The following is a 41194-nucleotide window of genomic DNA, read 5'->3' as shown; positions in this document are numbered from 1 at the left end:
CACTTTCAGATGCGACTTGTTGAAACCCGTTGGAGCATCGCAATAACTGCAGATTTGCCTGAGGTCAGATCCCCGCAACACCGTCGTTCCTAAGTAGTTGAAATGACTCGGATACATTTTTGGATCAGGCTCTCAGGATGAGGTCAGTCCTTCCGCCCGTAAAGCAGCGGCACCGCGGACTCCACCATCACCTCGATCAGGCTGACGCCGTCATGCGCGAGCCCGCGCGCGAGCGCCGGCGCAAGTTCGGACGCCTTGCTGACCCGCACCGCGTCGCAACCCATTCCTTGCGCGATCCGCACGAAATCGATGCCGGGCAGGTCGAGGCCGGGCACGTTGCGCACCTGCATCACCTGGCTGAATGAGCGCATCGCGCCGTAGCCGGCGTTGTTGATCACCACCACCGTCAGCGGCAGCTTGCGCTGCGCCGCGGTCCACAGCGCCTGGATCGAATACATCGCCGAGCCGTCGCCGATCAGGCAGGCCGTCCGAATCTCAGGACGGCCCAGCGCCACGCCGACCGACGCTGGCAACCCATAGCCTAATCCGCCGCTGGCCATGGTGATAAAACTGTCCTGGCCGCGCATTGGAAGAAACCGGTTCATCAGCGGGCGATGCGACGGAGCTTCCTCGACCAGCGCGGCGTCGTCCGGCATCAGCGTCGACAGCGTGTGCATCAGGAAATCCACCGGGATCGGATCGGCGGCTTTGGGCGGTGGCGGTAACGTGCGGCCTTTGAAGACGTCGCGTTTGGTCTCGGGCAACAGCGCGCACAGCATGGTCAGGGCCGGCGTCATGGTGGCGATGATGCTGGCGCCCGACGGAGTGACCGCGGCGGCGGCCGGATCGTCGGTGATCTGGAAGATCGGGATGGCGCCTTCGAAGATTGGTGCGTGGCCCTCGACGTGAAACGTGAATACTGGCGCACCAATCACCACGACCAGATCATATTCGCGCAACGCGTCGGATAATTGTGCCGGTGAGGCATGCAGGAAGCCCGCAAATTGCGGATGCCGCTCCGGAAAACTGCAGCGCGACGAAAACGGGCTGACCCAGACCGCGGCTTTTGCCTTCTCCGCAACCCGCACCATCAGATCGACCGCCTGCGCGCGATCGACGCCGGGGCCGACCACCAAAGCAGGACGCCTGCTTTTGGCGACCGCGGCGGCCAGCACCCGCATCACGTCCGGATCAGGGCCGAGCTCACGGCTGACGCTGCGCGCTTGCACCGGCTGGGTTTGATGGGTCCAGTCGTCGATCGGCACCGACACGAAGGCCGGCCCGCACGGCGGCTGCATCGCCACGTAATACGCGCGCGCGATCGCCGCCGGCACGTCTTCGGCGCGCGCCGGCTCGACGCTGAATTTGACGTAGGGCCGCGGGAATTCGGAGGCGCGTTCAGCATACAGAAACGGTTCCAGCGGCAGGATGCTGCGCGCCTGCTGGCCGGCGGTGATCACCAGCGGCGTCTGGTTGCGGTGCGCGGTGAAAATATTGCCGAGCGCGTTGCCGAGACCGGCGGCCGAATGCAGGTTGACGAAGCCGGCATTGCGGGTGGCCTGGGCGTAACCATCGGCCATGCCGATCACGCTGGCTTCCTGCAAGCCGAGCACGTAGTCGATATCGCCTGGCCAGTCGCTCAGGAACGGCAGTTCGGTGGAGCCGGGATTGCCGAACACTTTTTTGATACCGAATGCGCGCAGCAGATCGAGCGTGGCGTCCTTGACGCTGACGGATGTGCCGCTGCTTTTTGGTAGTTTGCGGGGCAACGCGGATTTCCCTAAAAATAGTTGATGGAATAAGACTTAAAGCCGTCATTGCGAGCGAAGCGAAGCAATCCAGAAGCCAGGGAGAAAGCCTGGATTGCTTCGTCGCTTGGCTCCTTGCAATGACGGAGAGAAACCCCTCACCACGCCGCGGTGCCCTTCATGGTCGGCATTCCCTGCGCATTCGCCGTCCACAGCTCCATGCCACCTGCGATTTCACTGGCGTTGACGCTGAACTCCGAGCCCGCGAACAGCGGCTGCACCCCGCGATAGATGAATTTCTTCGGCGCGCTGCCGGCGTGCAGTTTTGCCGCGAATTCCACCAGAAACGCCGCCTGCATCGGGCCGTGAAAGATCAGGCCGGGATAGCCCTCGACCTTGGTCACATAGTCGCGGTCGTAATGGATGCGGTGGCCGTTGAAGGTCAGCGCCGAATAGCGGAACAGCAGCACCTCGTCGGCCATATGGCTTTCGCGGTGTTTTGCCGCGGGCGGCGGTGACGCGGGTTTCGCGGGGGCCGCTGGCGCGCTCGATGAAACGTCGCGATAGACGATGTCCTGCCGCTCGCGGATCGCGAGGCCTCGCGGCGTGGTAACCTCGTGCTGCACGGACACGAAGCACAGCACGCCGGTGCTGCCGGCCTTCATGGTCACGTCCGAGATGCGCGAGCTGCGTTTCATCTCGTCGCCGACCCGCAAGCTGTCGAAAAATTCCAGTTCGCCGCCGGCCCACATCCGGCGCGGCAGCGGCACCGGCGGCAGGAAGCCGCCGCGGGTCGGGTGGCCGTCCGGGCCGAGCTGCGACATCGGATAGACCGGCTGCGCCAGGCACCAATGCGCGGTGAAGGGTGCCGAGTCGCCCGGCTTCGGCTCGCGGATCTCCATGAACAAGGTCGCGCGCAAGGCCCGCACCAGATGCGCGGTGACGACATCGGTTTTCTCTTCGGTGCGGCCGATCCATTGCCGCAAATGATCGAGGTCGAGGGTGGAGGGGGCAGTGGCGGTAGTGGTGGTCATGGCGATTTTGTCCCGGCGCGAATGGATTTGGCGTCGCGGCGGCCGCCGATCGCCGGCACGGCGCCATAGTGCCTGACCTGATCGATCACGATCGCGGCAGGCGCGGGATACGCAACCGGCCCGTTCGGCGTATCGACCTCGATGCGGCGCAAATGCGGATGCACCGCGAGATCGGCCATGGTGTTGACCTCGGCAAAAGCGATGTCGGCGTCGGATAATCGCTTCAGCAGCTCATCGCGCGTCAGCGCCGCAAAACTGTCGCCGACGGTCTTGTCAGTCAGCGCGCGGTTACGTACGCGCTCCACCATATTGGCAAGCCGCGGATCGCCGGGCAGGTCGGGTTGCCCGAGCACTTCGGCGCACAGCTTCTTCCATTCGCGCTCGCTCTGGATCGAAATCAGGATGCCCTTGCCGTCCTTGGAGGTGAACACGCCGTAGGGCGCAATCGAGGGATGCGCCAGGCCCATGCGCTGCGGCGGGTTGCCGGCTTCGGCGTTGAGCAGCGGCACCGTCAGCCAGTCGGCCATCACATCGAACATCGAGATCCGGATGTCCGCGCCCTTGCCAGTCCGTCCACGTGCGATCAGCGCTTCTAGAATGGACGCATGCGCGGTGGCGCCGGTGGCGATGTCGACGATGGAAAGGCCAACGCGCGAGGGACCGTCAGGCCCACCGGTGATCGAGGCGAGGCCGCTCTCGGCCTGGATCAGCAGATCGTAGGCCTTGCGATGCGCGTAGGGCCCGTCGTCGCCATAGCCCGAGATGGTGCAGCAGATCAGCGCCGGATAATCCTTGCGCAGGCGATCAAGCGAAAAACCGAGCTTGTCCATCGAGCCCGGTTTCAGGTTTTGCAGCAGCACATCGGCTTTGGCGGTCAAATCCTCAAGCGTCTTGCGGCCTTCCTTGGTCGCAAGATCGATGACGACCGAATCCTTGCCGCGGTTGAGCCAGACGAAATAGCTGCTCTGGCCCTTGGCCGCGGCGTCATAACCGCGGGCAAAATCGCCTTCGGGCCGCTCGACCTTGATGACATGCGCGCCGGCATCCGCCAGCCGCGACGAGCAGAAGGGCGCAGCGACCGCCTGTTCGACGGCAATGACGGTCAGTCCCTCAAGCGGCAGGGTCATCTCAATCAATCCGCTATAAAGTTCGCGCCTGTCATCCTGAGGAGCCGCGCACTTGCGCGGCGTCTCGAAGGATGGGCCGCAAGCGCTTGTGGCGACCCTTCGAGGCTCGCCGAAGACGGCGAGCACCTCAGGATGACGGCAATGTTGGTTTCAGCCATCAGCAAAAAGTTCTCCAACGCTGTTCAATAAGACCGCGGCATGCCCAGCACGTGCTCGGCCAGATAAGACAAGACGAGATTGGTCGAAATCGGCGCCACCTGATAAAGCCGGGTCTCGCGGAACTTGCGTTCAACGTCGTATTCCTCGGCGAAGCCGAAGCCGCCATGGGTCTGCACGCAGGCGTTGGCGGCCTCCCAGGACGCGTCGGCCGCAAGCATCTTGGCCATGTTGGCCTCGGCGCCGCAATCCTGACCGGCTTCGTATTTGCGGGTGGCTTCCCCGACCATCAGTTCGGCGGCGCGCATCGCGGCGTAGGCTTTTGCGATGGGAAACTGCACCCCCTGGTTCTGGCCGATCGGCCGGCCGAACACCACGCGCTCCCTGGCATAGGTAGAGGCCTTGGCGATGAACCATTTGGCATCTCCAACGCATTCGGCCGCGATCAGGATGCGCTCGGCATTCATGCCCGAGAGGATATAGCGAAATCCCCGCCCTTCCTCGCCGATCAGGTTTTCCGCCGGCACGCGCAAATCGGTGAAGAACACCTCGGTGGTCGCGTGGTTCATCATGGTGCGGATCGGCTGGATCGAAAGTCCGTTACCCTTCGCCGCCTTCATGTCAACGATGAACACCGACAATCCATCGGTGCGCTTTTTGGCTTCCTCCTTCGGCGTAGTGCGCGCCAGCAGGATCATCAGGTCGGAATGTTCGGCGCGGCTGGTCCAGATCTTCTGGCCGTTGACGATGTAGCTGTCATGGCCGTCGCGCTTCGCAAAGGTTTTCAGCGACGAAGTATCGGTGCCGCTGGTCGGCTCGGTGACGCCGAACGCCTGCAGCCGCAATTCGCCGCTGGCGATTTTTGGCAGCCACTTTGCTTTCTGCGCGTCGCTGCCGTGCCGAAGCAGCGTGCCCATGGTGTACATCTGCGCATGGCAGCCGCCGCCATTGCATCCGGCGCGCTGGATTTCTTCCAGGATCGCGCAGGCGGCGGACAGTTTTAGGCCGGCGCCGCCATATTCTTCCGGGATCAGCACCGAGAGATACCCGGCCTTGGTCAAGGCATCGACGAACGCTGAGGGATACGCCATCTCGCGGTCGAGCTTGCGCCAGTATTCGCCTGGAAACTGCGCACAGAGTTTTGCCACCGCATCGCGGATGTCGGCGAATTCGTCTGGTTCGGTCGCGGTCATTTGAACTCGGCTGGCAGATCGAGGGCGCGCATGGTGGCGGTACAGAAGGCGCAGAGCCGTTCGGATTTTTCGTCCCTGGTGAAAACTTCCACAATCGCAACGCCGATCGATCCTGACATTTTCAGGGTTTTGGCCCGGGCCACAAGCTCGCTGCCATCGGCGGGCTCGAGGAAGTTGATCTTCAATTCCACGGTGACCCCGATCCGGCCCTTGGGCAATCCGGAAGTGACCGCGATGCCCGCGGCCTGATCGGCCAGCGCGGTGATCACGCCGCCATGGAAATGGCCAAAAAACTGCACCAGATCGTCGCGGCGCGCCAAAACGACCTCGGCGTGGCCCGGTTCGACGGCGACGATGCGGAAACCGGCAGCGTGGCTAAAACCCTTCGCGTTGATGGTTTCGGCAAGCCTCGGCGAATTTGTCTGCTTTGGTTCCAATGGGACGAAATCTACGCTGGGATTCGGACGGGGAGTTCTTCGTAGCCCTTCACAAAGCTGGAGTAAACGCGCTTGGGCTCGCCGACCACCTCGATATGGTCGAAGCGTTTCAGCATCTCCTGCCACACGATCTTCAACTGAAGCTCGGCCAGCCGCATGCCGACGCAGCGGTGGATGCCGAAGCCGAACGACAGATGCGTGCGCGGCCGGGGGCGGTCAATGATGAAGTGGTCGGGGTTCTCGATGACTTCCTCGTCGCGGTTGCCGGAGACGTACCACATCACCACGCGGTCGCCCTTCTTGATGGTCTTGCCGCCGAGCTCGGTGTCCTCAAACGCGGTGCGCCGCATATGCGCCAGCGGCGTCTGCCAGCGAATAACTTCGGGCACCATGGTGTCGATCAGATCAGGATTTTCACGCAGCTTCTCGTATTGGTCGGGATTCTCGTTCAGCGCCAGCACCGAGCCGGTCATGGTGTTGCGCGTGGTGTCGTTGCCGCCGACGATCAGCAGGATCAGGTTACCCATCAGATTATCGCCATCCATGTAGCGGGTGGCGTCGCTGTGCGCCATCATCGACAGCAGATCGTTGCGCGGCTCGGAATTGACGCGCTCGTTCCAGAGCTTGGTGAAATACGCGGCGCATTCGTCCATCTCGCGCCGGCGTTCTTCCGGCGACGAAACCACGCCGCTCTTCGGCAGCGCCGTCGATACATCCGACCAGCGCGTCAGCTTGCGGCGCTCTTCCCACGGGAAATCGAACAGCGTCGCCAGCATCTGCGTGGTCAGTTCGATCGAGACGCGCTCGACGAAGTTGAAGGTTTCGTTGCGCGGCAGCGCGTCCAGCACCTTGGCCGCGCGCTGGCGGATCAGGACCGCCAGTTCGTCGAGATGCGTCGGCGTGAACATCGGCGACACGGTCTTGCGCTGGGGGCCGTGCTTGGGCTGGTCCATCGCGATAAAGCTCGGCCAGTCGTAGCCGACCGGCACGTCGCGAATCGAGATGCCGCCATTCCTCACGTCGGAGGAATAGACGCCGTGGTTGGTGTCGACATGCATGATGTCGTTGTATTTGGTGACCGACCAATAGGGCTCGATCGGCGCGTTGGTGCAATAGTGCACCGGCTCTTCCTTGCGCAGCCGCTCGAAATACGGCCATAGCGTATCGTTCTGGAACAGTTTTGGCGCGCCGGGATGAAAGTCCTTCAGCGGCATCGCGTAGGCTTCCTCGCGCGCGGCGCGCTGGCGCTCCTGCTTGTCTGACCTGATGGCGGTCTGGATATTCATAATTCGTCAATCCCAAAGTTTGGCCATCGTGGCCTAGCCGGCGATACGGACCGGCAGCGTCTCATAGCCTTTGACAAAGCTGGAATACACCCGCTTGGGTTCCCCGACCACCTCAATATGATCGAAGCGCTTCATGATTTCTTCCCAGACGATCTTCAATTGAAGCTCGGCGAGCCTGATTCCCACGCAGCGGTGGATACCGAAGCCGAATGAGAGATGTTGGCGCGGCCGCGCCCGGTCAATGATGAAGACATCGGGATTTTCGATCACGTCTTCGTCACGATTGCCCGAGACGTACCACATCACCACCTTGTCGCCTTGCTTGATCTGCTTGCCGCCGAGTTCCGCATCCTGCAGCGCAGTCCGGCGCATATGCGCCAGCGGCGTCTGCCAGCGGATGATTTCCGGCACCATGCTGTCGATCAGTGCCGGATTGTCGCGTAGTTTCCGGTACTCGCCGGGAAACTGGTTGAGCGCGAGCACGCCGCCGGACAGCGAATTGCGCGTGGTGTCATTGCCGCCGACGATCAGCAGGATGATGTTGCCGAGGAAATTATGCGAATCGAGATGACGGGTGGCGTCGCTATGCGCCATCATCGACAGCAGATCGCTTTTGGGCGGCGCGTTCAGCCGCTCATTCCAAAGCCCGGCGAAATAATCGCCGCATTCGATCAGTTCGGCCTGGCGTTTCAGTTCCGCTTCCGGTGTCGGCGGCAAGCTCGTCGCCAGATCCGACCAGTATGTCAGCTTGCGCCGCTCCTGCCAGGGAAAGTCGAACAGCGTCGCCAGCATCTGCGTGGTCAGTTCGATCGAAACCCGGTCGACCCAGTCGAAGGTTTCGTTGCGCGGCAAGCGATCCAGAACCTGTCCGGCGCGTTCGCGGATGATGGAGGTGAGCTGATCGAGATGGGTCGGCGTGAACATCGGTGCGACCGTCTTGCGCTGGGCGCTATGGGTCGGCGGGTCCATTGCAATGAAACTCGGGCGACGGAAATCGACGTCGGCGTCGCGGATCGTGATACCGCCGAAAACCGCCGCCGATGAATAGACATGATGATTGGTCTCGACGCTCATGATGTCGTTGTATTTTGTCACCGAACAATACGGTCCGAACACGCTGTCCCTGCAATGGTGGATCGGCTCTTGCTTGCGCAGCCGCTCGAAATACGGCCAGAAGGTATCGCTGCGGAACAGCTCGGGATCGCCGGGATCGAACTGCTCGAGCGGGATCGACCAGGCTCTATCCCGCGCGGCCCTTTGATGGGCATTCTCGGCGCGATCGATCGCTCCGTGCATCTGATATTTCCCAGATCGTCCCATCCGCGGCTGGGTTCGGACGGTAGCCGTGCCGGCGGGAATTACATCCCGTTGCGGCGACAAGAGCAAGCGAGTTGGCGTAATTTCGGCCGCGACGGAGGCGATCGATTCTCGAACTTAGGTCATGTTCACGGCGTTTGGCACAACCGCCGGCTGTCGAAGTGCTCTTCTCAGCACGGTCCGGCCATGACATGGTTATCGCCAAAGAACAGGGCTTTGCGCGTGACCCGCGCCGTCTGACCGGAGGCAAACCCACGATGATTCCCAACGCGCAACGGATATTCAATTTCGATCTCGGCGAGACCGCGGACGCCATTCGCGAAACGGTCCGCGACTTTTCGACCCATGAGATCGCGCCGCGCGCCGCCGAAATCGACAAGACCAATATGTTCCCGCGCGATCTATGGCCGAAGCTCGGCGAGCTCGGTCTGCACGGAATTACCGTGGAGGAAGAATATGGCGGTTCGGGGCTGGGATATCTCGAGCACTGCATCGCCATGGAGGAAATCTCGCGGGCGTCGGCGGCGGTGGGCCTGTCCTACGGCGCGCATTCCAATCTTTGCGTCAATCAGCTCCGGCGTAACGGCAGCGACGCGCAGAAGCGCAAATATCTGCCGAAGCTGATTTCGGGCGAGCATGTCGGCGCGCTGGCGATGTCGGAGCCCTCGGCCGGCTCCGACGTGGTGTCGATGTCGACCCGCGCCGACAAGAAGGGCGACCGCTATGTCATCAACGGCAGCAAGATGTGGATCACCAACGGACCCGTAGCGGAGACCCTGGTGGTCTATGCCAAGACTGATCCATCGGCGGGGCCGCGCGGCATCACGGCCTTTGTCATCGAGAAAGGCATGAAAGGATTTTCCACCGCGCAAAAGCTCGACAAGCTCGGCATGCGCGGCTCCGACACCGGCGAACTGGTGTTCGAGGACTGTGAGGTGCCGGAGGAGAACGTGCTCGGCGAGGTCGGCCGCGGCGTCAACGTGCTGATGTCGGGTCTCGATTACGAGCGCGCGGTGCTCGCCGCGGGTCCGCTCGGCATCATGCAGGCCTGCCTCGACGTGGTGATGCCGTATGTGCACGAGCGCAAGCAATTCGGCCAGCCGATCGGCAGTTTCCAACTGGTGCAGGGCAAGATCGCCGACCTCTATACGACGATGAATGCCTCGCGGGCCTATGTCTATGCGGTGGCCAAGGCTTGCGACCGCGGCGAGACCACGCGCGAGGACGCCGCAGGCGCCATCCTCTATGCGTCGGAAAAAGCGACACAATGCGCGCTCGACGCAATCCAGTTGCTCGGCGGCAACGGCTATATCAACGACTATCCGACGGGACGGCTGCTGCGCGACGCAAAGCTGTACGAGATCGGCGCCGGTACCAGCGAAATCCGCCGCATGCTGATCGGGCGCGAGCTGTTCGACAAGTCGGCGTAGGGATGGTGCGTGCCCCGGACGCAGCGCAGCGCGCCGCTCTACGCGGCGTGGTGCGCTGCAGAGCCGGGGCCATTACGAACCCCGGCGTTTGGTACGGTCCCGGTTCTGCGAAGCAGCGCTTCGCAAGAGCTACGCGCTGCATCGCGCCCGGGACACGATTACTCCGGCGGCAGCCCGTTCACTTTCGCCACCCACGGCCGCACATCCGCGAGCACCTGCGGCAACACCGCCCGGACCTCCGCAATCGTCATGCCGGCCTTGATGCGCGGGTCGTACAGGATGTTCATGATGTACTGATCGTAGACGCCGAAAAATCCCATCTGGACGCTGTCGTTGAACATGGTCCAGGGGACGGAGCTGGTGTCGTTGATCGGCCCCAGCGACTGCAGCAGTTCTTCATAGGCGCAGTCGAGAAAGATAAAATCGCCGTTGTCGACGGTGAGAATGACGTCGGAATGCTCGATCTCGTATTTCTCGTTCTTGCGGAAGCCGGACAGGCATTGCGGATCGAGGTTGCTGCGAATCGCGCGCGCGCGGTCGGCGCCGTAGAAGGTCGAGATGGTGCGAAACAGATCGCGGTCGCGCACCAGCTTGACGACGACATTGGCGTCGTCGCTGCTATCGGCCATGGCGATATCGAGATGGCGGACGCGGGTTGCGATGTCGGCGACGACTTTGGCGAGCTGCGCCTTGCGATTGCTGCGGCGGACGCCGTCGGCGAACACCCGCACCGGCGCATCGTATTTGCGGATGCGGTCGACCCTTCCTGCGAGGTGGTATTCGGCGCCGAACGCGGTCTTGAGGAAGCCGTCGACGATCTCGCTGTCGGTGAAGGATTTTTTTTCGGTGCGCTGGCGCGATGCGACGCCGGGAATCTCTGCGGCAGCGGTGTGCTGCAAGGCAAAGCCGTCCAGCACGAACCCGCTCAAGCCGAAGCCGAGTTGCAGAACCAGCCGAAGTCGTGTTGCGCGCATCGGGTAGCTCAGGTCACCTCTCCCCGGAGGGAGAGGTCGGATCGCATCGCCAGATGCGATCCGGGTGAGGGGCTATCCGCGGGTCCGAATGTGTGGAGAGACCCATCACCCGAAGCCTGCACGGAGTTTATCATCGGGCGGCGCTTCGCGCCGACCCGGTGGCTCCGGTTTCGACCTCTCCCCCGCGGGGAGAGGTAAGGCGGAGCCGCTTCAAATCAGTTTTTCACGATCACAGTGGTGCCGACGGAGACGCGGCTGTAGAGGTCGGTCACATCGTCATTGGTCATGCGGAAGCAGCCCGAGGAAACCGCCTGTCCGATGGTTTCCGGCTCGTTCGAGCCGTGAATGCGATAAAGCGTCGAGCCGAGATACATCGCGCGCGCACCGAGCGGATTGTCGACGCCGCCAACCATGTGCCGTGGCAGATCCGGGCGTCGGCGCAGCATTTGCGACGGCGGGGTCCAGGCGGGCCATTCCTTCTTGGCGGAGATGCGGTGGACGCCGCCCCAGCGGAAACCGTCACGGCCGACGCCGATGCCATAGCGCAGGGCCTGGCCGCCCGGGAGCACCAGATACAGCCGCCGTTCTGTCGTGTTCACGACGACGGTGCCGGGCGAATAGTTGCTGGCATAGCTCACGGTGGTGCGCGGGATCGGACTTGAGCCGCCGCCCCGGAAATTGGGGCCGCCGCCCATGATGTCGCGCATGTCGAACTGAGCCATGGCGGCGCTGTTGCCGGCCAGCAGAGCCGCCGCTGCAACCAAAAAAGCAAAAACGCGGGTCATCATGTTCCTCGCAAAACAACGATTTCGTGCGAGAGAGGCCATAATTCGCACGATTTCGCAAGCCACGGCCGCGTGAGCGGTTAATTTCCAATGCTACCGTTGCCAAAAAGCCCGCTTTGGAACGATGCCAGCAATGCGCCGCGCCCCTTTGACCAAATGCGTGAACAATGGTTGATCTCTTAAACGAGATTAAAAAAACGTCGCGAACGGGAGCGGAACGATGAATGGTGCGGAAAGTCTGGTGCGGACCTTGGTCAAGGGCGGGGTGGACGTCTGCTTTGCCAATCCCGGCACCTCGGAGATGCATTTTGTCGCAGCGCTGGACCGCGTCGAGGGCATGCGCTGCGTGCTCGGCCTGTTCGAAGGCGTGGTGACGGGCGCGGCCGATGGCTATTACCGCATGAAGGGCACGCCGGCATCGACGCTGCTGCATCTCGGCCCCGGCCTCGCCAACGGCCTTGCCAACCTGCACAACGCCAAGAAGGCGAATTCCGGCATTGTCAACATCGTCGGCCAGCACGCGGTCTACCACATCGGCTACAACGCGCCGCTGACGTCCGATATCGAAGGCCTTGCCCGGCCGATGTCGGCCTGGGTCCGCACCTCGCCGGACGCAAAATCGGTATCAGGCGACGGCGCCGCCGCCATCGCCGCGGCCAAGAGTTCACCACCGCAGATCGCGACGCTGATCCTGCCCGCCGATACCGCCTGGAACGAGGCCGACGGCATCGCCGACGTCGCTGCGGACTCCCAGCGCGTGAGCTATTCGCCGCAGGCGGTTGAAACCGCGGCAAAGGTGCTGCGCGGGGGCGAGCAGACCCTGTTGCTGCTCACCGGCGGCGCGCTTACCGAACACGGGCTGGCATTGGCCGCGCAGATCGCCGGCAAGACCGGCTGCAAGGTGATGGGGCAGACCTACAATCCGCGCATGGCCCGCGGCCGCGGCCGCTTCGCGATTGACCGGATTCCCTATGTGATCGAGCAGGCGCTGCCGATCCTGAAGGATTTCAAGCATATCATTCTGGTCGAGGCCAACGACCCCGTGGCGTTCTTCGCCTATCCGAACAAGCCGAGCCTGCTCAAGCCCGAAGGCTGCGAGGTTCATCGCATGACCTCCGGCGGTGAAAATTCCGTGGCAGCGCTGGAGGCGCTGGCGGGCGCGCTCGGCGCCAAGCCGGGCGATGCAAAGCCGCAGCAGATGGTCGAACTGGCAAAACCGACCGGGCCGCTGACCCACGCCTCGATCGCGCAGGCAATTGCGATGGCGATCCCCGAAAACGCCATCGTGGTCGATGAATCCGTCACCACCGGCCGCGGCTTCTTCCCGCCGACCGCGGCGGCCGCTCCGCATGACTGGCTGCAGAACATGGGCGGCTCGATCGGCTTTTCGACGCCGGTCGCAACCGGCGCCGCGGTGGCCTGTCCCGACCGCAAGGTGATCTGCATGGTGGGCGACGGCAGCGCGATGTACACGCTGCAATCGCTGTGGACGCAGGCGCGCGAAGGCCTCAACGTGCTGACCATCGTGTTCGCCAACCGCATCTACCAGATTTTGCGTGGCGAATTCGACGGCGTGGGCGCCGGAGAACCCGGGCAGCGCGCGCTCGACATGCTGAAAATCGACCGCCCCACGCTGGACTTTGTATCGCTCGCCAAGGGCATGGGCGTGCCGGGCCGCGCCGTTTCCAATGTCGACGATTTCGTCAAGGCGCTGGCGGAAGGCGTCGCCGAGCCGGGGCCGCGGCTGATCGAGGTACAGATGTAGTTCACCTCTCCCCGCAGGGGAGAGGTCGCCTCGCATCGAAAGATGCGAGGCGGGTGAGGGAACTCTCCACGAGTCCATTCGGAGCGGAGGGCAGGATGACGAACGGGCCCATGCAATACGGCCTCATTGCCGCTGTTCTGCTGTTGAGCGCTGCGACAACGCAAGACGCGCGCGCTCAAGCTGCTCCTGCTGTCGAATCGGCCTACACCGCGATCCTCGCACATCCCAAAGTCATCAAGACGCTCGACGACATCAGGGCAGATGACGGCCGCGCCCTTGCCGAGCAGAAGCGCATCACCGAAATCCCGGCGCCGCCATTCAAGGAGAAAGCCAGGGCGGAATATTACCTGAAACGGTTTGTCGAACTCGGCTTCAAGGACGCCTCGATCGACGCGGAAGGCAATGTGATCGGGTTGCGCAAGGGCAGCGGCGGCGGCCCAAAACTTGTGGTCTCGGCGCATCTCGACACGGTGTTTCCCGAAGGCACCGACGTCACCGTGAAAGAGAAGGACGGCGTCATTCTCGCGCCCGGCATCGGTGACGACTCGCGTGGCCTGGCGGCGCTGCTGTCCCTGATCCAGGCCATGAACGCTAACGAACTCAAGACGGTGGGCGACATACTGTTCGTCGGCACCGTCGGCGAGGAGGAACTGGGCAATCTGCGTGGCGTCAAGGCGCTGTTCCGCGACCACAGCGATATCGAAGGGTTCATCTCGATCGACGGGCTCGGCATCACCCGCATCGTCAACCAGGCGACCGGCAGCAACCGCTATGAAATGATTTTTCGCGGGCCCGGCGGCCACAGTTTCCAGGAATTCGGACTGCCGAGCGCGATCCACGCCATGGGCCGGGCGATCGCGAAAATCTCGGAATTGCAGACACCAAAGGAGCCGAAAACCACCTTCACCGTCGGCACCGTTGTTGGAGGCACCTCCGTCAACGCCATCGCCGCCGAGGCCAGAATGGCGGTCGACATGCGCTCGGACTCCACGGACGAACTCTTGAAGCTCGAGGCCCGGCTGCTCGATCTCGTCAAGGACGCGGTGCGGGAAGAGAACGCGCGCTGGAATTCGGACAAGATCGCCGTCGAAATAAAACTGATCGGCGACCGGCCCGCCGGCATCGTCGCGCTGGATTCGCCGATCGTGCAGGCCACGCAACGCGCGGTCACAACCATTACCCGCGCGCCGCGCGTCACCTTCGCCGGCTCCAGCACGGATTCGAACTGGGCGATGTCGCGCGGCATTCCCGCCGTCACCATCGGCGGCGGCGGCGAGGGCGGCAACTGGCACTCGCGCAACGAATGGTACAAGCCGGTCGACGCGTATTTCGGCCCGCAAAGCGCGCTGCTGACGATTCTGGTGCTGGCGGGGCTGGACGGCGTGACCAAGCCGGCGCTGCAGAACCGTAGGGCGCAGTAGCGAACGGGTCGGCGCGAAGCGCCGCCCGATGCGTATTGCGCCATAATGGCGGATTAGGCTTTCGCTAATCCACCCTACGGGTTCCGATCTCATGACCGCACAAAGCCTGAAGCTGGACGTCGAGAACGCAGCCTCCATTTCCGCGCTGCTGCTGCGGCCGGAGAATGCGCGCGCCTGTTTCGTGTTTGCCCATGGCGCCGGCGCCGGCATGTCCCATCCCTTCATGGAGACGGTTGCAGCCGGTCTTTCCGACCGCGGCATCGCGAGCCTGCGCTACCAGTTCCCGTATATGGAAAAAGGCAGCAAGCGGCCCGACGCGCCGGCGGTCGCGCATGCGGCAGTGCGCGCCGCTGTAGCGGACGCCGCGCAGCGCTGTGCCGGGCTGCCGCTGATCGCGGGCGGAAAATCGTTCGGCGGCCGCATGACCTCACAGGCGCAGGCGATCGCGCCGCTGGCCGGCGTTCGCGGACTGGCCTTTCTGGGATTTCCGTTGCATCCCCCCGACAAGCCGTCCGTCGCGCGGGCCGCGCACCTTTCCGAACTCAGGATCCCGATGCTGTTCCTGCAAGGCACCCGCGACGGTTTCGCGGAACTGACGCTGCTCGAGCCGGTCGTGAGAGACCTCGGAGCCATGGCATCGCTGCATCTCGTGCAGGAGGCCGATCATTCCTTCCACGTGCCGGCGCGCTCCGGACGCAATGACCGCGAGGTCATGAACGAAGTGCTGGATGCGTTGTCGGCCTGGATCGGCGGACTGCCGACATGAGCCTGACCTATGTCATACCGGACCTGCACGGCAGGTTCGACCTGCTGCGTGATGCGCTTGCGAAGATCGCAGACCACGCCGCCGGCAACACCGGCACGATTGTCACGCTCGGCGACTACGTCAACAAGGGGCCGGACAGCAGACAGGTTGTGACACGGATGCGGGCCGGCACGTTCGAGGGCTGGCGGTTGTTTCCGCTCAAGGGCAACCATGATGCGATGATGGTCGAGGCGCTGCGAAATCCGGCAAAAATGCAGTGGTGGATCGAGAAGGGCGGCGACGCCACCATCACATCCTATGGCGGCAATCCGTCCGCGATACCGGAGGCGGATGTCGCCTGGCTCGACGTGTTGCCGCTGATGCATACCGATGCCCACCGGATCTTCGTTCACGCCGGCGTCGATCCCGACATGCCGCTCGATAAGCAATCGGAACATACGCTGCTCTGGAAGCGGTATCCGAAAGGCTACAAAGGCGGTTATGGCGACCGCCATGTCGTGCACGGCCACAACTCGTTTGCCGATGGACCGGAGCTGTATCAGGGCCGCACCAACCTCGACACGCTGGCCTGGCGGACCGGACGGCTGGTGACCGGCGTGTTCGATGACGCCAAGCCGGGCGGCCCGGTCGATTTTGTCGTGGTGAAGGGGCCTGCGGCGTGAGCAATTTTGTGCTAACCTCCGGTTGCAGCATGGAACCTGCCGCCGCCGCCGCGATTATCTGTTGAGGAATGTCAGGAGGCTGCCATGTCACATCATTGGCGATCCCACGTCGGAAGAGCCGACGTGATCCAGGGCGCGGGCGACCACGACGTCGAGTATTTTGGCGGCTGGATCATCAGCGCGGCGCTGACTTTGGCGACCGTGTTGGTGGTTTGGCATTTCCGGATTTAATGGCACCATACCTGACGTGGTATCTCGAAACCGCTGAGGTACCACGAGCCGCCTAGAGAAAATCCCGCAGCCTGGCGATTTCAACGATGTGCTCCGCCGACAAGACCGCGCTCACCAGATCGGCTTGCGGCGCGGTGTGAATCTCGTAAAGGTGACGCTGGCCCGCCGGCTTTCCCAGGAACTGCCGGATGCACTCGTCCAGCGACCCGTCGACGACCAGATAGGGGCGTGCGCCAAGGGAGGCGCTGATGCGCTCGCTATTAAGCGACGGCCATTTTCTCAAAATTGCCGGAGCGTTGAAATCGATGTGAATGCCGGTACTGGACATGTGTCGCGCTGCTCCCCGTTAGCGCGACGGCTTAACTGGCTTGGTGGTGACTTATTATGGCGAGACGCGGCCACTGCGCGGCTTTCTTTGACATTGTTTGATGTTGATGGTGGACGCACAAGGGATCGAACCTTGGACCTCTCCCGTGTGAAGGGAACGCTCTCCCGCTGAGCTATGCGTCCGGGATTGTCGTGCGGTTTCAATGGGCGGAAAACCGGCCAGTGCACGCCGTTTCAGCCGCGATTTACGGAGTGTGGGGCAGGGCTGTCAAGGATTTGTCATTGCGAGGAGCAACGCGGACGAAGCAATCCAGTTCTTGCTTGATTGCCGCTGGATTGCTTCGCTTCGCTCGAATGACGTAATTTACCGCTTGCGGAAAGCGTTCAGCCCTGCTGCCGCGCCCTTGAGGCATGCGACTGCAGTGCGCGGATGCGGTCGGCGAGCGTGCCGCCGATGGGCACGACGTTCCCGGCAGCGCCGTCATCGGCGGGCCGATCGTTGGCCGGTTTCAGTGCAATCGGCGGCGCCACCGGTTCGGCCGCGAGGATGGCGTCGATCGCCGAATTCGGACCCTCCAGCGCCATCGCGAGTTTTGCGACTTCGGCGGCGATGTCGTTGATGCGCTCGCGAAGCAGCGCGTTCTCCATGCGCTCGGTCGCCCACGAGCTTTCGGCCTGTTGCTGCATCGCGTTGAGGTCGCGCTGCGCCCGGGCGCGTTCGTCGCGGGCGATGCCGAGCTGCTCCTCGAGCGCGGCCTTCTCGCTGCGCAGTTTTTCCATGGCCGGCGACGACTTGCCGCTGTTCAGCGCCGCGATCTCGTCGCGCAATTCCTTCTCAAGGCGGCCTGCGGCTTCGGCTGCTTCCCGCAACTGCCTGTTCTCGTATTCGCGCTCGGCCAGCTGCTTGCCCTGGGCTTCCAGGCGATTTTCCAGGTCGGTGATGCGGCCGCTGAGCATCTCGGCTTCCTTGACCTGCAGCAACAGCTGGCGGTCGAGATCGGTCACCCGGTGGTTCAGAGTCTCGACGCGCTCGCGCGCCTCGGCAAGCTCGCGGGTCGCAAGGTCGGATTGGCCGCGCTGCTGCTCCAGCCGCGCCTGGGTTTCGGAAAATTCCTTTTCGGCCTCGCCGACGCGGGCCTGCAGCGCGTCGATCTGGGTGCGCACCGTGACCAGTTCGACCTGGCGGGTTTCCGCCACCAGCGATTTGTCGCTGAGGTCGTGGTTGAGTTTTGCAAGTTCCGCCTGCTTGTCGATCAATGCGGTTTCGGCGGAGCGCAGCAGTTGCGTCTTGGCGGCGAATTCCTCTTCCGTCGTGCGCAGCTGGTCCTTGATCGCCTTCTCGCGCGCTTCCAGCTGGAAGATGGTCGCGGTCTTTTCGCCGAGCTCGAGCTTCATGCGATTGATGGCGTCGGATTTCTTGCCGAGTTCGGCGAGCTGGCTGGTGGTCTTGTTGCGGAGCTGGTCGACGCTCATCTCCAGCCGCCGCGCCGACATCGCAAATTCGGCGCGCAACTGGTCCTTGTCGGCCTGGATTTCCGCCATCGACAGCGGCGTCGCCGCTTCCAGCCGCCTGGTGGTCAGCCGCACGGCGCGGTTATGCACCAGCGGCACGATCATCAGCCCGAACAGCATCGAAACCAGAAAACCGATCGCCAGATACATGATCGGCTCGACCATGGAAGATACTCCCGCACACGAAAATCGTCGTGGTTACCAATGCCATAACGCGCGGTGCAAAGGCCAGCGCTATGCCGCATTAACGTGAATCCGTTAACCACGCAGGGCGTCATACGCGGGCTTGACCCGCGTATCCATCGATCTTCGCAAGAGTCTTCAAAGCGATGGATTGCCGCGTCAAGCCCGGCAATGACGACTTCTTCGATTGCAGAGCAATCAGAACGGGTTCCAGGTCGCGTTCGGCGTGTATTTGAGATAGCCGATATTGGCCCCTAACCGCAGACCGAGGCCGGAGCGGATCGGCACCAGCACGATGTTGTTGGCGGTCAGTGCGGTCATGCCGAAACCGCCGACGATATAGGCCGAGCCGTTGATGCCGGCGAAGCGCTGGTAGATCGCAGCCGTCGACGGCAGGTTGTAGACCAGCGTCATGGTGCGGGCGCCGTCACCGCCCCAGTCGGGTCCGACCGACGGTCCCTGCCAGTAGACCCTTAAGTCGCCGGCGTTCTTGGTGTAGAGCGTGCCTTCGCCGTAGCGCAGGCCCGCCACGAACGCGCCGCCGCCTTCCTCGCCGAGCACGTAGCCGTTGGGCAGGCCCCATTGGCTGATCGCGCGCTCGATCACCGAGGCGAGGCCGCGCGACACGTTGCCGAAGAATTTGTGGCCGGCGCCGAGCAATTCGTCCGGACCGTAGGTGGTGGGCCCGGGCTGGGCGCGTGAGGGGGGCGATTGCTGGGCCGACGCCGGGACCAGCCAGCACAGCGTCGCGGCGAGCGTCGCCGCGGCAAGGCGTGAAGCGAAAGTCATGAAACCACCCCCGGCGTTAAAATCGTGGCCGCCGCCTTAACCGGATGATGACCAGCCCGGTCGTAGATAGCGTCCATGTCCCCTCGACTGCGATGTTATCGGGCTCAACTATGACGGCACAACGGCAGGAACGAAATGGCTGGCGCCCCGGATTAGCCTTTATCGCGCTGGCGGGCCTTGCCGCAATGGCGGATTTGGTCGCGGCCCGGGCGGCGACGACCGAGCGGGTGGTCGTCGACCGCACTACCGGCCTGGCGCTCGGCGGGTTCGACCCGGTGGCTTACTTCACCGAATCGCGCGCGATGGCCGGCCGGCCGGGTTTGGAGGTTTCGGAGGCGGGCGCGGTCTGGCGGTTCCGTAATGAGGGAAACCGGGCTTTTTTCGTGCGCCATCCGGAAATCTACGGCCCGCAATTTGGCGGTTACGACCCCATCGAGCTGACGCGCGGTGTCGCCTATGCGGGCGATCCCCGGTTCTGGCTGATCTCCGGCCAGCGGCTGTTTCTGTTCGGCCGCACTGAGACCCGCGACGCCTTTGCCGCCGATCCCGCCCGCTTTGCGCGGGAGGCTGGGCGGCGCTGGCCAGGCGTGCAGGAAACGCTGGCGCGGTAGTGAGCGCGCCCCCTTGAATTAGCCGTTCGTCGACGGCCAGGATAGCCGCTCCAGCCCGCACGACGAGGTCCGTCAGCGGCTCGATCGGCGCAGCGGCGGCGTCGCAATCGATCGCGAACCCGGATGCCTCACGCATTGATGCGTCTCGTTTCGGCCTGATCCGCTGTGATCGGCGCCCCGGCTGTGTTGGCACCCCGAGCGGGCGCAGTGTATCAAGCATCTGAAGCATGCATGATTCGCCGTGTCGGCTCCTCCAGGAACAGATTTGATGTCCGGCCCTTCGTCTCCCGGCCCCGCTCCCGATACCCTCGAACTCGCGGCGCTGCTGTGCTCGCGGGTGTGCCACGATCTCATCAGTCCAGTGGGCGCCATCGTCAACGGGCTCGAGGTGCTCGACGACAATCCCAAGCCGGACGATCGCGAATTCGCGCTCGATCTGATCCGCAAGAGCGCCAGGACGGCGTCGGCGCGGCTGCAGTTCTGCCGGCTGGCGTTCGGCGCTGCGGGATCGGCCGGCGCGCAGATCGATGTCGGCGACGCGCAGACCATGGCGCGCGGTCATCTTGAGGATGACAAGACCAGGATCGCCTGGAATCTGCCGCGCGAGTTCTTGCCGAAGAACAAGGTAAAACTGCTGCTCAACATGATGGTGATCGCGCAGCAGACCATTCCGCGCGGCGGCGTGCTGACCGTCGATCCGGTCGGCACCGGCGAGGCCGGCGGGTTTCGCGTCGCGGCCACCGGCCTCAATGTGCGGATGCCGCAGGCCATCGCCGATCTGCTGAGCTCCGGCCCCACCGGGTCGGTCGATGCGCATGCGGTGCAGCCCTATTATACGCGGCTGCTGGCGCAGGCCTGCGGGTTGAACGTCGTGCTCGCGGCCGAGGGCGACGCGGTGGTGGTGACGGCGTCGTAAGCGCCAGACTCCGCCGTCCCCGCGAAGGCGGCGAGCGACTTTCCCGTCATTGCCGGGCTTGACCCGGCAATCCATCCTCTTCGAAAGACTCGTGCGAAGCGGGATGGATAGGCGGGTCAAGCCCGCGTATGACGGTTGTTCGTGTGGTATGCGCTTGAGCATTTCACCTTCCCCGCGGCAGCTTCCGGATAACCGGAACCAGCACGTCCACCCTTCGGCGCCGCCACGCAGCGGCGCGGCGCTGCTGCTGGATCTGCAGATAGATATCCTCGATGGACGCCTCGGCGGCCTTGCTTGCGCTGGGCGGCAGGCAGATCGTCGGGTTGCCGCGGCAGCCCCGCGCCCGGCGGCAGGCCGGCAACGGGCAGATCGCAAAGCGCTTGCGGAGGTCGGACACGATTCGCTCGGCGTAGATCTCGGCGCTGTTCCAGTCCTGCTCGGCTTGCTCGGCTTGCGCGTCTTGCGCGCGCTCGGTTGCGGCCTGCGCATGGTCTTTCAGGGTTCGCGCATCCCACAGAATCGGCAAATTGGGCATGGTTGTTGCTCCCTTGGATTTTGGGCGAGCGTCATCGCTGCCCGCAAATCGCTTCACGTGAGTGGGGGGTTCGGGGGACCTCGCTCTCCAGCAGAAGAGAGGGAGGCGGAACGCCGAAAGGCGCACCTTGGTAACGGCCGCGGCTTGATTCCCGGATCGCCGGAAATCAGAGGCACACGGCAACGCCTCTCGGCGTCCCGCCGCGGTGTAGTAGGCCTGGTCCGCGCTTCCGGGGACTTGGCTCACGGCGATTTCGCGCCGCTGCCTGTCCCCGTCCAGCCAGCTTCGGTGGCAGACCCCGATAGTGGGGCCGGACGGATACCCAAGCACTCCCGCGAACGAAGAGCCACGTTAGCCCCCGCCCTCAGGCACCGCATCCCGCCCCGCGCTACAAGCGTCCCGGCAACGCCCCTCGAACAGGGACGGGATGCCTAGGAAATTAGCTTAGTAGGAAGATATGTCAAGCGGGAGAAACATTAAATTTTTGCGGCGGTTTCGTGTCCCGGGCGCGGTGCAGCATTCTTCATGCCGCTCCGCAGAACCGGGACCGCACCAAACACAGAACCGTCATGGCCGGGCTTGACCCGGCCATCCACGGCGCGGTGAAAAATCCACCCGCGTCATTCCGGGGCGCGCCGTCTTCGGCGCGAGCCTGGAATCCATAACCCCCGTCGTGGTTATGGATTCCGGGCCTGCGCCTAAGCGGGCGCATCCCGGAATGACGCCTGATTTTGTGACGCAAGGCCCCGGGAGCTCATTTCTTCAAAACGATGTGGGTCGCTTTCTCCGTCGCCTCATGGGCGGCGACCCGGAAGCCCAGCGAAGGCAGGTCGATGCCGGCAAACATGGCTTCGCCTCTGCCGAGCACGACCGGCGAGATGGCAAAGTGCATCTCGTCGACCAGGCCCGCCCGGAGATATTGGCGCACCGTGCTGACGCCGCCGCCGATCTTGATATCCTTGGTCCCGGCGGCGGCCCTGGCCTGCGTCAGCGCCGGCTCGATCCCATCGGTGACGAAATGGAAGGTGGTGCCGCCTTCCATGACGACCGGCGCGCGGGGATAGTGCGTCAGGATGAAGGTCGGCGCGTGATAGGGCGGCGTGTCGCCCCACCAGCCTTTCCAGGCTTCGTCCGGCCACTGCCCGCGAACAGGGCCGAACATGTTGCGGCCGAGGATGAACGCGCCGAAACCGGTATTGCCGGAGGAAGCGTATTTCTCATCAACCCCTTCCGATCCGCCCTCCTTGCCGAGCATCGCCTGGAATGTCCGGGTCGGGAAAAACCACTCGAACAATTCCGGGCCGCGCTTGCCCAGCGGGTCGTTCAGGCTCTGCTCGGGTCCGGCCCCGAACCCATCGATCGAGAGGGAGAATCCTGCAACGCGCACCTTCGACATCTTGCCTCCATCCAATTGCAATATGCAACTGGTTGCGATTTGGCATATCCGATCCTACCTTGCAACCGACTTGGAGAGGTAAGCGAATTTGGACATCGAGCGGCGGTCGAGATGCCCGATCAACCTGACCATGGAGGTGCTGGGGGACCGCTGGAGCCTGGTCGTCCTCCGCGACATCATGTTCGGCAACCGCCGGCATTTTCGCGAACTGCTCAACCGCTCCGAGGAAGGCATCGCCTCCAACATACTGGCCGCGCGCCTGAAGCGTCTGGTCGCGCTCGGCTTGGTCACCCGGCTGGACGATCCCACCCACAGCCAGAAGGCGATCTACAGCCTGACCGAACCGGCGATCCAGCTCGTGCCGATGATCGCCGCGATCGGCGCCTGGGGCCGGCGGCATCTGCCCGTCAGCCAGGATTTGAGCATTCGCGCCGAACTGCTCGAGAAGGGCGGAGTGGTGATGTGGGAGGAGTTCATGGAGGATCTGAGGGGGATTCACATTGCCGACCCGATCGGTGGGGCGAATGGGAGTGTTACGTCGGCGGTGTTGATAAGGCTTACCAAGGCGTTTCTCGATGTGCGCGCGAAAATGGAGCTCAACGGGTGAGATTGGTGCGCGCGTGGCTGACATCGTCCGCATCATTAAGACGGACGCCTGTAACAATTTGGCTGCGCCATCTCCTAAGGAACGAGAGCCAATACTGGCCTCGCCGGTGTCGAACAGCCGACACCACAAAACATGGAGAGATCAAATGTTGGATACCCCGGAAGTCAATCGCGACCAGGCCGAGACCGCTGCCGCTCCGAACTGGGCTTTAGACGCCCCGCGGGGAGGTAAAACGGTCATGAACCGCATTTTAAAGGAAAATGCGACTGTCCCGCTGTTTTTTGCTCAAACGCTGATCGCGTCCCTACGGGACGTCGGCTACAACAATACAACTTCGGCTCTATGCGAGCACGTCGACAACGCGATCGAAGCTGGTGCAAACGAGATTCGCATCTACTTCCGCCAGCGAGGCATGAGGGGTAGTTACGAGATCGACGCTGCCGTGTATGACAACGGCCAAGGCATGTCCCCGAACGTCCTCAAGATGGCAACCGCGTTCGGCGGCTCCATGCGTTACGGCAATCGTGAGGGCATCGGCCGCTTTGGCATGGGGATGAAAACGGCAGCCCTGAGCATGAGCCCTATGATGGAGCTCTACTCCTGGCAGGAGAAGGGTGCCTTCTACAAGATGACACTAGACGTTGATGATATTGGTAAGGATCGAGCCAACTCGGTTGAGTTGCCTGATCCAATTTTTTCGACGGACCTTCCTTCGGAAGTTGCCGGTCTTTTCACAGAGACCATGGTGTTTCCCGACAAAAATGAGCAAGATTTCCTCGCATCGCCTGGCGACGATTTGAACGAAGTTTTGGGTGCGTCGGGGACGATCGTTTTTTTGCCAAATTGCGATCGGCTTAGTTATGCAAAAGCTCAGACTTTAGTGGATCACGCCGTCAAGGAGATGGGTAGGGTTTACCGGCGATTGTTGGGTAACGGTGTTGCCTTGTACGTCAACAATCGGAAGGTTGAAATCTTTGATCCTACCTATTGGATGCCGAACGCCCGCCATACGCGAATTCCAGACTTGTCGGCAACGCAAAGCCGCTTAATCGATACTAAGGAGGTCGACGTTCCGGTGTCGGAAGCGTCGAAGGAAACGGCAAAAGTCACCGTGAAATTGTACGCCCTGCCATTTGAGACCTGGCTTAGCTTGCCCCGGAAGATCCAAAAGAACGACTTGCGAGTCTTCGACGGCATGACCGTTTCAATCGTCAGGAACGATCGTGAGGTCTATGCGGGCCCGATGCGGGAGATCGTGCCCAAGCACAGCGTGGCAAACTGGTATCGGGTGCAAATTGATTTTCCTGGCGTTCTCGACGAAGCTTTTGGCGTGGCTGCCAATAAACAGGGTGTCCGGCTCAAAGGGTATGTTGTCGAAGCGATAAATAAAAAAATTCGCGACGACGTGTCTGCAATCGCCGAAGAAATCAAGCGATTCCAGAGCAAGCAAGCCGCTGCAAAGTTGGAAGCCGGGCGTAGCGAGGCCGAAAGCAAGGCCAGCGACGCCGACGGTTTTCAAATGAAGCCGCTCAACGTCGAGTCCTTATCGCCGGAGGAGGAAAAGCAACGCGATGATAATTTGCGAGGTCTTTCTCTCACTCTCAAGCGCGACGGGGAAACCGATGAACAGGCATTTGAGCGGGTAAAATCGTCCAAATACTTGATCACGTTCAAGTATGACGAATACTGGCCATTCTATCACGTCGAAAACCGCTTTGGTCGCGTGATCATGACGATCAACACCGCGCACCCCTTTTTCAGCAAGCTCTACGAGCCGCTGAAAAAAGCCAATCTGGTTTCCGCTGCGGAAGAACCAGGAGAGGCCGGAGAGCCTCCGACCACTGCGGAGGGCGTCGATGGACTTGTGGTCGCCCTGGACCTGCTTCTGCTTTCCCTTGCGAGGACCCAAAGCGTGTTGTCCCACAATAATGAAGACGCGCGTAAATTGCTCGATGGGTTCAGGAAGGAATGGTCCGACGCGTATCGCGTCCAAATGACCGACTGATCTAGTGTGCAGCGCCGAACAACTCGGCGCTGCATTTTCACTTTGCATTTCGCGAAAATTCTATATGATAAGTAGCAATCGGGACGTCTAAGCGAGCCCGGAGTGACCTTTGACCAGCACAGCGTCTCGGCCAAAGGTACCCCGGATAAGCTCGCTTGAACGGACCGATTGTCGTCTCCCCGTAGGCCAACAGCGGCCTGCACAAAACAAGGAAAGATAACAATGGCGGACCTTCCGCACCCATGGGCTATTTATGCCCGCCTCCAAAACAGTCTGAGCAATAATAATCAGGTAGGTGACCGTAGTTGGGGCACCGAGGCCGCGATGAACTTCGTCCTAACGTCCGCATCTGATGCTCTTTCCGAGCATGACGTGGAAAAGATTGTCGCCACCGGCAGACGGCGCGAACGCCATCGTATCGCCCGCCGCGAACCGTTGATCGAGGATTTCCCGACAGTCCATCCCGAAGCCGCCTTGATGGCTCGGAGCGAGCTGGCAGCGATCCGCCGCAAAGTCGGGGTCGGCAACTGGGACCTGTTGGCCGCAGTCGGTGCTGGGTCAAGCTACAACGAAATCTCAGCGGCAATGGCGGTTCCGCAGGGTCTCGCCAGAGTTAAAATTATGCGGTTGCGCACTCAACTTGCTCAGGCTGCCTAACCCTGTTTGAGGGTCGGTCAATGGCCGGTCCTTTTCTTGGGCAATTTACATTGCTCAGGATGCTCGAAGCCGTAACGTTTTGGAGGAACCATGAAGCTGCCCGAAGTTGCCACGCGAATGCGCAAGATCGGCGAACTGATACAAACCAACCATCCTGTAGAGTCCAATGAACTGTTCGAACTGGCTAGTGAGATCAAGCGCCGATCGGGAGCCCGTGCTCCGGCAGCAAGCACGAAAGTGACGCCAGAGCTTTACGAAGAGATCAGGGAGTTCGCGGAGGCGAATCCGACCATGCCTCATCAGGACATCGCGGTTGTGTTCAATGTGAACCATGGCCGTGTCAGCGAGGCCATTAACGGCAAGCGTGTCTGATAATTGGAATTCTATCGCGCGGACACAGCTGCCCGCAGGATTCGCTTACAGACCAACATGGTAACCACTTCTTACCACCACCCCATTTTCCCTTTCCTCACCGCATTCATTTCCCATTACTCAACCAAACTTAAACGCTTTCCGCCGAAACTGGCCCGGCCCCTAAAAGGCGTGCGATGTCGCGCGCCGGTGCGTAAGGCCTGTTTCCATGGATGATCCGCTGCGGGAGTTTGACGGAGACCAACGAGAGTCTCGACACCGTCGATAACCTGCTGGGTGCGGTTCGAGCAAGATCCGAACAACGCGAAAATCCTGGATAATATTTTCGCCTGGTTCACACCATCAAGGAAACGCGCGGCTCTCGGGCTGCCGCGACTCGAGGCGCTGGCGCATGCCCCGCGGAGCCATTGAGGCCGAAGGCCGCATTTTACAGCAGGGCCGCGAACGCATCGTAGCCGCAGCCACCGCCAAATGAATAACGGCCCGCCTGCCGGCGGGCCGCCATCCCTGTCGATTAGCGCATTCCGCCCGCATAGAGCTGACGCTCTTTGCGTACCTCATCGGCGCCATACGGCTTGCTTGCCGGATCGAACGTCTTCCAGCCTGACTTCTGCCAGGCCGCGCTGCGGTCCCTCAGGTTGACGGCGGACCTGTCGAGCACGGCGTCGAGCCGGGCACGATCGGCATCCGGCACGCGCGCCGAGACCAGGGTGCCGCCGCGGCGGACGCCCTCGGCATAGACGTGCGCGTCTTCCTTGGAGATGCCGGCCTCCGTCAGCGCGCCGACGATACCGCCTGTTGCTGCGCCGGCCGCGGCGCCTACCGCGGTTGCCGCCAGCCAGCCCGCGGCCACCACCGGTCCCAGTCCGGGAATGGCGAGCAATCCGAGACCGGCCAGCAGACCGGCAGTGCCGCCGATCCCGGCGCCGATGCCGGCGCCTTTGCCGGCGCTTTCGGCGCGATCGTCGACGCCGTCAGCGTCGCGATCCACTTTTTTGTCGGTGCTGTACCAGTTGTCCGAATTGTTGGCGACGATGCTGATATCGGAATGCGGAATGCCCGCGGCTTCAAGCCCACGCACAGCCTGCTGGGCATCGGCGTAGGTATCGTACAAACGAGAAATGGTAACGGTCATGTCGGCATCCTTACTTGGGGTTCACGTTGCCTTGAAAATCGACGCTGACGGCCGTGGCCGAACCACCCTTGGTGGCCTTGCCGCGCCACACGCCATTGTCGTCTTTCTTCAGGTCGGTGACTTTTGTGTACCCGGCCTCTTCGATTTTCGATTTGGCCTGGCCTTCCGTAAAACTGTTGCGGCCGGCGACCGGTGCATTCGAATTATTCTGCCCGGGGCTATTCACGGCGTTGTTGTTCGGCCCGGACTTGGCGGGCTGGTTCTGTGCCGATGCGGCGGTCGCCACCATCAGGCCAGCACATATGAGAAGAAGTGAGCGTTTCATGGGTTCCTCCGAAAGGTTTCTGGAACGTTCGTAACCCCCCGGCAAACAATAGGTTCCGAAGTCCGTGCCGATGAGAGATTCAGTTGCGTCATGGCGGGCTTTGCCCCTACGCACACATCCTTGTCGTCATTGCCGGGCTTGACCCGGCAATCCATCCTCCTGGAAAAGCTTCTTCGAAGAATGATGGATACGCGGGTCAAGCCCGCGTATGACGGCGCGTGTCTCACCATTCGTCTTGGGCGGTCCTGCGGAGGTAAGCGAGGCCGGAACATACCAGTCCTTCCACATCGCTTGGGCTGTTCTCCCACTTCCGTTGCAGATGACGCTCCAGCAGGCATCGACGGCTGTCGGCGGCATCGACGTCGCGGTGAGTCGCAAGGTAGTCGGCCCAGGTCCTGGCAACGACTGTTGTTAGCGAAGCTTCATCGGCCATGCTCGAGCGTCCAGACAGTGGATCGCGATTACAACACGGGGAGGGCGCGAAAGTTTCCTGTTTTTCCCGGTCCGGCCAGAGCGAATGCCAGCGACCGATCGACGCTGGTCCGGGAAAGGCGGCTGTCGGCAGGGCCGGAACGCCCGATCTCCGTTCATCAAGGTGAACGTCCAACAACCGGGAACTTTCGGCAACGCGGCCGGTTTTCTTGGCGTCTCAACCAAGGAGGAAGACACATGAAGAAGCTTTTGATTTCGGCTGCCGTTGCTGCGTTCGCTGTGACGTCGGCCTTTGCGCAGGCGACCGTCTCGGAATACTACGTGGTACGCGATGCGTCGACGAAGAAATGCACCATCGTCGACAAGAAGCCGACCACTACCACCACAACTGTAGTCGACAACGGTATATTCAAGACCAAGACCGAAGCCGAAACCGGCATGAAGACGATGAAGGTTTGCACGGAGAACTAGAATTGCAGCATCGAGAACACCCGCCGCAACGCGTCATTTGCGGCGGGTGTTTTTTGCCGAACACGCCGATCCCTGCTGTCAATCAAAAGGCCGGCCCGGGAACGACCGGCATAAGAGGTCAGGCGCCCAAAAAGTGGCAGCGCGGCAGTTAAATTTTGATGAGCGGGAAACTTATTTCCCCAGCCGTGCGTTCGCTTGTCATATATTTTGGAGAGCGGCCATGGCCTCGAGCGCGCGGGTTTTTTTCGCAGGGGTTGCAACCACGTTCGCCATTCTCGCCATTGGCTTCGGCGGCGGCGTCATCCTTGCCAAATCCGCGCTCCGTGATCCCGCGCAGACGCGCGCAGCTGTTGAGCCGCCTGCTCCCGCCAAGATAATCCTGGCCGCTGCGGCGCAGCCCGCCGTCCGGGCGCCCGAACCGACTGTGCCCGAGCGGACTGTGCCCGAGCCGAAATCCCAGGTCCAGCCGGCCCGTGAAAATCAGGCCGCTGCAGTGCCAACACAGGTCGAGAAGACAGACCCGAAGAAGGCTGAACGGGAATCGAGAGCCCAGCGGAAGCGAATCGCGGAACGCAAAGCGCGGAAGATTGCGGCTGAAAGGGCGCGTCGGATGGAGGCTCAGCAGCCGCAGCCAACGCCGGGCATATTGGCGTTCGGCGGCGATCAGTTCCGGCCCGGAGGCTTCTTCGGAAATTAGATCCGCTACTGGATGGCGCGGGGGCCTGCATGACAGCGGCTGATCCACATATAAAAGTTCAGATGGCCGCGGAACGTCGCGTCATGGCGCGGTTATTGCTGCAGTCGGAGGTGTTGTTATGATGCTGCATCGGATTTATCCCGCGATGCTGCTTTCGCTGTTGCCGCTTTGCGCAGTTGCCCAGCCGATAGCTTGGCAGACATACCTGATCGAGGAAACGGGGGCGAAAGTTGACGTCCCAGTTTCGATCTTTACCAAGCAGGCGGGCAAGCCTCCCGGCGGGCCCGGCCGCCAGTTTCTGACTTCCGACGGACGCGCCAATTTCACCGTTCAATCAATTCCCAACACGTCAGACGACTCACCCGCCCTGTTTCTGGCAAAGAAGAAGCCGCCTGCAGGGATTATCTATAAGAAAGTGACCTCCCGCTTTTTTGTAGCGTCGAGCGTCCTCAACGACAGGATATGGTACAACCGTTGCAATCGCTCTGCAGGTTACATGCAGTGCGTCCTTATAAATTATCCAGCAGCCGAAAAACGCCAATGGGACGGCGTCGTTACCCGCATCAGCAACTCACTTGCAAGCAAATAGATAATCTGCCCGCCGCCATGGCCACGTTAAGCGTATGCGCGACATTTCGTCATCAACATGAACAGGCGGAGAATTTGAGGGCGCTGCGTACGGACCGAATGGTTAACCAACCCTTACCGGCCGCCCCATTATCTCTTTGTTCAGCCCGTTCTTTTGCCTTTGCTCAACCAAACTTAAACGCTTTGCGACGAAACTGGCCGAATTCGTAAAAGGCGTGACGACGTCGCGCGCGGGTGGTTAAGGCCTGGTTCATGGATGATCTGCTGCGCGAGTTCCTGACGGAGACCAACGAATCTCTCGACACTGTCGACAACCAGTTGGTGCGTTTCGAGCAGGACCCGAACAACGCGAAAATCCTGGATAATATTTTTCGCCTTGTTCACACCATCAAGGGGACGTGCGGCTTTCTCGGCCTGCCGCGGCTGGAAGCGCTGGCGCATGCCGCCGAGACGCTGATGGGCAAGTTCCGCGATGGCATGCCGGTGACCGGCGAGGCCGTGACGCTGATCCTGAGCTCGATCGACCGCATCAAGGAAATTCTGTCGGGACTTGAATCGACGCAATCCGAGCCCGAGGGCGGCGATCATGACCTGATCGAGGCGCTGCATGCGATGGTCGAACGCGGCATGGCGGCGATGGCCGCGATGCCTGTCGAACCGCAGATCGCGGAGGGCACGCTGATCTATCAAGTGCTGGAGCGACCGCTGCGTCCCGGCGAAGTGTCGCTTGACGATCTTGAGCTCGCATTCCGCGAGACCGCGCCGGAAGTTGCGTCACCGCCCCTGCCCGCGAAGGAGGCCGCCGCTTCCAAGATCGCCGCGAAACCGGCGCCGAAGAAAGCCTTCGCCGAGCCGGATACCGCGGAGAGCGACCGCGTCGCCAACCAGTCGATCCGCGTCAATGTCGATACGCTCGAACATCTGATGACCATGGTGTCGGAGCTGGTGCTGACGCGCAATCAGCTGCTCGAGATCTCCAGGCGCCACGAGGACACCGAGTTCAAGGTGCCGCTGCAGCGGCTCTCCAACGTCACCGCCGAGTTGCAGGAAGGCGTCATGAAGACGCGGATGCAGCCGATCGGCAACGCCTGGCAGAAACTGCCGCGCATCGTGCGCGACCTCTCCGGCGAACTCGGCAAGCAGATCGAACTGGAAATGCACGGCGCCGACACTGAACTGGACCGCCAGGTGCTCGACCTGATCAAGGATCCGCTGACCCATATGGTGCGCAACTCGGCCGATCACGGGCTGGAGACGCCCGCGGAGCGCCTGGCTGCCGGCAAGCCGGAGCAGGGCACCATTCGTCTGTCCGCCTATCATGAAGGCGGCCACATCATCATCTGCATTGCCGACAACGGCCGCGGCCTCAACACCGAGCGCATCAAGGCCAAGGCGATCGCGGGCGGCCTCGTCACCGAGTCCGACCTCGAGAAAATGACGGAAGCGCAGATCCATAAATTCATCTTCGCGCCGGGCTTCTCCACCGCGGCGGCCGTGACCAGCGTGTCCGGGCGCGGCGTCGGCATGGACGTGGTCCGCACCAATATCGACCAGATCGGCGGCGCGATCGACGTCAAATCGGTGGCCGGCGAGGGCTCCAGCGTCACCATCAAGATTCCGCTGACGCTCGCCATCGTCTCCGCGCTGATCGTGGAAGCCGCCGGCGACCGTTTTGCCATTCCGCAACTGGCCGTGGTCGAACTGGTGCGGGCGCGCGCCAACTCCGAGCACCGCATCGAGCGCATCAAGGACACGCCGGTATTGCGGCTGCGCAACAAGCTGCTGCCGCTGATGCATCTGCAAAAGCTTCTGAAGATCGACGGCGGCAAAGCCGATGATCCGGAAAACGGCTTCATCGTGGTGACCCAGGTCGGCAGCCAGACCTTTGGCATCGTGGTCGACGGCGTGTTTCATACCGAGGAAATCGTCGTCAAGCCGATGTCCACAAAACTGCGCCATATCGAGATGTTTTCCGGCAATACCATCCTCGGCGACGGCGCCGTGATCATGATCATCGATCCCAACGGCATTGCCAAGGCATTGGGCACGTCAGGCGCGGCGCAGCTCGAGATCGCCGGCGAGAACGCGGCGATGCGGGCCGTCGCCGCCGAACAGCTGACCTCGCTGCTGGTGTTCCGCGCCGGCTCCGCAGAGCCCAAGGCGGTGCCGCTCGCGCTGATCACCCGGCTGGAAGAGATTGCGATTGCCAAGATCGAGAAGTCGAACGGCCGCCATATGGTGCAGTATCGCGACCAGCTGATGCCGCTGGTGCAGATGGACGGCGTCAGCATCGCCAGCGAAGGCGCGCAGCCGATCCTGGTATTCTCGGACGATGGCCGCTCCATGGGCCTCGTGGTCGACGAGATCATCGACATCGTCGAGGAGCGGCTGAACATCGAGGTCGCCAGCACCCATGACGGCATTTTGGGCTCCGCCGTGATCAAGGGGCAGGCGACCGAAGTGATCGATGTCGGGCATTTCCTCCCCATGGCGTTTGCCGACTGGTTCAGCCGCAAGGAAATGCGCCCCTCCGCGTCGGCGCAGTCGGTGCTGCTGGTCGACGATTCCGCGTTCTTCCGCAACATGCTGGCGCCGGTGCTCAAGGCGGCCGGCTACCGGGTGCGGGTCGCCAACAACGCGCAGGAGGGTCTGGTCGTGCTGCGCTCGGGCCTCAGGTTCGACGCCATCCTGACCGATATCGAAATGCCCGACATGAACGGTTTTGAATTCGCCGAAACCATCCGCGCCGATCAGCGCCTCAATGCGATGCCGATCATCGCGCTGTCCTCGATGATCTCTCCCGCCGCCATCGAACGCGGCCGGCAGGCCGGCTTCCATGACTATGTCGCAAAATTCGACCGGCCCGGCCTGATCGCCGCGCTGAAGGAACAAACCGCCGAGATGAACCAGGCGGCATGAAGGTCATGGCCATGAGCAGCGCGCCGCAAAGTTCCGAAGGCACCATCAGCGAATACGTCACCGCCATGATCGGCGGCCAGTTGTTCGGCCTGCCGATTTCGCGGGTGCAGGACGTGTTCATCCCCGAGCGCATGACGCGCGTGCCGTTGTCGTCCGGCGACGTCGCCGGCGTTCTCAATCTGCGCGGCCGCATCGTGACCGCGATCGACATGCGCTCCCGGCTCGGCCTGCCGCAAAATGAATCGGGCCGTCCGCCGATGGCGGTCGGGGTCGACCTGCGCGGCGAATCCTATGGCCTCTTGATCGACAGCGTTGGCGAAGTGTTAAAGCTTGCAGACGACAGTCGCGAGGTGAACCCGGTCAATCTCGACCCGCGGATGGCGAAAATGGCTGCGGGCATCCACCGGCTCGACGGACAGCTGATGGTGGTGCTCGACGTCGATCGCGTGCTCGAAATCGCAGCCGACATGCTGGCGGCGTGAGACCGGCAACAGGCGATGCAACAATGGAAACGTTCGTTCGGATTCGAAGAGAGAACAGAGGCTTAAAATGAAGACATGTCTGGTGGTCGATGACTCAAGCGTCATTCGAAAAGTCGCGCGGCGCATCCTGGAAGGGCTCGATTTCCAGATCGCCGAAGCCGAGGACGGCGAAAAAGCACTGGAAGTCTGCAAGCGCGGGCTGCCCGACGCCATCCTGCTCGACTGGAACATGCCGGTGATGGACGGCTATGAATTCCTCCGCAACCTGCGCCGCATGCCCGGCGGCGATGCGCCCAAGGTGGTGTTCTGCACCACCGAGAACGACGTCGCCCACATTGCGCGCGCGCTACATGCCGGCGCCAACGAATACATCATGAAGCCGTTCGACAAGGACATCGTCACGGCCAAATTTCATGAAGTCGGTCTGATCTAGGCATGGTTTTAGGTCGAATCGCCGCGACGTTCACTTCACCTCTCCCCTCCGGGGAGAGGTGACAGCGATCCCGTCTTGGTAGTGTTGCTTTGCGTCTGGTGAGTAATGAGTGTTGCGCTGGCAAATTCCCCGACCCGCGATTCGGCGCGGCATCAACCGCTGCGGGTCATGGTGGTCGACGATTCCGTCGTGATCCGCGGCCTGATCGGCCGCTGGATCGAGGCCGAGCCGGACATGGTGGTCGCAGCCTCGCTGCGCACCGGCCTTGACGCCGTCAACCAGGTTGAACGCGTCAATCCCGACGTCGCCGTGCTGGATATCGAAATGCCGGATCTGGACGGCATTGCCGCGTTGCCGCAGCTCTTGGCGAAGAAGCGCGACCTCGTCATCATCATGGCCTCGACGCTGACCCGCCGCAACGCCGAGATCAGTTTCAAAGCGTTGTCATTAGGTGCCTCCGATTACATCCCAAAGCCCGAAAGTACGCGCGAGCCGGCCGCCGCCGAAATCTTTCGGCACGATCTGATCCAGAAGATCCGTCACCTCGGCGCAAAAGTTCGACGGCCGATGCCGGTTGCAAGTCCGCCGCTGGCGCCGACGCTTGGGCGCGCGCCTGTGCCGGGAACGCGTCCGGCGCTGGCGCCGGTCGCGCATCCGCAGCTGCTGCGCCGCGCCTTCAGCACATACCCGCCGCGCGCGCTGCTGATCGGCGCCTCGACCGGCGGCCCGCAGGCCTTGATGGCGTTGGTCGGTGAGATCGGTCCGGTGATCGACCGCTTTCCGGTGCTGATCACCCAGCACATGCCGCCGACCTTCACCACGATTCTCGCCGAGCATCTCGCCCGCGCCAGCCATCGGCCGGCACATGAAGGGGTCGACGGCGAACTCATAAAGCCGGGCAGAATTTATCTGGCGCCGGGCGGCCGCCATATGCGCGTGGTGCGCCAGGGCGCACATGCGGCGATCGCACTCGACGACGGACCGCCGGTCAATTTCTGCAAGCCCGCGGTCGATCCGTTGTTTGCCTCCGCCATCGATGTCTGGCAGGGCGGCATCCTGGCGGTGGTGCTGACCGGCATGGGCTCGGACGGCATGCGCGGCGGCAAGGAGATCGTCGCCGCCGGCGGCAGCGTCATCGCGCAGGACGAAGCCAGCAGCGTGGTGTGGGGAATGCCGGGGGCGGCGGCGCATGCCGGAATTTGCGCGGCCGTTCTGCCGCTCGGTCAGATCGCACCGAAATTGATCCAGTTGTTTGCGGGGGTGCGTTCGTGACGCCGTTGGAATACGAGTATCTGCGCAAGCTGCTGCGGGAGCGTTCCGGCCTCGATCTGTCCGCCGACAAGCAATATCTGGTGGAGAGCCGGCTGATCCCGCTGGCGCGCAAGGCTGGCTTGCTGGGCATCGGCGAACTCGTGCAGAAAATCAAGGGCGGCTCCGACGCGCTCACCGTCGATGTCATCGAGGCGATGACCACCAACGAGACGTTCTTTTTCCGCGACAAGATTCCGTTCGACCATCTGCGCCAGACGGTCATTCCGGAACTGATGCAGGCGCGCGCCGGCCGCCGTGCCTTGCGCATCTGGTGCGCGGCGTCCTCGACCGGGCAGGAGCCGTATTCGATCGCGATGCTGCTGAAGGAGTTTTCCGCGCAGCTTTCGGGATGGCGGGTCGAAATCGTCGCCACCGATCTTTCGCTCGGCGTGCTCGAAAAAGCCCGCGCCGGCATCTTCAGCCAGTTCGAAGTGCAGCGCGGCTTGCCGATCCAGTTGCTGGTCAAGCATTTCCGCCAGGTCGGGGAGCTGTGGCAGCTCAATGCCGACATCCGCGCCATGGTCCAGCACCGGCAACTCAATCTGATGCAGGAGTTTTCCCACCTCGGCACGTTTGACGTGATCTTCTGCCGCAACGTGCTGATCTATTTCGACCAGGACACCAAGATCGGCGTGTTCAACCGCCTGGCGAGGTCACTGGAGCCCGACGGCGTGCTTGCATTGGGCGCCGCCGAATCCGTTGTCGGCACCACCGACGCGTTCAAGCCCTATCCGGAACGGCGCGGGCTGTATTGGCCCAACCCGGCGCGGGGGACGCGTCCTGCGGGCGCAGCGCTGAAGGTGGTCGCGGCGGCGGGGTGAATCTTGTAGGGTGGGCAAAGGCGCCCTTGCGCCGTGCCCACCATCTTTATTTGCTGGTTCGCGATAAATGGCGGGCACGCCCACGGACGCCCATTCGCGCCTCCGTTCGCTTTGCCCACCCTACGATCCTATCCCAATTCTTCCAAGGCAGGATGGGATTGCCTTCAATCGGCTTTTGGAGTGCATCATTATCCCACGCATTCATGACGCTCCGAACCGTACAGTGAACCAACGGTCGCCCAATGGTTTTGGCGCGATGCCCATACTCATGTCTTTTTGATAAAAGCGATCGGCTGCTGCCGAGGGTCCTTCCGCTTGTGCCAAGCTAACGGGAGTCCACAAGAAAAACACGACGAAGAAAGCACACGCAAAGTTCATCATGGCGCCGCATACTGGCGCCAAAAGGCGGCGGCGCCTCATTCGATCACTTCGTCGGCGCGGGTGAGGATCGCTGGCGCGATGTCAATGCCGAGCAGTTTCGCGGTCTTGAGATTGACTACCAGCTCGAATTTGGTGGGCTGCACAACTGGAAGTTCAGAAGGCTTTTCGCCCTTGAGGATCCGCCCGACATAGACGCCTGCTTGCCGCCACGTGTCCGCCAGGTCGGGACCGTAGCTGAAAAGACCGCCAGCGATGGCGTCCACGCGACCGTTGCAGATTGCAGGAATTCCGTAACGGTAAGCCATTGTGATGTGCAGTCCTCGGCCGCTCAGGCCAAACAACGGATCGGTGCTAGGGAAGAATGCCCCCACCTTCAACCGGCTCATCGTTGCGAACGCCTCGTCGAACTCGCTCTCGCTAACGGCATTGATAATATGAAGGGTTAAGCCGAAGGCCTGAGCGGCTGCTTTTGCTTCGCCAATCTGGCCTTCCGCGAGAGTCCCTTTCGGGTTCACGAGCAGCGCGACATCGGAGACGTGGGGAAGAATCTCGCGCAGCAGTTCCATCCGTTTTGCCGTGAGCGCCGTTCCGATGAAGGTTGCGCCCGTAACATTCCCTCCGGGCCGGTTAAAGCTTGCAACAAGACCGTCGCTAACTGGATCACCGCCATAGGCAAAGACGATAGGTATGGTTGGCGTAGCCGCCTTCGCAGAACGCGCCGGGACCGGCGATCCGGTTGCGAAAATAACCGACACCTGTCTCTTCACAAGTTCAGCCGCCAGCGCCGGCAACCGGTCGAATTGGTTCTCCGCAGAGCGATAGGTGACTGTCAGGTTGCGGCCTTCCACGTAGCCGCTCGCCGCGAGACCCGCACGAAATGGCTTCATTGCCCAATCGGCCAATTCACCCGAGCTGAGCAGTCCCAGAGCCGGTTGCTGCTGGGCCTGTAGCAGAGCTGGCCAAGCCGTCCACAGGGTGACCAGTGCGATGAATTCGCGCCGCTTCATTACCGAGCTTTCCGGGATTGGATGTTCTAGATGTAAGCGTAGGCCCTTTTATGCGAATGTCTTAACAGAATGTCCGCTTCGGATCAAAAGCGGCGAGCTGCTTGTCAGGGTTCAGCGACCAGCGCGCAGCGGGCGCAGTTCGCCCTTTTCGATTTTTGCAGTGGTCCCTTTTAGGATCGGTCAGCCGTCCAACCCGGATGGCAGGCGGGTGCTTGGCCGTGAAAATGCTTGCAGAGTATTTGGACCATGCCCTCGAATTTGAGCGCATGGCAGCGGCTCTACGCGCTGCCGCCCTCTTACAGGTGGCGAACATGTGCGCGAAGTGTTCCGAAATACATTTCAAGATTGCGCATTACAGGCAGATGGCAACACGCATCGCCGACCGGCTTACCTTGGACGGGATCGCCGGATTGATGATGGAATTGGCCAACGCCAAGGCCGCCCGGCATCCCGCGGAAAAGAAGTAAAAACGCTGCCGCAACCGGCTTCATTCCGGCTTGGTGAGGTTGCACCTGATGCCGAACTTTGCGGCTCTGCTATGCAGGTTGAACTGGAACGAAACGGCAGTTAGGTGTCTGGTCTGTGTTCATGTAGGAGACCGTCATGGACAGCGCAGAGCGAGGCCGAGCTCAATTGGCAGAATGCCGTACGTTGTTGCCCTTGGCCAAGAGCGCGGCCGAAGCCACCGTCCTGAAAAATCTCGCCCGAAGCTGGAAGATGATTGCTAATCAAACAGCCCTATATGATGAGATCATCGCAGCGCGAAAGGTAAGAAGGCCTTGATACTCTCGTTTGTTCGCCTCCGAACAGACAAGAGCGCTGCACAGCATATTCTCTGGCGATGGGAACAGACCAAAACTGGACCGAGTTTCTTAGGTGCGGCCATTGCGGCAAGACCGGCGTTGCCGAGCTTTCGGCAGGGACCGGTCCTTATGACGATCAAGCCGACTTCGTACCGCCCGGCTTCAAGGTGGTCCCTCTAAAGTACGGAATCGGGTTCCTTTGTGTCGGCTGCAATATTCCGGTCAAGCCATAGCGCCACTCCTCAGTAGACTTGGCCGGCAACTCCACCGCGCCGTCGTCCGTGAGCCCGTCTTGACCACCCGCTTCTCCCTGGGCAGATAGGACAGGTTGGCCCGCATCCGCCGCGGCCATAATACCGGTCCGTGCGCCTTACATCGTCCCTCAGCTTGAGGAAAAATACCGCGCCGGGATTCTGGAACGGGCCGAGCAAGCTTGAACTTGAGTTCTAGCCAGCCTTGCGGTGGGTCTCGTAATAGCGCCGCAAAATCGTATTGATGCGGGTCTGATAGCCTTTACCCTGTGACTTGAACCAACCGAGCACATCGTTATCGAGCTTCAGACCTACAGGCACCTTCTGAGGGTGAATAACCTCAGCCCTGGCCCATTCCTCATCAGACATAGGACGGCCGTCGCGATCGCTCGCGGCAATCGCCTCAGTCTGAGCAGAAGTCTGACGATCAAGACGCTTCCAATCGGTCTTGCCCTTGAGAGGCACCAGACTGCCGTCTGCTTTCTTTTGGTAGGGTTTGCCGTCGACCAGGACGGCGCGTACTTTTGCTTTAGCCATAACGCCGTTGCTCCCGTTTATTTGCCTTCCGTGCCGAAATGATCCAGGTGATCTTGCCGCGTTCGGTGAAGGTGACGTGGAAGACCCGGCCATCAACTCTGGCAAGCATGTTGTAGCGCGCTTCGCCGTAGTCCCTACGTGCGTCGTTCACCACTTTCCTTCCGGGGTCGGCAAAACCCGCCACCACGTCGGCGAAATCAATAACGCGCTCGGCGATGTTCTTCGCGCATTAAGCCGGGTCCAGTCGAACTCCATGTTCTATTGTGGGACTAGTCTAGATATTTATCAAGTCTTTTGTCTAGATAAATTTTCGCACTCACGTGCTGTCTATAAATCGCGGCGGCGGGGTGAGTCCGTGCCCCGGACGCAGCGCAGCGCGCCGCTCTTCGCGGCGTGGTGCGCTGCAGAGCCGGGGCCCCGGTTCGGTCGCTGCCCGCGTTATCGGAGATAACCGGGGTCCCGGTTCTGCGAAGCAGCGCTTCGCAAGAGCTACGCGCTGCATCGCGCCCGGGACACGGGCGTCTACAAAATCGCGTGCGGCAGAAACCTGGACGTGTTGCCCGTGATCGGGTTCTCGTCCTCGCGGATCGACAAGCCGCATGGCACATGGCCCACCAGCCAGCTTCCCAGCACCGGATAGGACCCGGCAAAATTCGGCAACGGTGCGAACGCCTGACGGATAAAACCTTCCGACCCGTAGGGACCTTGCTGCTCCACAAGCGTGGCGCCGGCGCTGACCAGCGTCACATTGGCGCCTTCGCGCGAATACAGCGGCTTGCGGACGTAGGACGCGCCGAGCCTTGCCGCATCAGGGTCATCCTCGAACCAGGCCGGCAGCAGGTTGGGATGATTTGGAAACATCTCCCAGAGCAGCGGAAGAATGCCCTTGTTGGAGAGGATGGCCTTCCATGGCGGCTCGACCCAGCGCGTCGGCGCATCGATCAATTTTGCGCCGAACGCGTCGTGGAACATCCACTCCCAGGGATAGAGCTTGAATGCGAGGTCGATCGCGCGATCTTCCAGATCGACGAAGCTGCCGTCGTCGCGCAGCCCGAGGTCCTCGATATCGATCAGGGTCGTTTGCAGGCCCGCCTGGCGCGCGGTGTCCTCGAGATAAGCCAGCGTGCCGGCGTCTTCCGGGTTTTCGGTCATTCCCGTCAGATGCAGGTGGCGCCCCGCGCCGACCTTCTTCCATGCCTCGATCAGGCGCTCGTGGATGGAATTGAACTGGTCGGCGCGCTTCGGAATGATATGCCGCTCGATCGCCTGCTCGAGCCATGTCCATTGAAACACCGCGGCTTCGAAGATCGAGGTCGGCGTATCCGCGTTGTATTCCAGCAATTTCGCAGGGCCCCGGCCGTCGAAACTGAGGTCGATGCGGCCGTACAGGCTGGGGTCGTCGCGATGCCAGCTCTCGGAGATCAGCGGCCAGAAGCTTTGCGGAATCTTCAGCCGCGTAAGAGTGCGTTCGTCATCAACGGCGGATCGAACGAGTTCGAGGCACATGGTGTCGATTTCGCCGGTAGGCGCTTCGATTCCGCGTTCGATCTCCTCCAGTGTGAATGCGTAATAGGCCCGCTCGTCCCAATAGCGTTCGCCATCGATGGTGTGAAAATCGAATCCGTCAGCTTCCGCCGTCGCCTGCCAGTCATCGCGTTCCAGACAAGCGTTTTTCTGCATGGTCGTCCCAGAGCATGATGGTTTTAAGTCGAAACGCCGCGACGCTCGGCTCACCTCTCCCCGCAGGGGAGAGAGCCTGCCCCCGACTTGATCGGGGGTCGTCGCGCATCGTTAGATGCGCGGCGGGTGAGGGGACTTTCTGCGAGTCCCAATTGCGTGGACAGACCCCTCACCCGAAGCCTGCGCGGAGTTTATCATCGGGCGGCGCTTCGCGCCGACCCGTTGGCTCCGGCTTCGACCTCTCCCCTTCGGGGAGAGGTGAAGAAGCCGCCTATCGCGATGGGCTGCCGGAAAGATGCGGCCTGATCATCTCCACGATTTTCTCCGCCGGGGTGCCGGGCGGAAAGAAGCCGAGATACTTGCCGTCGCGGTCCATCAGGTAGATGAACGCCGAATGATCGACCGTGTAGTCGCCCTTGTCGAAATCGACGCGCTTGTAATAGACCCGGTAGGCGTCCGCGGCATTCCGGACCGCCTCGGCGCTGCCGGTCAGCCCGAGCAGGCGCGGATGAAACATCGCCACATAGTCCGCAAGATGTTCCCGCGTGTCGCGTTCGGGATCGACGGTGACGAACAGCGGCTGCACGTCGCCCGCGTCGGCGCCTAGTTGTTCCATGGCGAGACCAATGGCCTGCAGGTCGGTCGGGCAGATGTCGGGGCAATAGGTGAAGCCGAAATA

Annotated in this window: 43 protein-coding genes, 1 tRNA gene and 1 pseudogene; 23 read left to right on the top strand and 22 right to left on the bottom strand. The window is 62.0% G+C overall.

The window, feature by feature from the left end; translation table 11 throughout:
• Window positions 1-143 precede the first annotated feature (143 nt).
• The 7 genes from mdlC to VGP39_RS14540 form a co-directional block, all read right to left on the bottom strand.
• Window positions 144-1769 carry a benzoylformate decarboxylase gene (mdlC, locus tag VGP39_RS14570; RefSeq protein WP_327568805.1) on the bottom strand — a complete coding sequence of 542 codons (1626 nt, stop codon included), beginning with the start codon at window positions 1767-1769 and terminating at the stop codon, window positions 144-146.
• Window positions 1770-1906: 137 nt separating this feature from the next.
• The gene (locus VGP39_RS14565) at window positions 1907-2782 is read right to left on the bottom strand and encodes an FAS1-like dehydratase domain-containing protein (RefSeq protein ID WP_327568804.1); all 876 of its coding nucleotides are present in this window, start codon (window positions 2780-2782) and stop codon (window positions 1907-1909) included.
• Window positions 2779-3909, bottom strand: a complete 1131-nt coding sequence (locus VGP39_RS14560; protein ID WP_327568803.1) for a CaiB/BaiF CoA-transferase family protein — start codon at window positions 3907-3909, stop codon at window positions 2779-2781. The genes VGP39_RS14565 and VGP39_RS14560 overlap by 4 nt, the downstream gene beginning before the upstream one ends.
• A 182-nt stretch (window positions 3910-4091) precedes the next feature.
• Window positions 4092-5258: an acyl-CoA dehydrogenase family protein gene (locus VGP39_RS14555; protein WP_327568802.1), complete on the bottom strand. Its 1167-nt coding sequence runs from the start codon at window positions 5256-5258 to the stop codon at window positions 4092-4094.
• Window positions 5255-5695, bottom strand: a complete 441-nt coding sequence (locus tag VGP39_RS14550; RefSeq protein ID WP_327568801.1) for a PaaI family thioesterase — start codon at window positions 5693-5695, stop codon at window positions 5255-5257. Before VGP39_RS14550 ends, VGP39_RS14555 begins: the two co-directional genes overlap by 4 nt.
• Window positions 5696-5706: 11 nt before the next feature.
• Window positions 5707-6981 carry a cytochrome P450 gene (locus VGP39_RS14545; RefSeq protein WP_327568800.1) on the bottom strand — a complete coding sequence of 425 codons (1275 nt, stop codon included), beginning with the start codon at window positions 6979-6981 and terminating at the stop codon, window positions 5707-5709.
• 33 nt (window positions 6982-7014) lie between these two features.
• The gene (locus VGP39_RS14540; RefSeq protein ID WP_327568799.1) at window positions 7015-8277 is read right to left on the bottom strand and encodes a cytochrome P450; all 1263 of its coding nucleotides are present in this window, start codon (window positions 8275-8277) and stop codon (window positions 7015-7017) included.
• A 278-nt stretch (window positions 8278-8555) separates the two neighbouring features.
• Between VGP39_RS14540 and VGP39_RS14535 the strand changes: the two genes are divergently transcribed.
• The gene (locus VGP39_RS14535) at window positions 8556-9728 is read left to right on the top strand and encodes an isovaleryl-CoA dehydrogenase (protein WP_327568808.1); all 1173 of its coding nucleotides are present in this window, start codon (window positions 8556-8558) and stop codon (window positions 9726-9728) included.
• Window positions 9729-9886: 158 nt separating this feature from the next.
• On the opposite strand, the gene VGP39_RS14530 is transcribed toward VGP39_RS14535, so the two are convergent.
• On the bottom strand, window positions 9887-10702 hold the full coding sequence (locus VGP39_RS14530; RefSeq protein ID WP_327568798.1) for a DUF2927 domain-containing protein: 816 nt from the start codon (window positions 10700-10702) through the stop codon (window positions 9887-9889).
• A 215-nt stretch (window positions 10703-10917) separates the two neighbouring features.
• A complete protein-coding gene (locus VGP39_RS14525) occupies window positions 10918-11487 on the bottom strand; it encodes a L,D-transpeptidase (RefSeq protein ID WP_327568797.1) in 570 nt (189 codons plus the stop codon).
• A 220-nt stretch (window positions 11488-11707) separates the two neighbouring features.
• On the opposite strand from VGP39_RS14525, the gene VGP39_RS14520 reads away from it, so the two are divergent.
• The 5 genes from VGP39_RS14520 to VGP39_RS14500 all read left to right on the top strand — a co-directional run bounded on the left by VGP39_RS14520 (window position 11708) and on the right by VGP39_RS14500 (window position 16332).
• Window positions 11708-13252 (top strand): acetolactate synthase large subunit, encoded by a 1545-nt coding sequence (locus VGP39_RS14520; RefSeq protein WP_327568796.1) that lies wholly within the window; start codon window positions 11708-11710, stop codon window positions 13250-13252.
• Window positions 13253-13347: 95 nt separating this feature from the next.
• Window positions 13348-14673 carry a M20/M25/M40 family metallo-hydrolase gene (locus VGP39_RS14515; RefSeq protein ID WP_327568795.1) on the top strand — a complete coding sequence of 442 codons (1326 nt, stop codon included), beginning with the start codon at window positions 13348-13350 and terminating at the stop codon, window positions 14671-14673.
• A gap of 91 nt (window positions 14674-14764) precedes the next feature.
• Window positions 14765-15439, top strand: a complete 675-nt coding sequence (locus tag VGP39_RS14510; RefSeq protein WP_327568794.1) for an alpha/beta family hydrolase — start codon at window positions 14765-14767, stop codon at window positions 15437-15439.
• The gene (locus tag VGP39_RS14505; RefSeq protein WP_327568793.1) at window positions 15436-16101 is read left to right on the top strand and encodes a metallophosphoesterase; all 666 of its coding nucleotides are present in this window, start codon (window positions 15436-15438) and stop codon (window positions 16099-16101) included. The genes VGP39_RS14510 and VGP39_RS14505 overlap by 4 nt, the downstream gene beginning before the upstream one ends.
• Window positions 16102-16185: 84 nt before the next feature.
• Window positions 16186-16332, top strand: a complete 147-nt coding sequence (locus tag VGP39_RS14500) for a hypothetical protein (protein ID WP_327568792.1) — start codon at window positions 16186-16188, stop codon at window positions 16330-16332.
• A 52-nt stretch (window positions 16333-16384) separates the two neighbouring features.
• On the opposite strand, the gene VGP39_RS14495 is transcribed toward VGP39_RS14500, so the two are convergent.
• The 4 genes from VGP39_RS14495 to VGP39_RS14480 form a co-directional block, all read right to left on the bottom strand.
• Entirely contained in the window at window positions 16385-16660 is a 276-nt protein-coding gene (locus VGP39_RS14495) for a hypothetical protein (protein WP_327568791.1), read from the bottom strand.
• A gap of 107 nt (window positions 16661-16767) precedes the next feature.
• Window positions 16768-16842, bottom strand: a tRNA-Val gene (locus VGP39_RS14490).
• 201 nt (window positions 16843-17043) lie between these two features.
• Entirely contained in the window at window positions 17044-18336 is a 1293-nt protein-coding gene (locus VGP39_RS14485; protein WP_327568790.1) for a hypothetical protein, read from the bottom strand.
• A 216-nt stretch (window positions 18337-18552) separates the two neighbouring features.
• On the bottom strand, window positions 18553-19143 hold the full coding sequence (locus tag VGP39_RS14480) for a DUF1134 domain-containing protein (protein ID WP_327568789.1): 591 nt from the start codon (window positions 19141-19143) through the stop codon (window positions 18553-18555).
• A 110-nt stretch (window positions 19144-19253) separates the two neighbouring features.
• Between VGP39_RS14480 and VGP39_RS14475 the strand changes: the two genes are divergently transcribed.
• A complete protein-coding gene (locus tag VGP39_RS14475) occupies window positions 19254-19754 on the top strand; it encodes a YHS domain-containing (seleno)protein (RefSeq protein WP_327568788.1) in 501 nt (166 codons plus the stop codon).
• 268 nt (window positions 19755-20022) lie between these two features.
• Window positions 20023-20670, top strand: coding sequence for a histidine phosphotransferase ChpT (chpT, locus tag VGP39_RS14470; protein ID WP_327568787.1), 648 nt, complete (start codon window positions 20023-20025; stop codon window positions 20668-20670).
• 163 nt (window positions 20671-20833) lie between these two features.
• Here the strand turns inward: chpT and VGP39_RS14465 are convergent, their stop codons facing one another.
• Both VGP39_RS14465 and VGP39_RS14460 read right to left on the bottom strand, forming a co-directional pair.
• Window positions 20834-21205: a hypothetical protein gene (locus VGP39_RS14465; RefSeq protein ID WP_327568786.1), complete on the bottom strand. Its 372-nt coding sequence runs from the start codon at window positions 21203-21205 to the stop codon at window positions 20834-20836.
• Between the two features lie 754 nt (window positions 21206-21959).
• A complete protein-coding gene (locus VGP39_RS14460) occupies window positions 21960-22601 on the bottom strand; it encodes a dihydrofolate reductase family protein (RefSeq protein ID WP_327568785.1) in 642 nt (213 codons plus the stop codon).
• Window positions 22602-22689: 88 nt separating this feature from the next.
• On the opposite strand from VGP39_RS14460, the gene VGP39_RS14455 reads away from it, so the two are divergent.
• The 5 genes and pseudogenes from VGP39_RS14455 to VGP39_RS28170 form a co-directional block, all read left to right on the top strand.
• Window positions 22690-23208: a helix-turn-helix domain-containing protein gene (locus VGP39_RS14455; protein ID WP_327568784.1), complete on the top strand. Its 519-nt coding sequence runs from the start codon at window positions 22690-22692 to the stop codon at window positions 23206-23208.
• A gap of 145 nt (window positions 23209-23353) precedes the next feature.
• Window positions 23354-25213: an ATP-binding protein gene (locus VGP39_RS14450; RefSeq protein WP_327568783.1), complete on the top strand. Its 1860-nt coding sequence runs from the start codon at window positions 23354-23356 to the stop codon at window positions 25211-25213.
• A gap of 222 nt (window positions 25214-25435) precedes the next feature.
• A complete protein-coding gene (locus tag VGP39_RS14445; protein ID WP_327568782.1) occupies window positions 25436-25870 on the top strand; it encodes a hypothetical protein in 435 nt (144 codons plus the stop codon).
• Between the two features lie 90 nt (window positions 25871-25960).
• Window positions 25961-26242 (top strand): hypothetical protein, encoded by a 282-nt coding sequence (locus VGP39_RS14440; protein WP_327568781.1) that lies wholly within the window; start codon window positions 25961-25963, stop codon window positions 26240-26242.
• A gap of 208 nt (window positions 26243-26450) precedes the next feature.
• Window positions 26451-26638: pseudogene (locus tag VGP39_RS28170) on the top strand (Hpt domain-containing protein); the annotation flags it as partial.
• Window positions 26639-26756: 118 nt separating this feature from the next.
• On the opposite strand, the gene VGP39_RS14435 reads toward VGP39_RS28170, so the two are convergent.
• Complete coding sequence (locus tag VGP39_RS14435) at window positions 26757-27377, bottom strand: general stress protein (protein WP_327568780.1); 621 nt, start codon at window positions 27375-27377, stop codon at window positions 26757-26759.
• Between the two features lie 10 nt (window positions 27378-27387).
• On the bottom strand, window positions 27388-27702 hold the full coding sequence (locus VGP39_RS14430) for a hypothetical protein (RefSeq protein WP_327568779.1): 315 nt from the start codon (window positions 27700-27702) through the stop codon (window positions 27388-27390).
• 669 nt (window positions 27703-28371) lie between these two features.
• Between VGP39_RS14430 and VGP39_RS14425 the strand changes: the two genes are divergently transcribed.
• From VGP39_RS14425 to VGP39_RS14390, 8 genes are all read left to right on the top strand, one after another.
• A complete protein-coding gene (locus VGP39_RS14425; RefSeq protein WP_327568778.1) occupies window positions 28372-28605 on the top strand; it encodes a hypothetical protein in 234 nt (77 codons plus the stop codon).
• Window positions 28606-28825: 220 nt separating this feature from the next.
• A complete protein-coding gene (locus VGP39_RS14420; protein WP_327568777.1) occupies window positions 28826-29302 on the top strand; it encodes a hypothetical protein in 477 nt (158 codons plus the stop codon).
• A 118-nt stretch (window positions 29303-29420) separates the two neighbouring features.
• Window positions 29421-29891, top strand: a complete 471-nt coding sequence (locus VGP39_RS14415; protein ID WP_327568776.1) for a hypothetical protein — start codon at window positions 29421-29423, stop codon at window positions 29889-29891.
• A gap of 251 nt (window positions 29892-30142) precedes the next feature.
• A complete protein-coding gene (locus VGP39_RS14410; RefSeq protein WP_327568775.1) occupies window positions 30143-32809 on the top strand; it encodes a hybrid sensor histidine kinase/response regulator in 2667 nt (888 codons plus the stop codon).
• An 11-nt stretch (window positions 32810-32820) separates the two neighbouring features.
• Window positions 32821-33291 (top strand): chemotaxis protein CheW, encoded by a 471-nt coding sequence (locus tag VGP39_RS14405; RefSeq protein ID WP_327568807.1) that lies wholly within the window; start codon window positions 32821-32823, stop codon window positions 33289-33291.
• 67 nt (window positions 33292-33358) lie between these two features.
• A complete protein-coding gene (locus VGP39_RS14400; RefSeq protein WP_327568774.1) occupies window positions 33359-33724 on the top strand; it encodes a response regulator in 366 nt (121 codons plus the stop codon).
• Window positions 33725-33829: 105 nt separating this feature from the next.
• A complete protein-coding gene (locus tag VGP39_RS14395; RefSeq protein WP_327568773.1) occupies window positions 33830-34996 on the top strand; it encodes a chemotaxis response regulator protein-glutamate methylesterase in 1167 nt (388 codons plus the stop codon).
• The gene (locus VGP39_RS14390; RefSeq protein ID WP_327568772.1) at window positions 34993-35856 is read left to right on the top strand and encodes a protein-glutamate O-methyltransferase CheR; all 864 of its coding nucleotides are present in this window, start codon (window positions 34993-34995) and stop codon (window positions 35854-35856) included. Before VGP39_RS14395 ends, VGP39_RS14390 begins: the two co-directional genes overlap by 4 nt.
• A 416-nt stretch (window positions 35857-36272) precedes the next feature.
• On the opposite strand, the gene VGP39_RS14385 is transcribed toward VGP39_RS14390, so the two are convergent.
• Complete coding sequence (locus VGP39_RS14385) at window positions 36273-37244, bottom strand: ABC transporter substrate-binding protein (protein ID WP_327568771.1); 972 nt, start codon at window positions 37242-37244, stop codon at window positions 36273-36275.
• A 212-nt stretch (window positions 37245-37456) separates the two neighbouring features.
• On the opposite strand from VGP39_RS14385, the gene VGP39_RS14380 reads away from it, so the two are divergent.
• Together VGP39_RS14380 and VGP39_RS14375 are read left to right on the top strand one after the other, a co-directional pair.
• Window positions 37457-37711, top strand: coding sequence for a hypothetical protein (locus VGP39_RS14380; protein ID WP_327568770.1), 255 nt, complete (start codon window positions 37457-37459; stop codon window positions 37709-37711).
• Between the two features lie 136 nt (window positions 37712-37847).
• Window positions 37848-38027 (top strand): hypothetical protein, encoded by a 180-nt coding sequence (locus VGP39_RS14375; RefSeq protein WP_327568769.1) that lies wholly within the window; start codon window positions 37848-37850, stop codon window positions 38025-38027.
• Window positions 38028-38493: 466 nt separating this feature from the next.
• Here the strand turns inward: VGP39_RS14375 and VGP39_RS14370 are convergent, their stop codons facing one another.
• The 4 genes from VGP39_RS14370 to VGP39_RS14355 all read right to left on the bottom strand — a co-directional run.
• Entirely contained in the window at window positions 38494-38835 is a 342-nt protein-coding gene (locus VGP39_RS14370) for a BrnA antitoxin family protein (protein WP_327568768.1), read from the bottom strand.
• Entirely contained in the window at window positions 38828-39052 is a 225-nt protein-coding gene (locus VGP39_RS14365; protein ID WP_327568806.1) for a BrnT family toxin, read from the bottom strand. Before VGP39_RS14365 ends, VGP39_RS14370 begins: the two co-directional genes overlap by 8 nt.
• 305 nt (window positions 39053-39357) lie before the next feature.
• Complete coding sequence (locus VGP39_RS14360) at window positions 39358-40515, bottom strand: glutathionylspermidine synthase family protein (protein ID WP_327568767.1); 1158 nt, start codon at window positions 40513-40515, stop codon at window positions 39358-39360.
• 271 nt (window positions 40516-40786) lie between these two features.
• A partial coding sequence (locus tag VGP39_RS14355) for an SCO family protein (RefSeq protein WP_327568766.1) occupies window positions 40787-41194 on the bottom strand: 408 nt, incomplete at its 5' end.

Source organism: Bradyrhizobium sp. (genome assembly GCF_036009065.1).
In the GTDB taxonomy this organism is placed as follows: domain Bacteria; phylum Pseudomonadota; class Alphaproteobacteria; order Rhizobiales; family Xanthobacteraceae; genus Bradyrhizobium.
The sequence above is the reverse complement of the archived record's forward strand: the minus strand, read 5'-3'. Positions and strand labels throughout refer to the sequence as shown.

Coding starts and splice junctions, on each gene's coding strand:
- VGP39_RS14565 (WP_327568804.1), bottom strand. CDS start 2,782: ATGACCACCACTACCGCCACTGCCCCCTCCACCCTCGACCTCGATCAT.
- VGP39_RS14560 (WP_327568803.1), bottom strand. CDS start 3,909: ATGACCCTGCCGCTTGAGGGACTGACCGTCATTGCCGTCGAACAGGCG.
- VGP39_RS14555 (WP_327568802.1), bottom strand. CDS start 5,258: ATGACCGCGACCGAACCAGACGAATTCGCCGACATCCGCGATGCGGTG.
- VGP39_RS14545 (WP_327568800.1), bottom strand. CDS start 6,981: ATGAATATCCAGACCGCCATCAGGTCAGACAAGCAGGAGCGCCAGCGC.
- VGP39_RS14540 (WP_327568799.1), bottom strand. CDS start 8,277: ATGCACGGAGCGATCGATCGCGCCGAGAATGCCCATCAAAGGGCCGCG.
- VGP39_RS14535 (WP_327568808.1), top strand. CDS start 8,556: ATGATTCCCAACGCGCAACGGATATTCAATTTCGATCTCGGCGAGACC.
- VGP39_RS14530 (WP_327568798.1), bottom strand. CDS start 10,702: ATGCGCGCAACACGACTTCGGCTGGTTCTGCAACTCGGCTTCGGCTTG.
- VGP39_RS14525 (WP_327568797.1), bottom strand. CDS start 11,487: ATGACCCGCGTTTTTGCTTTTTTGGTTGCAGCGGCGGCTCTGCTGGCC.
- VGP39_RS14520 (WP_327568796.1), top strand. CDS start 11,708: ATGAATGGTGCGGAAAGTCTGGTGCGGACCTTGGTCAAGGGCGGGGTG.
- VGP39_RS14515 (WP_327568795.1), top strand. CDS start 13,348: ATGACGAACGGGCCCATGCAATACGGCCTCATTGCCGCTGTTCTGCTG.
- VGP39_RS14510 (WP_327568794.1), top strand. CDS start 14,765: ATGACCGCACAAAGCCTGAAGCTGGACGTCGAGAACGCAGCCTCCATT.
- VGP39_RS14505 (WP_327568793.1), top strand. CDS start 15,436: ATGAGCCTGACCTATGTCATACCGGACCTGCACGGCAGGTTCGACCTG.
- VGP39_RS14500 (WP_327568792.1), top strand. CDS start 16,186: ATGTCACATCATTGGCGATCCCACGTCGGAAGAGCCGACGTGATCCAG.
- VGP39_RS14495 (WP_327568791.1), bottom strand. CDS start 16,660: ATGTCCAGTACCGGCATTCACATCGATTTCAACGCTCCGGCAATTTTG.
- VGP39_RS14485 (WP_327568790.1), bottom strand. CDS start 18,336: ATGGTCGAGCCGATCATGTATCTGGCGATCGGTTTTCTGGTTTCGATG.
- VGP39_RS14480 (WP_327568789.1), bottom strand. CDS start 19,143: ATGACTTTCGCTTCACGCCTTGCCGCGGCGACGCTCGCCGCGACGCTG.
- VGP39_RS14475 (WP_327568788.1), top strand. CDS start 19,254: ATGACGGCACAACGGCAGGAACGAAATGGCTGGCGCCCCGGATTAGCC.
- chpT (WP_327568787.1), top strand. CDS start 20,023: ATGTCCGGCCCTTCGTCTCCCGGCCCCGCTCCCGATACCCTCGAACTC.
- VGP39_RS14465 (WP_327568786.1), bottom strand. CDS start 21,205: ATGCCCAATTTGCCGATTCTGTGGGATGCGCGAACCCTGAAAGACCAT.
- VGP39_RS14460 (WP_327568785.1), bottom strand. CDS start 22,601: ATGTCGAAGGTGCGCGTTGCAGGATTCTCCCTCTCGATCGATGGGTTC.
- VGP39_RS14450 (WP_327568783.1), top strand. CDS start 23,354: ATGTTGGATACCCCGGAAGTCAATCGCGACCAGGCCGAGACCGCTGCC.
- VGP39_RS14445 (WP_327568782.1), top strand. CDS start 25,436: ATGGCGGACCTTCCGCACCCATGGGCTATTTATGCCCGCCTCCAAAAC.
- VGP39_RS14440 (WP_327568781.1), top strand. CDS start 25,961: ATGAAGCTGCCCGAAGTTGCCACGCGAATGCGCAAGATCGGCGAACTG.
- VGP39_RS14435 (WP_327568780.1), bottom strand. CDS start 27,377: ATGACCGTTACCATTTCTCGTTTGTACGATACCTACGCCGATGCCCAG.
- VGP39_RS14430 (WP_327568779.1), bottom strand. CDS start 27,702: ATGAAACGCTCACTTCTTCTCATATGTGCTGGCCTGATGGTGGCGACC.
- VGP39_RS14425 (WP_327568778.1), top strand. CDS start 28,372: ATGAAGAAGCTTTTGATTTCGGCTGCCGTTGCTGCGTTCGCTGTGACG.
- VGP39_RS14420 (WP_327568777.1), top strand. CDS start 28,826: ATGGCCTCGAGCGCGCGGGTTTTTTTCGCAGGGGTTGCAACCACGTTC.
- VGP39_RS14415 (WP_327568776.1), top strand. CDS start 29,421: ATGATGCTGCATCGGATTTATCCCGCGATGCTGCTTTCGCTGTTGCCG.
- VGP39_RS14410 (WP_327568775.1), top strand. CDS start 30,143: ATGGATGATCTGCTGCGCGAGTTCCTGACGGAGACCAACGAATCTCTC.
- VGP39_RS14405 (WP_327568807.1), top strand. CDS start 32,821: ATGAGCAGCGCGCCGCAAAGTTCCGAAGGCACCATCAGCGAATACGTC.
- VGP39_RS14400 (WP_327568774.1), top strand. CDS start 33,359: ATGAAGACATGTCTGGTGGTCGATGACTCAAGCGTCATTCGAAAAGTC.
- VGP39_RS14395 (WP_327568773.1), top strand. CDS start 33,830: ATGAGTGTTGCGCTGGCAAATTCCCCGACCCGCGATTCGGCGCGGCAT.
- VGP39_RS14385 (WP_327568771.1), bottom strand. CDS start 37,244: ATGAAGCGGCGCGAATTCATCGCACTGGTCACCCTGTGGACGGCTTGG.
- VGP39_RS14375 (WP_327568769.1), top strand. CDS start 37,848: ATGGACAGCGCAGAGCGAGGCCGAGCTCAATTGGCAGAATGCCGTACG.
- VGP39_RS14370 (WP_327568768.1), bottom strand. CDS start 38,835: ATGGCTAAAGCAAAAGTACGCGCCGTCCTGGTCGACGGCAAACCCTAC.
- VGP39_RS14360 (WP_327568767.1), bottom strand. CDS start 40,515: ATGCAGAAAAACGCTTGTCTGGAACGCGATGACTGGCAGGCGACGGCG.